Raw genomic sequence first — 56,268 nt, forward strand, 5'->3', positions numbered from 1 at the left:
GCTGCGCCATCGCGGCCAGGTCGGCGACTTTAAACAGGGCTTCGATCCGCGCTGATCGCGCGCTCAGCGACACAAATCGTCACCCTCGGATTTATTCCGAGGGTCCATCTGCACGTTCCGAAACACGGATGGTCGGGATGGACCCTTGGGACAAGCCCAAGGGTGACCGCTTATGTGTAACCCACACCCCCTGGCCAAAGACTTTGTTCCCGCCTGACTTCGCCCTAGTGTTGGGCCAGCCCAGGAGGAAACCATGGCCAATGCCAAAGCTGCCCCGAAGAAGACCGCCGCCAAAAAGACCACCAAGCCGCATGCCCTGAAAATTGCCGTGCCGCCGCGCGAAAAACTCGATCCGGCGACCCAGGCCTATTTCGCCAAATGCGACGCGAAGATCGGCTTCGTGCCGAATGTGCTGCTCAGCTACAGCTTCGATGCGAAAAAGCTGCGCGGCTTTTCCGAGATGTACAACGAGCTGATGCTGGGCGAGTCCGGCCTCAGCAAACTCGAGCGCGAGATGATCGCCGTGGTGGTCAGCAGCATCAACCACTGCTTCTACTGCCTGACCGCCCATGGTGCCGCCGTGCGGCAGATTTCGGGCGATCCGAAGCTGGGCGAACTGATGGTGATGAACTACCGCGCCGCCGAGCTGTCGCCGAAGCTGCGCGCCGCACTGGATTTCGCCGCCAAGCTGACCGAAACGCCGGCCAAGATCGTCGAGGCCGACCGCGAGGCGCTGCGGAAAGCGGGCTGGAGCGACAAGGACATCTGGGACATCGCCGCCACCGCCAGCTTCTTCAACATGAGCAACCGCATGGCGGCCGCCATCGAGATGCAGCCCAACGACGAGTATCACGGCGCGTTCCGGTGAGGCGGACCGCCGCCATCAATACAAGCCTGTCATCCTCGGGCTTGACCCGAGGATCTTTCTCCGCGCGGCGCGAGATGCCCGGGTCAAGCCCGGGCATGACGATTTGTATGATGATGACGTCTCTGTATCAGTAACCTCGTTATGCCCCATCCCCTCTCCGCTCTCCTCACCCGCCTCGGCCGCTTTGAACTGCCTTTGCTGGTGCTGCCGGGGGTGGCGGCACTGGCGCTGTGGGGCTTCGTCGCGCTGGCCGACGAAATCCTCGAAGGCGAGACCGGCGATGTCGACCGCCGGCTGCTGCTGAGCCTGCGCAATCCGCAGGACCTCTCCAACCCGCTCGGACCGCTCTGGCTGGAAGAGATGATGCGCGACGTCACCGCCTTCGGCGGCACCGGGCCGCTCGCCTTCATCACCGCCGCCTGCATTCTCTATCTGCTGCTGCGGCGACGCCGGCGCAGCGCGCTGTTCCTGTTCGCCGCCATTGCCGGCGGCCAGCTGATGTCGACCCTGCTGAAGGCCGGCTTCGAGCGGCCCAGGCCCGACCTGGTGCCGCATGGCATGACGGTCTACACGGCGAGCTTTCCGAGCGGCCATGCGATGATGACCGCCATCGTCTATCTCACGCTCGCCGCCCTGCTGGCGCGCAGCGAAAGCCGCAAACGCCTGAAGGCCTTCCTGCTGCTGCTGGCGGTCTGCGTCACCCTGCTGGTCGGCGTCAGCCGCGTCTATCTCGGCGTGCACTGGCCGAGCGACGTGCTGGGCGGCTGGATGATCGGCAGCGCCTGGGCGGCCGGCTGCTGGAGCCTGGTGGCGCTGCTGCAGCGGCGCGGCGATGTCGAAGGCGAGCCTGCCGCGGACAGCGACACCTGACCCTGCTGTTTTGCTTGACCCTGCCGTGACGGCACCCGAGAGTAACGCTGTGTCTGCCCCTGATCCCACAACCGGGCCCGCCGAACCGGCTGCCGTCGACCCCGCCCGCCTGCGCGTTCTGGTGGTCGATGACATGCAGCTGATGCGCGACATGGCCGCCGCCATGCTGCGCGCCCAGGGCATCGGCACTGTCGAGACCTGCGACGACGGCGCCGCCGCGCTCGCGGCGCTCGACCGCATCGCGGCGGCCGGCCTGACCTGCGACCTGATGCTGCTCGATCTCAACATGCCAGGCATGGACGGCATCGAGGTGCTGCGCCATCTCGCCGAGCGCGGCTATGAAGGCCAGATCGCCCTGTTCAGCGCCGAATCCGCCCGTGTGCTGCGCACCGCCGAAACGCTGGCGCGCGCACATAACCTCAATATCCTCGGCTTCGTTGAAAAGCCGCTCACCGATATCGCCATCGCCGGCCTGCTGCGCAAGCTCGCCACCGGCGGGGCGCGCGCTGTCATCGATGCGGACGAACCCCTGAGCGAAGCCGAATTGCTGGATGGCATCCGGCTCGGCCAGATCGAGATCATGGTGCAGCCGAAAGTGGCGATGGCCACCCGCCAGCCGGTCGGCGTCGAGGCACTGGCGCGCTGGCGTCATCCGCAGCGCGGCGTGATCGGCGCCGGACAGTTCATTCCGCTGGCCGAGAACGGCGCCGCCGCCGAGCCGTTGTTCGAAGCCATCCTCGGCCTGGCGCTGCGCGCCGCCGCGCATTGGCGCGCCGAAGGCCTCAGCCTGCAGATGGCGGTCAATCTTTCGACCGCCAACCTGACGCGCCTCGACCTGCCCCAGCGCATCGCCTCTGCGGTGAGCGAGCATGGCCTCAGGCCCGGCGATATCGTGCTGGAAGTGACCGAGAGCCGGCTGATCGAGGACCAGACCGCGGCGCTGGAAGTGCTGACGCGGCTCAAGCTGAAAGGCTTCAACCTCGCCATCGACGATTTCGGTACCGGCTATTCCTCGCTCGAACAGCTGCAGCGCTTCCCCTTCGAGGAAATGAAGATCGACCGCCAGTTCGTCGGCATGGCGGCGCAGGACCAGGCGGCGCGGGCCATCGTCAGCTCGTCGGTGCGGCTGGCGCGCAAGCTCGGCATGACCACGGTGGCCGAGGGGATCGAAACCCGGCTCGACTGGGATTGCGCCGCCGAGCAGGGCTGCGATGTCGCCCAGGGGTATTTCGTCGCCCCACCGCTCAAACCCGAGGCGCTGCCCGGCTGGATCGCTACCTGGCTCAGCCGCCGGGACTGAGGCGCAGGCATCCAATCCAGCCCAACCTTCCCGGACGGAAGGCCAGGCAAAAAATCTGGCGAGTCGCGACCAGCCGCCGCCGCCCTGTGGACAAAATGCCCATCCAGCATTCTGGCTAAAAATGCGGCTGCCTGTGTTCCGGGCGCAACACTTCGGGATTATTCGCGCCTGCACAATGAAATGTGAGCAAACAATCTGTCGCGCACCCTGATGAATGAATCAGAAAATTTCACAAGTCATTGATATTAAAGGTGCGACATCCTGACCCGATTTTCCTCTTGCGCTGCACACGGTCTTTCTATAGTTTTTGCGTTGCAACAAGCTTCGGTTTGTTGCATGCCCTTCTCGGGCGTTTCCTCCCTAGACTTGGGCCGCACTTTTGTGCGGCCCCTTTTTTTGCCCGGACCGCCCTGATCCCGGGGCGACGCGTTTTATGCGCCGGCTATGTAAGCCGCTGTCATACAAGTGCGTTTTTCGGGCAGCCCCATACGAGGCAGCCACGGCATCGCCGGCGGATTTCACTCCGCCTGCGGATCATAACGGCGAACCCGGCCGGCGGTTTCCGCCTGGTGCAGTTTATGCCGGCTTACGAATTATGCGCGCCATAGGGCGCCCGAAAACTATGACCCGAAAACTATGAATCATGCGCGCCATAGGGCGCGACGGGTGGCAGCGCCAGTACCTTGTCGATGCGGCGGCCATCCATGTCGACCACCTCGAAGCGCCAGCCATGCCATTCGACATAGTCGCCGGTTTCCGGCAGGCGGCCGAAGCGCGCCAGCACAAAGCCGGCGACGGTGTGATAGTCGTCTTCCTCGGCCGGCAGCGTGATGCCGAGCCGGGCCACCAGTTCATCGCGCGCCAGCAGGCCGTCGAGCAGCCAGGAGCCGTCCTCGCGCTGCATCGCGCCGGGCAGCTCCTCGCCGTCGGGCAGCGCGAAATTGCCGGCGATGCTTTCGAGAATATCGTTCGCCGTCACCACGCCTTCGAGGCTGCCGAATTCATCGACGACGAAGGCCATGCCGGCCGGCGACTTCTGCAGCAGCGACAATGCGGCGAGCAGGTCGGCGTTTTCATGCAGCGCCGGCACCGGCCGCACGAAGCTGGTGATGCCGGCCTGCGCCAGGCCGTCGCGGCCGCTGTCGAGCAGCTGGTTGAGCACGTCTTTCACGCTGACGCTGCCCACCGGCTCATCGATCGAGCCGCGCGCGGCCGGCAGCAGCAGATGCGTGGTCTCGCGCAGGCGCAGCATCTGCTCTTCATGCGGCAGCGACAGGTCGAGCCAGTCGAGATCGTGGCGCGGCGTCATCACGCTGCGCACCGGGCGATCGCCCAGCCGCATCACGGCGGCAATCATCTGGCGTTCGGCGGGTTCGACGGTGCCCGCACTTTCCGCCTCGGCCACCAGATGCTGGATCTCTTCTTCCGTCACCGCGCCGGCATTGCCCTTGCCCGCACCGATCAGGCGCAGCACCAGCTGCGAAGACCGGTCGAGCAGCCAGACCAGCGGCGCGGCGATGCGCGCCAGAATATGCAGCACCGGCGCCATGGCGGCCGCGATGCCTTCGGCATTCTTCAGGGCCAGTTGTTTGGGCACCAGTTCGCCGATGATCAGCGACAGATAGGTGACGATGCTGACCACGACGGCGAAGGCTGCCGGACTGGCGATGGTCGGATCGATGCCGAATTGCGCCACCAGCCAGGCGGTCAGCCGTTCGGCCAGCGTGGCGCCGGAAAAGGCGCCGGCGAAAATGCCGACCAGCGTGATGCCGATCTGCACGGCGGAGAGAAACCGGCCGGGTTCGGTGCCGAGCTGCAGCGCCAGCCGCGCGCCGCGCCAGCCGCGCGCTTTCTTGCGCACGATGGCTTCGAGCCGCGCCTTGCGCGCCGACACCACGGCCAGTTCCGACATCGCCAGCAGGCCGTTGACCAGGATCAGGACAACGATCAGCAGCAGTTCAAGCGCGAGCGACATGGCCTCCTCGCGCAGGGAAACGGACCCAGGGCTGAAGCAGCGCCGGTCGGTGCAGGAATGGTGTGGAAGCGGCGACGCGCGCTGTTCTGCGGCGGCCGGCTTGGGGCGAAACGCCCGCGCTAGGTCGGTCTGGCATAGCGGCGGCACTATAGGCGAAGCGCCGCCGGCCCGCTAGGGCCGGCGGCCGCATCATGCCGCCGGCATACGCGGTGAATACAATAGCTTAGATGAGTTCGGCGGCCTCGACAGCAGACGGCTTGGCCTTGCGCGGCCGCATGCTCGGCTTGCGCTTGACCGGTGCCGGCTTGCCGATGCCGAGCAGTTCGGCGCGGCGCTTTTCATTATCGGCGGCGGCTTCGGCCTGTGCCGGCGTGGCATCGCCGGCTTCGCGCGCCAGGCGCAGGGCACGCAGATGCTCCATCTTGTTGGCGGTGGCCTTGCGCCGGTCCTGCTCGGCCTTCTGCGCGGCCTCGGCTTCGCGTTCGCGCTGCGAGGCTTTCTGGAAACGCTGTTCGGCGCGGGCGCGGGCATCTTCGGATGTAATGGTACGCGATGTCATGATGAACGACCTCCAATCATGCTGCGCCGCCGCCGGCTGCAAGTCAGCAGGGCGGCTGGACGGCGATAGGGAAAAACGGCGCGAGAGTGAAGGCATCCGCATCGAAGAGCCGATGATGCGAAAACTGCGCCGGCGGTGTGAATGGCAGATACGGCATCCACGCGGATGTCGTGCAGCCGCAGCGCGGATCGGCAGGCTGCGGCACTCGGCTCTGGCAATGTATAATATATGGGGTGGCGGGGCGCCGAATACAAGGTCGCGCTAATAACCGTCAGCCGGCGCGCGTCACACTGTTTCTTCGGCCGGTTTTGCCGCGGCGGCGCGGCGGGCATCGCGGGCAAGACGCAGGTTACGCAGTTCCATCACCTTTGCCGTGACGGCATCGCGCTGGTCATCGGCATCGCGCGCGGCATCGGCCGCGGCCTGCTGGCGCTGCAGGGTCACTTCCTGGCGCAACTGGGCACGTTTCTGATCGATTTCGGCCTGGATTCTGCGGGCAGTCATACAAAGGGCTCCTGGTTACGCTGTGGCCTGAGCCTGGGCGAATATACAGCGCAGTATAGGCGATTTCGGCCCGATCCGGTGAGAATTCGCCCGCGGCGATGCGGCGGCATAGCGCCACATCACACGCGGTGCGGGATCAGGAGGCGGCCAGCAGCTGGCTGCAGGCGCTCACCACATCGGAATCCGCTGCGTCACGCCCCGGCATGACGGCGAATTTCTCGGCAATCGTCCGGCGTTCGGCCCAGCCCAGCTTGGCCGTATCAGGTGTCTCGGCCTGCGCCATGGCCGAGCAGACCATCGCCTGCTGCTCGACTGCGCTGCTGCGGCTCTGGCGGTCGGCATACCCGCGCGTCACCTGCCAGCCCATGTAGTTGGAAATCAGCGGCCCGGCGACGAGGCCGAGCGCCAGCATGAGGGCGAGCGGTTTTATCGTGGTCCATTGTTCGGCAAGACGGTCCTGCCAGGTGGTTTTGCGATCCGTGAGAGCGGTCATGGGGTGACTCCTTTGCCGCAAGGCTGCGGCCGGTTGAAACGGAAATGGCGGTGCCGTGCAGTCAGGGCTGCATCAGGCGGCGGCCGGCAGCACGACCGGCGAAGCATCGCGGGGCAGCGCTGCAAAACCGCGCCATTGCTGCATAAACGTCGTTGCGGTATGGCCGGCGCTGCGCAGCACAGCCTCCATGGCCTCATCGGCCAGCAGGATATGCAGCGGCAGTTCGCCGGCCATGCCGCCGTCGGTCCGGTGACGGAACGACACGGGCAGCCGCGGGATGCCGCGCGTTAGCGGAACGGCATCCCGCATCCTGCATCAGGACTTGGTGGCAGGCATATCGCCCTGCTGGGCCTGCGGCTTGGCTTCAGCCTGCTGCTGCTGCTGCGGTGCCGGAACCGGAGTCTGGGCAGGCGTCTGCATCGCCGGCTGCGGCTGGGTTGCGACCTTGTCGGCCGCGATGCCGTCGGCAACCTTCTTGTCGAGCGCCGCGAAAGTATTCTCTTTCTGCGGCGTCTGGGTCTGGGACTGCGTCATGGAAATCACGCTTTCTGATTGGCAGGAATATGCCAGACCGCGACCATAGGCTTTATTTGAGAATTAGATAGAAATTAAATAAAACCAATGGGTTATTACATGGGTAATCATGCGTTTTACTTTGTAACCGCCTGTAATCATGGAAAACTATATTTGCGGTTATTTGCGATGCCGTCGCCGTTTATTTGAAACGTCAGCCGCATCGCGCATCCGTGCCACGCGGATCAGCGCCCCAGCAGACCGTCATACAGCTCGCGCAGGCCGGCGCGGCTGAACGGCGGCCGTTCCGCCAATGGCGCCGGCGCCTCCAGCATGCGGCCCTGCGCATCGGTGCGGAAGCGCAGGCCCCAGAAACCGAGGATGCTGTCGCCCGGCAGACCGTAGCGATAGTCGCGCGCCTCGACGATGAAACCGCCGGCAGTCTGCGGCGCCGGATCGGGCAGCAGGCGCCAGTGCAGGCGGCCATCGGCGAACCAGCGCAGCACGCGTGCCTCATGCGTCGCCTGGACGGCCGCCAGCACGGGCGCCGTGTCCGGCCGCGGGATGCGCTGCCAGCGGATCGGCGCAGCGCGGAACGGCGAGGCGAAGCCGATCAGGATTTCATCGGGCAGATCGGCGACGATGCGGCGCCAGAAAATCTGGAAGATCACCGGATAGGCATCGACGCGTGCCGCGGCCGCGGCCACCGGATGGCTGTCGCGCAGCTCCTCGCGCGCGCGATCCTCCATATGCCGGCCGACGCCCCAGGCCATCGTCGTGTAAAGCCCGATATAGACCAGCGCGAGCTGCGCCGCGCGCTGTGCCGCCGCCGCATGGCGGCGTGTCAGCAGGGCGAACAGAAACACCGCCAGCAGCGGCAGCGAATAGACCGGATCGATGATCGGCATCGCGTTGACGGCAAAGCGCGCATTGCTGAACGGCGCCAGCAGCTGCGTGCCGTAGCTGGTGAACAGATCAAGCAGCGGATGCGTGACGGCACAGAGCGCGCCGAGCCAGAGCCAGGCCCAGAGCCTGGCTTTGGATCGTGCGGATTCGTCCTCGATCTCCTGCGGCTTTGGCCCCTGCGCCCAGTATCGTTCGGTGGCCCAGATCGCCACGCCGATGGCGGCGCCGGCCACCAGCGTGACCGGAAAGGAATGGGTGACGCCGCGATGATGCAGCCAGATATCGATCACCGAGGGCTGGCCGACCAGATCGGCCAGCACATCGAGATCGGGCAATGTGGCAATCGCACCGCCGGCGATCACCGCGCGGCGGCCGAGGCTGCGGCGGAAACCGGCCGCCGCCAGCACGCCGCCGAACAGAAGCTGGGTGATGCTGTCCATGTCAGCGCTTCCGGAAGATCACGGTGAGATTGTTGGCCGGCATCTCGACGATGCGGTCCCGCGCAAAGCCCTGCGCCTGCGCCAGCGGCGTCACCTCGGTATCGAGGCAGCGCACGCCCCAGCGCGGATCGCGCTGCTGCAGGCCGGTATCGAAATCGGCATTCGACGGCGCGGTATGCGCGCCGTCGCGGCGGAACGGACCGTAAAGAATCAGCGGTGCGCCAGCAGGCATGATCGCGGCGGCGCCGGCGAACAGCCCCTCGGCCGCCGTCCACGGCGCGATATGGATCATGTTGCAGCAGAGCAGCGCATCGCAGGCCGCCAGCGGCCAGGGCCGCGCCGTGACATCCAGCCGTAGCGCCGGGCGGATGTTGGCAGCGCCGCTGTCGCGCGCATGGGCATCGATGGAGGGCAGCGCATCCGCCTCGTAATCGCTCGGCTGCCAGAGCAGCGGCGCCAGCTGCGGCGCCATGAAGGCGGCATGCTCGCCGCTGCCGCTGGCGATCTCCAGCAGCAGGCCATGCCGGGGCAGCACGCCATCCTGCAGTACGGCCAGAATGGCCTCGCGGTTGCGCAGCGTTGCCGGCATGTGGCGGCGGGGATCGGGCTGGGATTCCGGGGTGACGGTCATCTGAAGACGATATGGCGCCGGCACCTATAAGGAAACCACTCCCGTGTCATGCCCGGCCTTGAGCCGGGCATCCACGTCTTTCTTTTTGGCAGCGTCATGCAAGCGCGGATGGCCGGCCAATCTTAGTCAAAGCCAATCTTAGTCAAAGACCGGGCCCGGCCATGGCATTGAGAGTGACGGGAGGCACGTTACCGCCGTCACAGAATTGCCCGCGGCAGAACAAGGCGATTGACGGCGGCGCCCGGCTTGGCTTTAATCACGGCCATGACCATCTGCGCCCACCAGTATTATTGGTTTACCCCCTCCCATACGGGCGGCGCGCTGGTTATTGTCTGAACCATTGCAGCCGCCAAGGTCGGCGGCTTGCAAGTTCACACCTGGTCTCCGGCCTTTCGGCTCAATAAGCCTGGCCATCTCAAGGAGACCGTCATGACGCCCGAAATCGCGAATACCGAAATCCCGAATACCGGAACCGCTGAACATCCGCTGCCGCAGATTTCGCTGCAGAAATCACACCTGTCCGAAGGCGTGTCGCTGGCCGAACTGCTGGTGCTGGCCGGCCTGGCGGTCAGCCGCGATGCCGCCCGCATCCTGATTGCGCGCGGCGAAACCAGCATCGACGACCGCCCGGTCGACAATGCGATGGAGCGCGTGCGGCTGAGCGACGGCGCGATCCGGCTCTCTGCCGGCGCCGGTCAGGTGCTGCTACGGGCGGTGTAGAACCAACGGCCAGTGTGCCTCAGATGCAAACAGCGTCGCCTACTATAGTATTCAATTATTCGTTTTTTATGGCCAAATGGGTCGATCTGTAATATCGAAATTCAATGGAAGAAATAAGAAAATTCTCGTGCTTTATAGTCGCGCCCGCGAGGGTCGCCTTCTGCGCGGTGGTTCAGTTAGGTTGAGATAAAGACTGCGGCGCGGCCACGCACATACACACCGTTGGCTTCGTGGTCGCCATGATTCTCGGTATGCGTCGGCACACGATAAGCTCGACCGGCGCCGGCGCAGTCATTTTTTCTCTTCGACAAAGGCGGCGAGCCGGTCGAGGCTGCCGGACCAGAAGGCGGCATAGCGTTCGAGCCATTCATTGGCCTGCTGCAGCGGCGCGGCCTCCAGCTTGCAGGGGCGCCACTGCGCTTCGCGCCCGCGGGTGATCAGCCCGGCGCGTTCCAGCACTTTCAGATGTTTCGAAATCGCCGGCTGGCTCATGGCGAAGGGCGCCGCCAGTTCGCCCACCGAGGCCTCGCCCGCGGTGAGCCGCGCCAGGATCGCCCGGCGCGTCGGATCGGCCAGCGCGGCAAAGATGGTGCTGAGCGGATCGGGGCGGCGAGCGGGCGGCGTGGCGGCCTGGGCGGCAGCGGCGGACATGGCGAAGCCTCCGAACATATAACCTGAAAGTTATGTATACGTCGCAGGTCATAGCGTCAAGGGCAGCCATGGAAAACTGGCGTTTTCCGTTCTATGTTGCTATAATGTTCCTGACGAAGGCCTGATTACTCTTGTATTCATCGCCGCCCGGAAACGCCACGAACGCAAACGGGCGCCAACGAAGCGAAACGAACCCGAACGGGCTCAAACGAACCCAAACGAACCGCAACGAACGCCAACGAAGCGAAACGAAGCCGAACGAACCCAAACGAAGCAAACCGCAGCCGCGCCCCGGACACCGATCCGCCTCCGGTGCTTTACCTTGCCCCGCCCGGCTTTGTAGGGTGCGGGCTTCGCCGCGCGCCAAGACGCGGCATTGTCTGGAGGAAATCGGCCTTGTCCCAAGGCTCAGTATCCGTATCGCCGCCGCCGCATCCGGCGGCCTTTGCCGTGCAGGCTGCCGCGCCGGCGGCCCCGGCCGCCGTCGCCCTGCGCGATCTGGCGATCACCTTTGCGCTCAAGACCGGCGAAACCCATCGCGCCGTCGAGGCGATCGACCTGGCGGTGGCGCCGGGCGAATTCGTCGCCATCGTCGGCCCCACCGGCTGCGGCAAATCCACCCTGCTGAATGTCACCGCCGGCCTGCTGACTCCCTCGGCCGGCACGGTGCGCATCCAGGGCGACAGCCTGAGCGGGCTGAATGCCAAAGCCGGCTACCTGTTCCAGGCCGATGCGCTGATGCCGTGGAAGACCGCGATCGACAATGTCGCCGTGGCGCTGGAGCCGCAGGGCGTGAAACGCGGCGAGGCGCTGCAGCTGGCGCAGGACTGGCTGTCCCGCGTCGGCCTGAAAAACTTCGCGCAGCGCTACCCGCATATGCTGTCGGGCGGCCAGCGCAAGCGCGTGGCGCTGGCGCAGATGCTGATCCGCGATCCGCAGATCCTGCTCATGGACGAACCCTTCGGCCCGCTGGATGCGCAGACGCGGCAGATCATGGGCAACCTTCTGCTCGATCTGTGGGCGGCGAATAAAAAAGCCGTGCTGTTCGTCACCCACGACCTGGAGGAAGCCATCGCGCTGTCGGATCGCGTGGTGGTGATGTCGGCCGGGCCGGCGGCGCGCATCGTCGGCGATTTCACCATCACGCTGCCGCGGCCGCGCGACATCGCCGAAATCCGCACCGACGCCGCCTTCCATGCCATCCACAAGGCGATCTGGGCCTGCCTGCGCGTCGAGGTGCAGAAGACTTACGCGCAAGGCGGCGAGGCCTCCGATCATGAGTAAGCTGCAATGAACCGCGCAACCCTGATCCTGCTGCAGGCGCTGGTCGGCTTCGCCTTCCTGCTGATCTGGCACCTGCTCACCACCGTGCCGGTCTTCGACGGCAAGCCGCTGTTTGCGCCGTTCTTCTTCTCCACGCCGCTGGATGTGCTGGCGCGCACCTGGAAGGATTTCGCCTCGGGCGAAATCTGGCGCCATCTCGGCATCACCCTGCTGGAAACCGTGCTGGCCTTCGTGATCGGTGCCGCCGGCGGCATCGTCGTCGGGTTTGCCTTCGCGCGCCGCGAGCTGCTGGCCGCCGTGTTCGACCCCTATGTGAAAGCCGCCAATGCCCTGCCGCGCGTCGTGCTGGCGCCGATCTTCGCACTGTGGTTCGGGCTGGGCATCTGGTCGAAAGTGGCGCTCGGCTTCACGCTGGTGTTCTTCATCGTCTTCTTCAACGTCTACCAGGGCGTCAAGGAAGTCAGCCCCACCGTGCTGGCCAATGCGCGCATGCTGGGCATGAACGAGCGGCAGCTGCTGCGCCATGTCTACTGGCCGGCGGCGCTCACCTGGATGTTCTCCTCGCTGCACACCTCCGTCGGCTTCGCGCTGGTCGGCTCGGTGGTGGGCGAGTATCTCGGCTCGGCGGCCGGCCTCGGCTACAAGATCCACGAGGCCGAAAGCGTGTTCGACGTGACCGGCGTGTTTTCCGGCATGCTGATCCTGGCGCTGTTCGTCATCGTCATCGACACCTGCGTCACCTTCATCGAAAACCGGCTGCTGGTCTGGCGGCCCGACACGGCGGCGAAGACCGCCTGAACATCACAAGGAGAGGAAACCACCATGAAGATCAGGATTGCACTCGCCGCGCTGACGGCGCTCGGACTGATGGCCGGTGCGGCGCAGGCTGCGCCGGAGAAGGCCAAGCTGGAACTCGGCGTCGGCGGCAAGCCTTTGCTGTATTACCTGCCGCTCACCATCGCCGAGCAGAAGGGCTATTTCAAAGCCGAGGGCCTCGATGTCACCATCAACGATTTCGGCGGCGGCGCCAAATCGCTGCAGGCGCTGGTCGGCGGCAGCGTCGATGCGGTGACCGGCGCCTATGAGCATACCATCCGCATGCAGGAGAAGGGCCAGGATATCCGCGCCGTGATCGAGCTCGGCCGCTTCCCCGGCATCGTGCTGGCGGTGAAGAAAGAGCATCAGGGCAAGGTGAAGACCGCGGCCGACCTCAAGGGCATGAAGATCGGCGTCACCGCGCCGGGCTCGTCGACCAACTTCTTCGTCAATTACCTGATCGCCAAGGCCGGCGGCAATTTCAAGGACTCCGCCTTCATCGGCGTCGGCGCCGGCGCCGGCGCGGTGGCCGCGATGCAGAAGGGCGAGATCGACGCGATCTCCAACCTCGATCCGGTGATCTCCAAGCTGGAGCTCGACAAGAATGTGTTCATCCTGGCCGACAGCCGCACCGAGGCCGGCACCAGGGCGATCTTCGGCGGCTCCAACCCGGCCGCCGTGCTCTACCTGAAGAACGAGTTCATCGAGAAGAACCCGCAGACCACGCAGGCCCTGGTCAATGCCTTCCACAAGGCGCTGGTCTGGCTCGCCACGGCCAAGCCGGAAGACGTCGCCGCCACCGTGCCCGAGGCCTATTATCTCGGCGACAAGCCGCTCTATATCACTGCGGTGAAGAACTCGCTGGAGACCTATTCGCGCACCGGCCTGATCAGCCAGGACGGCATGAAGAGCGCCTTCAACATGCTGGCGCAGTTCGACGAGGGCCTGGCCAAGGCCAATCTCGACCTGAACAAGACCTTCAACGACAAGTTCGTGAAGGCGGTGAAGAAGTAAACCGGACGTAGCGGCCCGGAAGACGCGGCCGGGCGGGCAACCGTCCGGCCGCTGCTTTTTCCGACCTCCGCATCTGTGCGCTGGCGCGGGCGGCGGATCGGAGTCTATACTTTCGCATGGGGTCGGAGGATTTTCTGCATACCCTGCCGTCGCCGCTGTCGCAGCAGGCCCGGCAGTTCTTCGCCATCTGGCAGAGCTGGCGCGGCGCGCGCCGGCTGCCGCAGCGCAGCGACCTGTCGCTTGGCGATCTCGGCGCGCTGGCCGACAGCTGCCTGCTGCTCAATATCCGCTCCGCCACCGACATCCGCATGGAAAGCGTCGGCCGCACCATCACCGAGAAGATGGGCTTCGACCTGACCGGGCTGAACTATCTCGATCTCACCTCGAAGGAAAACCGCGGCTGGCGCGCCACGCTGACCATCGCCCAGGCCGCCCAGCCCTGCGGCGTGCTGATCTATTACTGGCTGCGCTTCCCCGATGGCGCCGTGCTGCCGGTCGAGTTCACCGGCGCGCCGCTCTATGAGGATGGTGCCGCCGAACCCAACCTGATCCTGTGCTGCGCCACCGGTCTTGCCGATACAGCAGGCCGTAAACAACCGCTTGATCCGGATTCCTATGTCGAGGGCGACGGCATGCGCTTCATCGATATCGGCTACGGCGTGCCGCCGTTGGTCCCCGCCGAGCGCCAGGAGCCGCGGCCGGTGCAGTGATGGCCGATGACAGCGAACGGCAGCCGCCGCCCGGTGTCGGCCCGCATGAGCTGCGCGAACTCGAACTGATGCTGGCCGGCACGAAACCGGCGGCGATGTTCGGCGAAGCCATCCAGTTCCGCGACATTATTCCGGAAGACGACTTCGCGCCGCATGTGGCCGCCGGCCGCATCATCAAGCGCGAATATTACTGGGACGATCCGGAGTCAGGTCATTCTTTCATCGAAATCTACTACGCCCTGCCGGGCGAGGAATGGCGCATCGATGCACTACGTGAATTGAATCTCATCGCTTACAACAAGCTGCGCCCGTGGGCTGCTGACGATGATCGTGAGGCCGGCCACCTGCTCGGTTACACGGACGCGGAGGTCGACGCCTTCCTCACATGGACCGGTCGTCTGAGCGGTTAGCCGGCCTCGATTTCCTCGCGCAGCATTTCCAGTTCCAGCCACTGGTCCTCGGCAGCTGCCAGATCAGCGCCGGCTTTTTCCAGGCCCTTGCTGGCGGCCTCGTATTTCGCCGGGTCGCGGCTGAACAGCTGTGCGTCGTTCAGCATCGCCTGGTGTTTTGCGATCTCGGCCTGCAGGTCGGCGATGCGTTTCGGCAGCGTCTCCAGCGCGTGCTTATCCTTGAAGCTGAGCTTGCGCTTCGATGCGGCACGCGGCACCGCATCGCCCTTGCCGGTTTCCGCTTTCGCAGCCTTCGCAGCGGCGGCCCGTGCCTGCACGCCGGTGCCGCGCTGCGCCACCATGTCACTGTAGCCGCCGGCATAGACCTGCCAGCGGCCCTCGCCTTCGGCGGCCAGCACCGAGGTGCAGACGCGGTCGATGAAATCGCGATCATGGCTGACCAGCAGCACGGTGCCGGGATAATCGGCCAGCATTTCCTGCAGCAGGTCGAGGGTTTCCAGATCGAGGTCGTTGGTCGGCTCGTCGAGCACCAGCACGTTGGAGGGCCGGGCCAGCGCGCGCGCCAGCATCAGCCGGCCGCGCTCGCCGCCCGACAGCACCTTCAGCGGCGTGCGCGCCTGTTCCGGCGTGAACAGGAAATCCTTCATGTAGCTCATCACATGGCGCGGCTGGCCGTTGATGGTGACCTTGTCGCTGCCGCCGGCGAGCGCGGTCTGCAGCGTCATCTCCGGATCGAGCGTGTCGCGCTTCTGGTCCAGCGTCACCAGCGCGATATTCTCGCCCAGGCGAATGCTGCCGGAATCGGGGGCCAGCTTGCCGGTGAGGATATTCAGCAGCGTGGTCTTGCCGGCGCCGTTCGGACCGATGATGCCGAGCCGGTCGCCGCGCTGGATCTTGATGCTGACATCCTTCAGCACCGCCAGATCGCCCCAGGATTTCGAGATGCCCTTCGCCTCGGCGATCAGCTTCGACGAGGTTTCGGCCTCGGAAACATTGAGCGTGACATTGCCGGCCACCTTGCGCTGGTCGCGGCGCTCGGTTTTCAGGTCCTGCAGCGCGCGCATGCGGCCCATGTTGCGCTTGCGCCGGCCCGACACGCCGTGCCGCACCCAGTCGAGCTCGGCAACGATCTTGCGGTCCAGCTTGTGGCGCTCGGTCTCTTCCTGTTCGAGCAGCGCATCGCGCCAGTCCTCGAAGGCGGCGAAGCCCTGCTCCAGCCGCCGCGTGGCGCCGCGATCGAGCCAGATGGTGGCGCGGGTGAGATTGCTCAGGAACCGGCGATCATGGCTGATCAGCACCAGCGCCGAGCGCAGGCGCTGCAATTCGCTTTCCAGCCATTCGATGGCGGGCAGATCGAGATGGTTGGTCGGCTCGTCCAGCAGCAGGATATCGGGTTCGGGTGCGATCACGCGGGCCAGCGCCGCGCGCCGCGCCTCGCCGCCCGAGAGCTGTGCCGGGTTTTCCGTGCCGGTCAGGCCGAGCGCATGCAGCAAGGTGGTCGCACGATGGGGATCGTCGCTGGGGCCAAGGCCCGCCAGCACATAGGACAGCGTGTCATCGAAGCCGGAGAGGTCCGGTTCCTGCGGCAGGTAGCGCAGGGTGACGCCGCTCTGCACGATGCGCTCGCCCCGGTCGGCCTGCACCGAGCCGGCCGCCACCTTCAGCAGCGTCGACTTGCCCGACCCGTTGCGGCCGACCAGGCAGAGCCGGTCGCCTGCCGTCACGCTGAGCGCGGCGCCCTCCAGCAGCGGGGTGCCGCCGAAGGTGAGGTGGATATCGGTGAGGGTAAGAAGCGGCGGCGCCATGACAATCCTTCAATCAGGCGCCGGTGATAGCAATCCCGGCCGGCGCCGGAAAGCTGTCGCGGCCGGCTGATTTCCGATCCGCTGCGGCCAAGCTCCGTTACCGGAAAATAATGCCGCATTTCCAAATGGTAATCTTTCCACACCAAGTTTTCGGTGAATTAGATGGCGGTATCAAAATACCAGCGCCCGGGATCCGGGCATGCCTGTTGAGGATACCCGCCATGAAAAACCTCCGTCTCGGCACCCGCCTGTGGTCGATCCTTGCCATCGCCGTCATCGGGCTGGGCCTGATCGGCGTTCAGAGCCTGTACGGGCTGCATGGCACGCTGACCGAGGACCGCATGGCGAAAACCCGCAACCTCGCCGAAGTGGCGCAGGGCATCGTGGTCCGCTACCACGCGCGCGCGCAGGCCGGCGAACTGGGCGAGGCCGATGCCAAGCGGCTGGCACTCGCCGATCTGGAAACGCTGCGCTACGACAACATCGAATATTTCTGGGTCAATGACATGGCCCCGGTCGTGCTGATGCACCCCTTCTCCAAGGGTCTGGTCGGCAAGAATGTCGGCGAGATCAAGGACCCGACCGGCAAGCCGCTGTTCGCCGAGATGGTCGCTGTGGTGAAACAGAACGGCGCCGGCTTCGTCGGCTATTCCTGGCCCAAACCCGGCTCGGAAAAACCGGTGCCGAAGATTTCCTATGTGAAGGGTTTCGCGCCCTGGGGCTGGATTATCGGCACCGGCATCTATGTCGACGACATCGAAACCATCTTCCTGCGCGAGCTGACCATCAACGGCAGCATCATCGCGGTGGTCGCCCTGCTGCTCGGCGGTCTGGGCGGTATCGTGATCCGCGGCATCAGCAAGCCGCTGGCCGCGCTGACCATGACTCTCGGCCGGCTGGCCAAACGCGACTGGCAAGCGGACGTGGCCGGCCAGGATCGCGGCGACGAGATCGGCGACATCGCCCGCGCCGTCAGCGTGCTGAAGGAAAACGGTATCGAAGGCGATCGCCTGCAGGCGCAGATCGAAACCGAGCGCCGCCATAACGAAGAGGCCCGCATCGCGCAGGAGGCCGCGCTCGACCGTTCGATCGGCCAGGTGGTCAGCGCCGCATCGGGCGGCGACCTCAACCGCCGCATCGAGATCGCCGAGCTGTCCGGCGTCACCGCCAAGATCGGCGAGCAGATCAACAGCCTGCTCGACATGCTGAACAGCACCATCTCCAGCATCCAGACCGCGGTCTCCGGGCTGGCGCGCGGCGATCTGCGCAGCCGCATGCAGGGCCGCTACGACGGCGTCTTCGCCACCCTGCAGGGCGATCTGAATGCCATGGCCGATACCCTGACCGATGTGATGCGCAAGATCGTCGCCGCCGTGGAAATGCAGAGCAACGCATCCGCGGAAATCTCGACCGGCAGCCAGGATCTGGCCGGCCGTACCGAACAGCAGGCCGCGGCCCTGGAACAGACCGCCGCTTCGATGCACGAGGTAACGGCGACGGTGAAGCTGAATGCCGACAACGCCCAGGCCGCCAACCAGCTGGCCGGCGTGGCGCGCGACACTGCCACATCGGGTGGTGGCATCGTGCAGCAGGCGGTGACGGCGATGGCCGAGATCGAGCAGAGCGCGCGGCGGATTTCCGACATCATCGGCCTGATCGACGAGATCGCCTTCCAGACCAACCTGCTGGCACTGAACGCCTCGGTCGAGGCGGCAAGGGCCGGCGAAGCGGGCAAGGGCTTTGCGGTGGTGGCGCAGGAGGTGCGCGCGCTGGCACAGCGCTCGGCCAATGCCAGCAAGGACATCAAGTCGCTGATCACCGAGTCCAACGCGCAGGTGCGCAGCGGTTCGGCCCTGGTGAACCAGGCCGGCCAGTCGCTGACCGAAATCGTCGGTGCGGTGAAGAAGGTGTCTGACATCGTCGCCGAGATCGCGGCGGCCAGCCGCGAGCAGGCCACCGGGCTGGAAGAGGTCAATATCGCCGTCGGCAACATGGACGAGATGACCCAGCGCAACGGTGCCCTGGTCGAACAGACCTCCGCCTCGGCGCAGTCCCTGTCCGGCCAGGCGCAGGAACTGGCCCGCCTGGTGGCGTTCTTCCAGACCGCCTAGGCGGTCTGAAACCTGGCTGACACAGGGCGGAAAACCGGCGCTTTCTTATTATTGAACGATCATTCCGGAATTGCTATGCTGCCGGCATGGCGAGACCGAAAGCCTTCGATACCGATGCCGCGCTGCTGCGCGCCATGGAGCTGTTCTGGGAACAGGGCTATGCCGCCACCTCGATGGAGCAGCTGGTCACCGCCATGGGGATCAGCCGCCAGAGCCTCTACGACACCTTCGGCGACAAGCACCGGCTGTTCATGGCCGCGATGGACAGCTACTGCGCCATGCTGGAAGCGGCGATGCTGGCGCCGCTCAAGGCGCCCGAGGCGGGACTGCAGGCTTTGCATGAGACCGGCCTCGGCATCATCGACTTCCTGCTGCAGTTTCCCAAACGCCGCGCCTGCCTGATGGCCAACACCACGCTGGAACTGGCACCGCATGATGACGCGGTGGCCGCCAGGGTGCGCACCCATATGGCCAATATGGAAACCGCGTTCCGCCATGCCCTGAACAATGCCCGGGCACGCGGCGAGATCGCCGCCACGACCGGTGTGGATGCGCTGGCGCGCTATCTGGTCGGCATGGCGCATGGCCTTATGGTGATGGCAAAAAGCGGCGCCGACCGCGCGACATTGACCGGGATCATGGTCACCGCCGTGGCCGTGCTGCAGCCTGCCCCCGAATTCCGCCCCGCCGCCTGACATTCAACAGAGAAGGAAACTCCCATGACCACAGACCTGATGATGCTGATTGCCAGCGCGGTGCTCACCGTTCTGCTCGCCCTGCCCTATACGACCGGCTTCATGCTGTCGCGCGGCCTCTATGTGGTGGCCGGCAACCGCGAGGACTTCCCGGCCGGCACCGGCTGGATCGGCCGCGCCCATCGCGCGCATCTCAACATGGTGGAAAACATCGTGCCCTTCGCGGCCCTGGTGCTGGCCGCCGCCGCCGCCGGCAAGGCCGATGCCTGGACCGCGCTGGGCAGCCAGGTGTTCTTCTACAGCCGCGTGCTGCATGCCGTGGTCTATATCGCCGGCGTGCCGTGGGTGCGCACGCTCGCCTATCTCGGCGGCGTGGCTGGCATGGCGCTGGTGCTGTACGGCATCGTCGCCTGACGCTGCGGACCCAGGGTGGGGCTAATCCAGCTTCACCCTGCAGGTCTTGCCCACCGTGATGGTGGCGTCCCTGGCCGGCACCGAATGGCGGCAGCGCAGACGGCGGTTGGTGCTGTCGTAGATTTCCACGGTGATGCCTTCGGGCTTGCGCGGCACGTAGCAGTCGCGCTGGCCCGGCATCAGGTCGGGCTTCACATAGATCGGCATCGGCGGCCCGCCGGCCTGGATGGTGATCGGCGTCGAGCCTTCGTTGCTGACGCAGAAGGCCGCAGCCGAACCGGCATAGCAGACGGCAGCGCAGGCGAATACGAGTGCGGCGGTTTTCAGCATGGCGCCGAGCTTACGCCGGAGTCCTGAAAGCGGGGTTAAGAGATGAGCATCCTGGACCTGATCGGCAACACCCGGCTGATCCCGCTGCGACATATGACATCGCAGAAAAGCGCCAGAATCCTGGTGAAGCTCGAAGTCGAGAACCCGACCGGCAGCATGAAGGACCGCATGGCGCTGGCCATGGTGGAAGCGGCCGAGCGCGACGGCCGGCTGCAGCCGGGCGGCAGCGTGGTGGAATATACCGGCGGCAGCACCGGGGTGTCGCTCGCCTTCGTCTGTGCCGCGAAACGGATTCCGTTGCACATTGTCACTTCGGAAGCTTTCTCGAAAGAAAAACGCGACCACATGGCGGCGCTGGGCGCGCAGCTCACGCTGGTGCCGAGCCCGACCGGCGGCACGACCAGAGCCCTGACGCTGGAGATGATCGAAACCGCGCGACGCATCGCCGCAAGCAAGCCCGGCAGTTACTGGACCGACCAGCTCAACAATACCGATGTGCTGCCGGGCTATGCACGCATGGCCGATGAAATCTGGCAGCAGAGCGCGGGCAGCCTAGACGCCTTCGTGCACAGTGTCGGTACCGCCGGCTCCTTCCGCGGCATCACCAGCCGGCTGCGCGCGCTGAATCCGGACCTGCAGGCCGTGGCCATCGAGCCGGCGGAATCCGCCGTGCTGTCCGGCGGCCCGAGCGGCAGCCACAAGATCGAAGGCACCGGGCCGGGCTTCGTGCCGCCGCTGTGGAAGCCGGAACTCGCCAGCAAGATCGCGCCAGTGTCGAGCGCCGATGCGATGGCGATGGCACGCGAACTGGCGAAGGAAGAGGGTATTTTCGCCGGCACCTCCACGGGCGCGAATCTGCTGGTGGCGCGGCGGGTCGCCGAACAGCTCGGGCCGGGCAAAACAGTGGTGACCATCGCCTGCGACAGCGGCATGAAATACCTCAGCACGGCGCTGTATGGGCAGATTTGAATTTGATCGTCACCCTCGGGCTTGACCCGAGGGTCTCTCTCAGTCGGCATGAGATGCCCGGGTCAAGCCCGGGCATGACGAAGCTGAATGCAAAAACGCCGCCGGCATTGCTGCCGACGGCGTTTCCGCTTCCCTGGACCCGGCCAATTGGGGCAGGCCGAAACCAGAAGACGGTTCCTTACGCGCTCTTGGCCGCTTCCGCCGCAGCCTTGTCGCTGAGCGGATGATCCAGCCGGGCGATCATCTCCTTCGGGCAGACCTGCCAGAACTTGCTCTTCACCTGGTCCCAGTCTGCGAACAGGTTGTTGGCGTAGATCGACTGCGTCTCGCGGATATGCTCCTCGATCAGGCCGCGCAGCACGCCGTCCCAGTAGCTCGACGCCAGCCGCTGGTAAACCACGCTTTCGTCGTTGATGGCGATCGGCAGCTGGTCTTCGGCATCGTAGACGAAGGCCATGCCGCCGGTCATGCCGGCGGCGAAGTTATCGCCCACCTTGCCGAGGATGGCGATGCGTCCGCCGGTCATGTATTCGCAGCCGTTCGAGCCGCAGCCCTCAATCACCGCCGTGGCGCCCGAGTTGCGCACGGCAAAGCGCTCGCCGGCCTGGCCGGCGGCGAACAGCTTGCCGCCGGTGGCGCCATACAGCACCGTGTTGCCGATGATGGTGTTCTCGTTCGTCACCGGCATCAGCGGCGAGGCCGGCGAGGGCCGCACCACGATCATGCCACCCGACAGGCCCTTGCCGACATAGTCGTTGGCATCGCCGAAGACTTCGAGCTTCAGCCCCTGCACGGCGAAGGCGCCGAGCGACTGGCCGGCCGACCCGGTAAGCCGCACGGTGATATGGCCGGGCTTGAGCCCCTTCATGCCGAACTTGCGCACCAGATGCGAACTGAGCCGCGTGCCGATGGCGCGATGGGTGTTCCGGATATTGTAGGCGAGCTGCATCTTCTCGCCATGGCTGAAGACAGGTGCGGCATCGCCGAGCATCTGCGCATCCAGCGTATCGGGCACCTCGTTACGGCCTTCCAGCGTGCAGTAGCGCGCATGGTCGCCGGTATCGGCCTGGGCGAGGATCGGGTTGAGATCGAGGTCGTCGAGATGCGCGCCGCCGCGGCTGACCTGGGTCAGCAGGTCGGTGCGGCCGATGATCTCGTCGATCGATTTCACGCCCAGCGAGGCGAGAATCTCACGCACCTCTTCGGCGATGAAGCTGAACAGGTTGATCACCTTCTCCGGCGTGCCGGTGAATTTCTGCCGCAGCGCCTCGTTCTGCGTGCAGACGCCGACCGGGCAGGTATTCGAATGGCACTGCCGCACCATGATGCAGCCCATCGCCACCAGGGCCGCCGTGCCGACGCCGTATTCCTCGGCACCCAGCATGGCGGCGATGACGATGTCGCGGCCCGACTTCAGGCCGCCATCGGTGCGCAGCTTGACGCGATGCCGCAGCTTGTTCAGCGTCAGCACCTGGTTGACTTCCGACAGGCCCATTTCCCAGGGCGTGCCGGCATACTTCACCGACGTCTGCGGCGAGGCACCGGTGCCGCCGACATGGCCGGACACCAGGATGACATCGGCCTTCGCTTTTGCCACACCGGCGGCAATCGTGCCGATGCCGGCTTCGGAGACCAGCTTGACGCAGACCTGGGCATCGGGATTGATCTGCTTCAGGTCGTAGATCAGCTGCGCCAGATCCTCGATCGAATAGATGTCGTGATGCGGCGGCGGCGAGATCAGCATCACGCCGGGCGTCGCCAGGCGGCGCTTGGCGATCAGCTCGGTGACCTTGAAGCCGGGCAGCTGGCCGCCTTCGCCAGGCTTGGCGCCCTGGGCGACCTTGATTTCCAGCTCGCGGCAGTTGTTGAGATATTCCGCCGTCACGCCGAATCGGCCGCTGGCCACCTGCTTGATCGCCGAATTGGCATTGTCGCCATTGGGACGCGGCTTGAAGTTTTCCGGTGCCTCGCCGCCTTCGCCGGAATCCGACTTGGCGCCGATGCGGTTCATCGCAATGGTCAGGGTCTCATGCGCCTCGGGGCCGAGCGCGCCGAGCGACATGCCGGGCGTGATGAAACGCTTGCGGATTTCGGTGACGGATTCGACCTGTTCGATCGGCAGCGCGGCGGCGGCCGGCTTGATCTCCAGCAGGTCGCGCACCGAAATCGGCGGCAGGTCGCGCAGGCCGGCGGTGTATTTCTTGAACAGGGCGTAGTTTTCCGTGCCCACCGCCGTCTGCATCATGTGGATCAGGTTGGCTTCCCAGGCATGCGCCTCGCCGCCGCGCCGGTAGCGGTAGATGCCGCCGACCGGCAGGGCCGTCACATCGGCGCGGAAGGCCTTTTCATGGAGAGCAAGAACCTTCTTCTGAATACCGATCAGGCCGATGCCGGAGATGCGCGACGGCATGCCGGGGAACAGGTCGGCCACCAGCGAACGGCTGAGGCCGAGCGCCTCGAAATTGTAGCCGCCGCGATAGGAGCTGATCACCGAGATGCCCATCTTGGACATGATCTTGAGCAGGCCGCCATCGACGGCATCCTTGAAGCGGTTGATCGCCTCCTCGGCGCTCAGCTTGCCGAGCAGGCCGCGATTGACGCGGTCAACCAGGCAGGCTTCGGCCAGATAGGCATTCACCGTGGTGGCGCCGACGCCGATCAGCACGGCGAAGTAATGCACGTCCAGGCATTCGCCCGAGCGCACGGTGAGCGAGGTGAAGGTGCGCAGGCCCTGGCGCACCAGATGGCTGTGCACCGCGCCGGTGGCCAGGATCATCGGAATGGCGGCGCGGGCGGCATTCATGCCCTCATCCGTCAGCACGATATGGGCGGCGCCGCCGCGCACTGCATTCTCGGCCTCGCCGCGGATGCGCTTCAGCGCGTCGCGCAACCCGCCCTCGCCGGCATCGATGGCAAAGCTGCAGTCGATCTTCGCCGTGCTCTTCTCGGCGTATTTCAGCACCTTGGCATAATCGGCATTGGACAGGCAGGGACTTTCCAGCAGCAGGATGGCGACCTGCTTGGCGTCCTCGTCCAGCACGTTGGTCAGGTTGCCCATGCGGGTGCGCAAGGACATCACCCGCTTTTCGCGCAAGCTGTCGATCGGCGGGTTGGTGACCTGGCTGAACTGCTGGCGGAAGAAATGATGCAGGCCGCGATACTGTTCCGACAGCACGGCGATCGGCGTGTCGTCGCCCATCGAACCGATGGCCTCCTTGGCGTCTTCCGCCATCGGATGCAGGATCAGCTCCATGTCTTCCAGCGTCAGGCCGAAAGCCAGCTGGCTGCGGCGCAGTTCGTCCTTGGAGAAGGTCTTGGACGTGGCGGCCGCATCCCTGATCTTGTCGATCGTCAGGATGTTCTTGACCCACTCACCGTAGGGATGCTCGGAGGCGAGCTTGTCCTTGATCTCGCGGTCGAGATAGAAGCGACCCTTCTTGAGGTCGATGGCGATCATCTCGCCGGGGCCGACGCGGCCCTTCTTGATCACCTTCTGCTCCGGCACCGGCACCATGCCGGTTTCCGAGCCGACAATGAGAAGATTGTCGGTGGTCACCGTGTAGCGGATCGGGCGCAGGCCGTTGCGGTCGAGGCCAGCCACCGCCCAGCGGCCGTCGGTGGCGCAGATCGCCGCCGGACCGTCCCACGGCTCCATGATCGAGTTGCAATAAGCATAGAGGTCGCGATGCGACTGCGGCATCAGCGGCTTGTTCGAGGTCGGTTCCGGAATCAGGATGGTCTTCACCATCGGCGCGTTGCGGCCGGCGCGCACCAGCACCTCGAAGACGCTGTCGAGCGCCGCCGAATCCGACGAACCGGACTGCACGATCGGCTTGATGTCGTCGGAAAAATCGCCGAAGGCCTCCGAGGCCATCTTGATCTCGTGGCTCTTCATCCAGTTGACGTTGCCGCGCAACGTGTTGATCTCGCCGTTATGGGCGAGCATGCGGAAGGGCTGCGCCAGGCGCCAGGTCGGAAACGTATTGGTGGAATAGCGCTGGTGATAGATGGCGAAGGTCGAGACGAAACGCTCGTCCTGCAGATCGGGATAGAAATAGTCGATCTGTTCGGCCAGGAACATGCCCTTGTAGATCAGCGAGCGGCAGCTCAGCGAGCAGATATAGAAGTCGCTGATATGGGCGGCCAGCACCTGGGTCTCGATGCGGCGGCGGATCAGGAACAGGTCGCGCTCGAACGCGCTGTCGTCCTTGCCATGCCGGTTCTCGATCAGAACCTGCTCGATCTCGGGACGGGTGGCATTGGCCTTCTCGCCGATGATGGTGGCGTCGACCGGCACCTGGCGCCAGCCATAGATGCCGTAGCCGAAATCGAGGATCGCGGTCTCGACGATGGTACGGCAGGTTTCCTGCGCCGACAGGTCGGTCTTGGGCAGGAAAACCATGCCCAGACCCAGCTTGCCCTCGCCCGGCTCGAAGCCCGAGCGGCGCACATGCTCGCGGAAGAAATCCTGCGGAATCTGGACGTGAATGCCGGCGCCGTCGCCGGTCTTGCCATCGGCATCCACCGCGCCGCGATGCCACAAGGCCTTCAGTGCCGTGATGCCGGCAGCCACCACGCTGCGATGCGGCTGGCCATCGAGCGATGCGATGAGCCCGACGCCGCAGGCGTCATGCTCGTCCTCAGCCCGATACATGCCGGTCTCCGACAGGCGCCGGGTCTCGTCCTGCCACTGCTCGACGTAGGTCGCTTCGATGTCGTTCATGGTGGACTCCTCCTTACTCGGCCGCGGCCGCGGCGGGCTGCGCCTTGGCCTGGATATACTGATGCATCGCATCGGCGCAGTCGCGACCATCGCGGATCGCCCAGACGACGAGACTGGCGCCGCGCACGATATCGCCGGCGGCGAACACGCCCGGGATGTTGGTCATCTTGCTGCGGGCGGAAATCTTCACCGTGCCCCAGCGCGTGACTTCCAGATGCGGCGCCTTGAAGTCCTGCGGCAGGTCTTCCGGATCGAAGCCGAGCGCCTTGATCACGATATCGGCCGGCTGGTCGAAATCAGCATTTTCGATTTCCACCGGCATCTGGCGGCCCGAGCCATCGGCCGCGCCGAGCTTCATGCGGCTGGCATGCACGGCGGTGACCTTGCCCTCGCCGCGGAAACTCTTGGGCAGCGACAGCCAGACGAATTCGACGCCCTCTTCCTCGGCATTCTTCACTTCGCGCATCGAGCCCGGCATGTTGGCCTTGTCGCGGCGATACAGGCAGTGTACGGCGGTGGCGCCCTGGCGGATCGCGGTGCGCACGCAGTCCATCGCGGTGTCGCCGCCGCCGATGACGACGATCTTCTTGCCGGCGGCATTCAGCATGCCGTTCTCATACTCCGGCACCGTGTCGCCGAGGCCATGCTTGTTGCTGGCGGTGAGATAGGTCATCGCCGGCACGATATTGTCGAGCCCCGAGCCCGGCGCCTGGAGTTCGCGCGCCTTGTAGACGCCGGTGGCGATCAGCACGGCATCGTGTTTCTTGCGCAGATCGTCCAGCGAGGCATCGCGGCCGACCTCGAAATTCATGTGGAACTGCACGCCGGCCGCTTCGAGCAGCGCCGAGCGGCGCTCGACCACGCTCTTCTCGAGTTTAAAATTCGGGATGCCGTAGATCAGCAGGCCGCCGGGGCGGTCGTAGCGGTCGTAGACATGCACGGCATAGCCGAGCCGGCGCAGCTTGTCGGCAGCGGCCAGACCGGCCGGGCCGGCGCCGACGATGCCGATGCTCTGCGGCCGTTCGCCATGCACGGGCTTCGGCGCCTGCACCCAGCCCGACTCCCAGGCCTTCTCGGTGATGTATTTCTCGATCGAGCCGATGGTGACGGTGCCGTGGCCCGACTGCTCGATCACGCAGTTGCCTTCGCACAGCCGGTCCTGCGGGCAGATGCGGCCGCAGATCTCGGGGAAGGTGTTGGTCGCCTGGCTCAGCTCATAGGCTTCTTCCAGCCGGCCCTCGGCAGTCATGCGCAGCCAGTCGGGGATATTGTTGTGCAGCGGGCAATGCACCTGACAAAACGGCACGCCGCATTGCGAGCAGCGCGAAGCCTGCTCGTCGGCCTTGGTGGCGGCGAATTCGCGGTAGATCTCGTCGAAGTCCTTCGCCCGCTCGGCGGCGCCGCGCTTTTCCGGCATCGCCTGGGCAGTCTGCACGAACTTCAGCATCTTCTCGGCCATGGCACGCTCCGCATGACCTGCCGGCTGGTCGAAGAAGAAAGCTGGGGCGGCAGGTCGGTCTTGGGGACACAGACACCCCCGGGCGACAGGGTCCCGGCACCTTCAGGATGCAAAGAACCGTCGAACTGGGGCGGAGCGCAACTTTTATTGCCCAATGGCGCCACAATCAAGCATAAAATCTCCGATAGGTCACATTTGTTGACCTTTTCGATTCTTGCGCAGGGGGTTTGTGGGTCTGCGAACGGGTTTCAGCTGCCACACACCCAAATATTGGGTCCGAATTGAGACTAATACAAAGATAAGCTTTTGATTCGAAAGGTGACGACCCCAGCTTAGCCGTAAGTCTTTTTTTTAGATCGTATACTGCTTAGATTCACCTTGCTGAATTGCAGCGCTAGTACATGTGGGTAACGAGGCGACCGGGGGCGGCCGCTCGTTTGGCTGATCAGGTGGGGCGTCGAATGCAGGCATATCGGGTTTTTGTCGCGGGTCTCGTGGGCAGCCTTGCGTGGCTTGGCGGCGGTGCCGCTCTGGCACAGCAAGCCGACTGGTCCGGCTTCGAGCTGGGCGGCAGCATCGGCGCGACCGGGGGCTATTCCCATGTCCAGAGCGTGGCCACGAACAAGGCGAGCGGCAACTATTTCTCCGGCACCGACTTTGCCCAGTTTCAGCGGGCGACCGACGACGACATCCTGCAGTGGCGGCCTTCGGGCGGTCTGGAGTTCGGCTATACCCAACAGTATGGCCATATCCTGCTCGGCGTCGCGGCCAGTGCCAACACGCTTTTCCTTGATCAGAGCAGCCAGACCAGCGAAGTCTTTCAGTCGGCCCCGACGGTACGTTTCTCCGTCGACCAGCGCGTCAAGGCCGACTGGCAGGCGACCCTGGGTCCGAAGCTGGGCTGGGCGCAGGACAAGTGGCAGGTCTTCGCCACCGGCGGCCTGGCGGTGACGCGCGCCACCCTGGACGCGACGTACCGCGACAACGCCAACTTCAGCGGCTTTAACGGAACAGGCCACAGCTCGAACACCGAAACCATGCTCGGATGGGCCCTGGGTGTTGGTGGCGGTTATGCGCTCGACTCCAACTGGGCGCTCACCCTCAAATACCTGTATGCGGATTACGGCAGCCTGAGCACGTCGTATACGATCACGAATCCCGGTCAAGCCGGCAACACCACCCCGGTGACCAGCACAGGCGATCTGAAGACCAACACCGTTCTGCTCGGTGTCACCTACCGGTTCAAGGGACTCTGAGCCGGGCCGGATACTCAGCGCGCCCGGCCGGAGTCCGCGTCGCGGATCTGATTTGACCTTAGCCCGAAGAGCGGCCGCAGCCAGCCGACCCGACGCACCGCCTCGTAACCCGCCCAGCAGCCGGCCACGGTGGCGCCCGCCAGCAGCGCCGCTTCGCTGCCGGCCGAGAGGCCGAGGCCGCTGATCCGGTGGCCCAGCACCACGATGATGGTCTGGTGCAGGATATAGAAGGGAAAGATCGCCTCGGTGAGATAGCGGCGCCAGCGACCGCTCACGGGGCTGTCGAAATTCATCCAGCGCCGCGCGAAACCCAGCAGCATGAGGATCCAGGCCCACTGGTCGAGCGACCAGATGAAAGCGCGCATCCATCCACCGGTATTGGTGACCACCGCCCAGATCATTACGGCATAAACCGCCAACGCCAGAGTGAGCGCGATCCAGCGCAGGCGCTCGATGCTCTGCCAGATGCCGTCATGCTTGGCGATGCCATAGCCGAACAGGAACAGCGACAGATACAGCGCATGCAGATACCAGTCGTCGATCAGCGCATGGGTCTCGCCGAAGACCGGCCGCAGCACCAGGCGCAGCACGCCGATCAGCAGCGGCGGCACCAGCAGCAGCGCTATCGGCTGGCGCAAGGCGGCGGCAACACCGCGCAGGGGCAGCGCATGCAGCCCAGGAAAATCAAAGACCGGCCGCAGAGCGATCACGATCATGGTGTAGACCCAGAGATAGGCGACGAACCACAGGTGATTCCAGGTCGGCACGATCAGCGGTTTGCCATCCACGCGCCAGCCGCCATGGAAGCCGATGTATTTCGCATAGAAGGCGAACACGCCTTCGCTGTAGCCGAGCTTCTCGACGATCTCGGCATAGGTCTGCGGCGGCACGATCACCAGCATGCCGAACAGCAACGGCAACAGCAGGCGCAAGCTGCGCATCCGGGCCATGCGGCCACGCGCCATCCGGTCGGCCATGAAGCGGGTGGCGCAGCCGGCGATCAGGAACAGCAGCGCCAGCCGCCAGGGGCTGGTCAGCAGCATCAGTGGCTGGAGATCCGGGCCGGCATGGCTGCTTTTGACATGCCAGGGCCAGGCGACGAAAAACATGCCGATGTGATAGAAAATCAGCAGCCCGAAGGCGATGATGCGCAACCAGTCGAGATCGTAACGCCGCTCACTCATGTCCGACATGAAACCCTCTCTCCAGCCAGGCGATGCGCCGTCTTTGCCAGCCCCTGATGCCGGCTCAAAGCCGGAAGGGACGGGCGGCGGGTTGTCTGTGACGGATGGCGGGATGAGCGGCCATGCCGCGGAATACATCGGTTTTTCCCGTCGGCTCTGGCTCGGCTATGCGGGCTCGCTGATTCTGGCGGCGGCGATGGGCGCCTCCTCCTTCTGGATCGAGGACACCCGCAACGGCATCGCCGCCCCGGCCTGGTGTTATGCCGTGACGGAAGGCACCAGCGTCTTCATGCTGTTCGTCCTCACGCCGCTGCTGCTGGCCCTGACCGCCCGGCTCGACCCCAAGCGTCTCGGCTGGCCGCGTGCCGTACTGGGCCATCTCGGCGGCTTCGCGCTGGGCAGCGCCGCGCATATCGGCGGCATGGTGGCGCTGCGCTTCGCACTCTTCCCGCTGTTCGGCCAGTCCTACGGTTTCGGCAAGCCCGGCACACTGGGCCTGCAGCTGGTCTACGAACTGCGCAAGGATGCCGTCATCTATACCGGCATGGTGGCGCTGATCTGGCTGGTGGCGATGGCGCGCCGCCGCGCCCAGGTCATCGTGCAGCAGGTGGTGGTGCAGCGCGCGGCGCAGTCCGGCCCGCGCCGGCTGGAAATCCGCGACGGCGCGCGCCGCATCTTCGTCGATCCGGCCGAGATTGTGTGGGCCGAAGCAGCCGGCAACTATGTCGAACTGCACCTGGCCAACGGCAGCCATCTGCAGCGCCAGACCCTGTCGACGCTGGAACGCGAACTGGCCGATCAGGATTTCGTGCGCATCCACCGCTCGCGCATCGTCAACCGCCGCCATGTACGCAGCGTGGCCGGCAACGACAGCGGCGATTTCACAGTCACATTGGACGATGGCCGCCAGATAGGCGGCGGGCGCCGCTGGCGCGAAGCGCTGAAGCTGGGTTGAATGGCCTCAGCTGAAACGCGGCTCGAATTTGCCGCCGCCGCGGCGATAGCGATAGAGATAGGTCTCGATCAGGCCTTCCACCGGGGTCGGCTGCTCGATGCCGAGATCCTTCAGACCTTTCGCGCCTTCCGACACCACATTGTCGGCCTTCAGCAGTTCGATCTGGTCGCGGGTGATCGGCGGCGCGAATAACGGCTGCAGTTCGAGCGCAAAGGCCAGCGGCTTGAGCAGCGCGCCCGGCACCGGCAGCAGCAGGCGCTTCTTGTGGATCGCGGCCAGCGTCAGCTGCATGATCTCTTTCATGCTGTAGACCTTCGGCCCGCCGAGCTCGTAGATCTGGCCCGCGGCGGCATCGTCCATCAGCGCGGCCACGATCGCGGTGGCGACATCGCCGACATAGACCGGCTGCAGTTTCGTCTCGCCGCCATCGACCAGCGGCAGGGCCGGCGTCATCGCCGCCATCGCGGCGAAGCGGTTGAAGAAATCGTCTTCCGGACCGAACACCACGCTGGGGCGGATGATGGCGGCCTGCGGCATCTGGCGCCGCACGCCGGCCTCACCGGCCGCCTTGCTCTTCGCATAATCCGAGCCGCTGTCGGCATCGGCGCCGATGGCGGAAACATGCACCATCTTCTTCACGCCGGCTTCCCTGGCGCAGAGCGCGATCACCTCGGCGCCGCGCGCCTGCACAGCGGGAAATTTCTGCGCGCCGCGCTCATACAGGATGCCGACGCAGTTGATCACCGCATCCGCGCCCTGCACCGCCTGCTGCACCGACATCGGCATGCGGATATTGGCCTGCACGATATCGATCTGGCCGACCGCGCCCATCGGCTTGAGGAACAGGCCCTCGTCGGGGCGGCGGATGGCGACGCGCACCCGGGCGCCCTGCTGGGCCAGCTTCTGCACGACATAGCGGCCGATGAAGCCGGAGCCGCCGAAAACGGTGACGAGCTGGTTGCGCAGCGACATGACCCGAATCCCCTGCCGAAAATGCCAATGGCGAATGCCCGGACTATAGCCAATTCGCCTCACCATCCAATAGCTTGGCCGGCATGGGCGCCGGATTCCCCACCATCGTCATGGGGCTGCTGATCGCAGCCGTCTATTTCCTGCCCAGCCTGCTGGCCTGGCGGCGCCAGCATCGCTGGCGGCAGAAGATCATGCTGGCCAACCTGCTGGTCGGTTGGACCGTGATCGGCTGGGCCGTCTGCCTCGGCCTGGCACTCAGCCGGCGGACGCGCGATCCCGAATAGCTGACAAACTGTTGTTATCAAACAGTGATTTCATAATAGAGCGGGTCCTCGACCACGATGCCGGGCAGCGCCGCCCCATCCTTGTCGGTACGGATCACGGCGATGCCGGCCTGTTCCTCCAGGCGCTCCAGCAGCGGCTGCCAGGGCAGGGTGCCCCACCCCACCTTGGTGGCCGTTTCGGCATCGGTGGGGATCAGGGCGAGATCGAGCGCCGTCATCAGTTCCAGTCCCTGCTTTTGCAGCGTGGCATTGTGGCTGGCATGATGGCCGACCTTGTAGACCTTGGTACGCCGCAGCAGATCCGGGCCGGTGACGCGGCGGCCAGCGATATCCTCCCAGACGACATTCTGCCATGACAGCCAGTTGCCGACCTGGGCATCAGCGGCGAACAGCAGGACCGGACCGCCCTTGTTCCGCGGCCCCAGTTCGATCGCCAGCACCAGGCTGGTGTTGTTGGTATCGGAATCGAGCTTGAGCGCCAGTGAGGTGGCAGCGCCCTGCCATTCTTCGTTCAGGCGGCGCCAGTCCTGCGTCCGGTCATCGCGCTCGCTGCGGTTATCCTCGGTACGGTCCGCCCAGTAATGGCGTTCGAAGAATTTCACGCCCTTGGTGACCGACAGCGGGATGACATAGTTGTGCCCGAAGATCGGAACGCTGTCCGGTTTGAGGGCCACGGTCAGGGCACCGGCATCCTGGCCATAGGCGGCAAAGCCATAGACCTCCGGCGCCGATTTGCTGGGATCGTTTTTCTTCAGCAGCTTCTCGTCGCGGGGCGGCCCGAGGACGAAGACCCGCGCCTCCATGCCTTCGAGCTCAATCGGCGGATCGCCGGGTTTATGATAGCGCACCACATCGGACAGACTCAGCAGCACTTCCGTCGACTGGCGCAGCAGCTTGCCCGAACCGCCGCCATAGAACCCCAGCAGGTTTTCCAGCAGGCCGTTATCGTTGAGGCCCATCGCCTTCATGCGCATATGCGCCATGTCCAGCGCGGCGAGAGCATAGCCCTTCGCCGTGGCGATCTTGTTCGCCAGCGGATCGCTCGTGTCCTCGGTCCAGGCCTGCCAGATTTCCCCGACATGAGTGAACTGTTCGAACAGCTCCCTGGCCTGGCGGAATCCGGATATGTGATCGTCATGCTCGTGGGTCGCGACGATAACGTCGATATGGCCGCCGGTTTCATCCAGGATATCCTGGACAATTTCTCTTATCTTCGCACTGCCGCCCGATTGCGACGTATGGACGCCGCAATCGATCATGATGGAGAAATCCGTCTGGTCCTTGCGCGGAAAGCGGAGCAGGAAGCAGTCGCCCACGCCCTGTCGATACATACGGATGCGGATGCCTTGACTGTTCCGGCGCTGGCGCACGGGCTTCGCGGCCTTTTTCGTGGCCTTCGGTTTCGCAGCTTTTGCCGCAGGGCTGGCCTTTTTGGTTTTCACGGTTTTTGCGCGTGCCATGCGATCCCCCTCATCCATGCCTGTGCATCATGGCGAACGGTTCGTTGCCGTCCGACTGCGCCGCAACATAGGTGCCCTGCAATCCAAGGAAACCCGCCGACATGGCAAAGGCCTGCTGCTCGCGGATGCGCTCGACCTGATCGACGCGCTTGCGGATCACGTAGCAGATTTTTCCGGTATCGATCTCGCAGATGATCGTGCAACCGCCGCGATACTTGATCCCGCCGGCAGTGAATTTCTGCGTGATCTCGATCACCACATTATCGAGAACGGTCTTGCCATCAGGGCTGACGCGGCGCAGGGGCCGCACGGAATGCACCTCGATCCGCGACAGCCGCCCCGTGATGCCGTCGATGATTCTCACTTGCGGTGACGCAATCCTGATCAGCCCGAGGCCGCTCAGAACGGTATCGCTGGTGGCGGGGTCATGCAGGAAGACATGGAGCTGCCGCGCATGATCGTTGGAGGTGATATATCTCTCGTACCGGTCGCCATCGGCCTTCCAGGCCTTCGACATCGACTGCAGCAGCGGTTGCAGACCGGGAACGGCGAATTCCGGCGCTTCCCAGCACAACGCATCCGCCGAGAGGTTGTTGACTCCCTGCGGATAGATGCCACGGTCGCGGAAAGCCTCGATGAAGGCCACGCGGTAAAGCCGGCCCTCTTCGCCGGTCACCAGGTCGCGGTCGGCCGTGATCAGGGCGCGCAGGTATTCGCCGAAGGTGAGATCGACCGGCGGACAGTAATCCAGCGCGCGGATGCAGATGATCAGCACACGGCTGGCGATCTTGGCCGCCATGGCCGCCAGCTGCTCGGTCAGCTCGTAGGGAATATGGCCGTCTGGCAGGATTCCGCTGCCGCCAGTGGCAAGACGGAACAGGCTTTCCGTGCTGTTGTCGTAGATTTTCACGAAAGCCGCAAAGATGGCGGCAACCAGGACGGCACCGCGCGCATGCGGCTGCTCGGCGCCGTCAAGGGCGTCGCGCCGGGGCGGTGTACCGACAGCATCGCGCAGGGCCTTGCGCTCACCGATGGCCTGGCCGAATTCGCGCGCAAGTTCGCCCAGAGCGCCCGGCAGGTCGAGGCGCCCGCGCGACCGGGCGATCTTGTCGCGCAGCACATCTGGCATAGTGAAGTGCTGGAACAGAGCCACCACATCGGCGAAAGCCTCGTGGAAGGCGATCATGTCCAGACCAGATGGCTCCTTGTAACGCGGGTGCAGACCATCGAGCAGTGCATGGGTGGTTTCATGCACAATGATATCATGCGACAGGCAGGTGAAGACCACGCCGCCGGGCAGGTTGTCGCCGACATCGGCAGCGGTGGCCATGAAATATCCGAACAGCAGAGCGCGTTTCTCGGGGCTATAGAAGGCATTGGCCTCGTGCAGGGCATGCGGATAGATCCGCAGGCGGCGCACGAAATGATAGCGTCTTTGCGCGCCGGTGCCGTCGAGCCGTTCGGCCCAGAATGCGGGACGCCCGAGTGCGTGCTCGAAATGGCCGATGGTTTTCATGGCCACCGCATAGACCATCTGCTGGTGAAACTGCGGATTGCCGATGCTGGGCGGCAGGCCGTTCTGCACCAGCAGTTCCGGCCGGTTGAGATCGACCGGCGCATAGGCCGCATTCTTCGAAGGATCTATATCGACCACATCCAGATATTCGCCACGGGGGCCCTCTCCCAGATCCGGCTCCCAGGGCACGTCGATCTCGGTGTGGTTGAGCCTGTAGCTGTCTAGCCGCGTGCCGGCCGAGGGATCTGAGGCATAGACCTGCAGCTTACGCTTCTGCGGCTTCGGCACGCGCGGCGACAGGTTGTGCAATGCGCGCCGGCTCGCGTTCGGCAACTCCGCGGACGGCGGCGGCGCTTTCGCTTCGTCGACGGGGACGGTAATGCCGCTCCGGCGCAGCTCGGAAGCCAGGTGCTCCTTCAGCGTCTGTGAAGCGGAGGGTTCGTCGAGCAGGGCCTCGAACAGCCTCTGCCGCGTGATATTCCTGCCATTCTCGATTTCGATCAGCAGCTGTTCCACCGCATGAGACCGCTGGCTGATCTGCAGGGCTTCCAGCTCCAGCATCCGTTGCGCCTGCGTGGGCGCCGACACGCCCAGGCCGGTAAGACCCCGGATCAAGGCGAAGGCGGCAGAATCCTCTTCCTGCCGATGCAACTGCTGTTGCGGCTGAGGCTGCTGCTGCAAAGCGCCTTCGGCGCGCAACAGGCCATGGCCGAAATATTTCAGGAGTGCACGGTCATTCGGCTGCCCGGCCGCATCGAACAGGGCCTGACGGGTCGCCTCGACACGCATCCAGCCTTCCGGATAGGCCTCCAGAGCGGCGTGGTGGTGCTGCATCCACAGCGCCGCCGCCGCCGCCACCTGCGGAGTGGCCGAGGAGGTGCCGTTGCCATCCCAATCGACCAGGTCAGGGCAACCGATTTTCGCCCAGGGTACATTCGGCGTGTAGGCGGCCATCGCCGTATCCATCTTATCCCGCGGGCCATAGCAGCCTGCCATTTTGCGGATCGGCAGATCGGCCCAGGGCCGGCCATCGGCCATGACGCCGCAGGCAGCCACCACGCGCTTGAATCGCGCGGGATATACGATGTAACGCGTCGGCAGGTTGCCGTAATTGTTACCTGCCGCCGAGACCATGAAGATGCCGCGTTCATACAGCGCATTGACCGCATCGGCCCAGGCGCCCGATGCCAGCCCACCCATGCTCATCGTCACCACGCTGACGCGCTTGTCCGGATCGTCCCAGAGGCCGTGGACGTAGTCGAGCGCCTTGGCGATCGCGCTGTTGCGGAACAGCAGCACCGAACTGGCGACCCGGATCGGCACGACCTCGAGCTGATGTGCACCGCCCAAGGGCTTGTTTGTCGTATCGAAACTGCTGCCCGCCAGCAGCGCCAGGGTTGCCGTGCCATGGCCGCGATTGGTCAGCGGGCCATTGCCGGTCTGGTCGCTGGCATCGCCTGCACTCTCGCCGGAGACGAAATTGCGCTGCAGGTCCCGGCGCAGGTTTTTCGGCAGCGTGCGATGCTGCGGGTCGAAGCCGGTGTCGAGATGCGCGATGCGCACCTGCTGCCCCGGCAGCGACGGCTGGCTGACGCCGGCCCGTGCCAGCTGGAGCTGCGAATGGCCGTCGTTGAGGAACCAGTCATGCGACGGCTCCGTGGCGTAGACATCGGAATCCTGTTCGACGGGCTTGCCGCAGACATTGGCCAGGCCCAGAAGATCGCGGCCAGGCGGAATCGACAGCCATTCCTGCTCAAGATCGGGTTCGGCCAAGGTCACGACCGACTGGCCGGCAAAGCCCAGCCCTTCGTTCATCAGCTGATGACAGATGTCCCAGGCATTGTCAGTCCCACTGGCGGCTGCAGCCTCGAACCAGACCGGCCGGGCCGCCGCGCCGAGCGCTGCGCCTGCCTTCGGCTTTTCGATATTCGGCAACAGGCGTTCAAGCTTGATTTCCGCCCTTTTCCCTCCGGCCAGTGCCAGCTGTCCTGCAGTGGCCTGTGGATGCGCCTTTACAAGCAAACGCAGCTGATGATCGCTCATCGGCTCTCCCCCTTTGCTGTGCACGACTCTTTATAGTCGTGCAATCTAGCACTACGCCTCCATAGGTAGAAAGATCGGAAAAATTAAACCTCAGCTACGGGTTGCTTGCTGAGAGGGATATTCAGTCCATTTGACGTCACACAATGTTCATGTGATGGTCATTTCAACGAAATAAGCGGCTGTCAGTGTTTATTTGAACATGAAGAGCCGCACGGGACAGGAAACGACCATGGCTGCCGGATCACCGGCCGATGACCGCGCGCGCCTCATCATGGAGGCGGTGCGCCGGGACGGCTACCAGACCATCGATGCGCTGGCCGCGCTCTGCGGCGTGAAGCCCTATACCACCCGCCGCGACGTGATCGGTCTGTGCGACCGCGGGCTGCTGCGCCGGAAACATGGCGGCGTCGAACTGCCGCCCGAGGGCGAAAATCTCGCCTATCCCGCGCGCCAGGTGCTGAACATCGAAGCCAAGCGCCGTATTGCCGAACTGGTGGCGCGTGCCGTACCCGATGCCGCCACGCTGTTCTTCGGCATCGGCACCACGCCGGAGCAATGCGCGCTGGCGCTGACCGAGCATCCCGGCCTGCGGGTGATGACCAACAACCTCAACGTGGCGATGGCGCTCGCCCGTAATCCCTCCTGCGAGATCACCATTGCCGGCGGGCGGGTGCGCAATCTCGACCGGGACGTGGTGGCCGCCGAGGCGCATGGCTTTTTCAGCAACTTCGCCGTCGATATCGGCATCTACGGCGTCGGCGCCGTGGCCGAGGATGGCACGCTGCTGGATTTCGGACCCGACGAAGTGGCGATGCGCCGCAACCTCGCGCAGCACTGCCGCCAGCGCTTCCTGGTGCTCGACCATTCCAAATTCGGCCGCGACGCCACCGTGCGCGGTGGCCATATCACCGAGGCCACCGCGGTCTTCACCGACCGGCCGGTGCCGCCCGCCATCGCCGGCCAGCTCAAGGAAGCCGGCGTCCGTCTCGTCGTCTGGTCCGACGACGCCAGTGAATCTGCATCCAACAACGGGAGAGGCTGATTATGTTGAAACGCGTCCTTCTTGCCAGCGCATTGGGCATCGCCGCACTGATCGGCGTTGCCGATGCAAACGCGCAGCAGCGCGCCATCTGCTACAACTGCCCGCCGGAATGGGCCGACTGGGGCTCGCAGCTCAAGGCGATCCAGGCCAGGCTCGGCATCCAGGTGCCGCCGGACAACAAGAATTCCGGCCAGGCCATCGCCGCCCTGATCGCCGAGAAGGCCAACCCGGTCGCCGACGTCACCTATCTCGGCGGCATCGCCGCCGATCCGGCCAAGGATGCCGGCGTGCTGACGCCCTACAAGCCGAAGAACTGGGAGAAGATTCCCGCCGACCTGAAGGATCCGGACGGCTACTGGTTCACCATCCATTCGGGCACGCTCGGCCTGTTCGTCAACAAGCAGGCGCTGGGCAACAAGCCGGTGCCGCAGAGCTGGGCCGACCTGCTCAAGCCCGAATACAAGGGCCTGGTCGGCTATCTCGATCCCACCTCGGCGGCCGTCGGCCAGCTCGGCGTGATGGCGGTGAACCTGGCGCTCGGCGGCAGCTACGACAACCTCGATCCGGCGATCAAGTATTACAAGCAGCTCGCCAAGAACGAACCGATCGTGCCGAAGCAGACGTCTTATGCCCGCGTGATCTCGGGCGAAATCCCGATCCTGCTCGATTACGACTTCAACGCCTATCGCGGCAAATACACCGACAAGGCGCCGGTCGAGTTCGTGATCCCGAAGGAAGGCAGCGTGGTGTTCCCCTATGTGATGGGTCTGGCCAACAAGGGTCCGAATGCGGAAAACGGCAAGAAGGTGCTGGACTTCGTGCTGTCGGATGAAAGCCAGGCCATGTGGGGCAACGCCTATCTGCGTCCGGTCTTCGCCCAGCATCTGTCGAAGGAATCCAAGGCGAAGTTCCTGCCCGATGCCGATTACGCCCGCGCCAAGCCGATCGACCTGAAGAAGCTGGCTGCCGCGCAGGCCAAGATCGTCGAGCGTTACCGGAACGATGTGAACTGATGTGAAGACGGCAGGGCGGTGGCGACACCGTCCTGCCGATTATCCGGAGGAAACGGCACGCAATGCGCCGGGAAACCCAAAGACTGATTCTGCTGCTGCTGCCGGCGGGGATTTTCTTCACCGGCTTTTTCCTCATTCCGATGGCCGATCTGTTCATGATCGGCGGCAGCGGCAAGACCGGCTGGGCCGCCTATGCCGCGATCCTGACCGACCGGAATTACTTCAACAGCCTGATTTCCACCCTGGCGGTGGCGGCCGCCACCACAGTGGCGACGCTGATCATCAGCGGTATTTCCGGCGTGTTCCTGCAGCGCCACAAATTCCCCGGCAATGCCGCGCTGGTGGCGATGCTGACCTTTCCGCTGGCGTTTCCCGGGGTTGTCATCGGCTTCATGGTGATCATGCTGGCCGGCCGCCAGGGCCTGATCGGCCAGATCACCCAGGCCGTGACCGGCGAGAAAGTGGTGTTCGCCTATTCGATGGCCGGCCTGTTCATGGGCTATGTCTATTTCTCGGTGCCGCGCACCATCCTGACCGTGATGGCCGCCGCCGAAAAGCTCGACCCGAAACTGGAAGAAGCCGCCCGCTCGCTCGGCGCCTCGCCGCTGCGTGTCGTGCGCGATGTCATCATCCCGGGCCTGAAACCGGCCTTCATCTCGGCCGGCGCGATCTGCTTCGCCACCGCGGTCGGCGCCTTCGGCACGGCATTCACGCTGGCCACCCGCATCAACGTGCTGCCGATGGTGATCTATACCGAGTTCACCCTGTCGGCCAATATCGCCATGGCGGCCGCGCTCAGCTTCGTGCTCGGCGCCGTCACCTGGATCGTGCTGGCGCTGGCGCGCACCGCCGCCGGTTCCACCGTCGCGGCCGCAGGGTAAGCGCCATGAAAAACAGATGGCTCTTCACCCTGCAGCTCGGCTTCACGCTGATCGTCTGCGCTTTCCTGATCGTGCCGGTGATCCTCTCCATCCTCGCCGGCCTGACGGTGAATTACCTGGTCGGTCTGGAAAGCGGCCTGACGCTGCGCTGGGTCTTCGAGGTCTGGGACGGCTATCGCGACACCATCTTCCTGTCCATCGGCCTGTCGCTGGCCTGCCTGGCCGTCACGCTGGTGATCGGGATTCCCACCGCCTATGTGCTGGCCAAACGCCAGACCGCGCTCGGCCGCGTGATCGAGGAAATGCTGGTGATGCCGGTGGCCGTGCCGGGTCTGGCCACCGCGCTGGCGCTGATCGTCACCTATGGCAGCCTGTCGGGTTTCCGCACCTCCTGGGCCTTCATCCTGGTCGGCCATGTGCTGTTCACCCTGCCCTTCATGGTGCGCAGCGTGCTGGCGGTGCTGAGCGCCATCGACCTGAAGACGCTGGAGGAAGGTGCGGCATCGCTGGGCGCCGGTTTCATCGACCGCTTCCGCCATATCGTGCTGCCGAACTGTCGCGCCGGCATTCTCGCCGGCTCGCTGATGGTGGTGACGCTGTCGATGGGCGAATTCAACATGACGTGGCTGCTGCACACACCGTTCACCAAGACGCTGCCGGTCGGCCTGGCCGATGCCTATGCCTCCCTGCGCCTTGAAATCGGCAGCGCCTATACGCTGGTGTTTTTCCTGATGATCGTGCCGCTGCTGCTGGCCCTGCAGGCCTTCGCGCAGCCGCGCCTGAAAAAATTCGTTGCCGAGGATGATGCAACATGAACAAGCCGCTTTCGATTACCCTGGAAAACTGCGCCAAGACCTTTACCGACGGCACCCGCGCGCTGGAGCCGCTGAACCTGTCGATCAGGGAAGGTGAGACCATCGTCTTCCTGGGGCCGTCGGGCTGCGGCAAGACCACCACGTTGCGCATCATCGCCGGACTGGAAGAACCCGACGCGGGCGGCAAGGTTCTGTTCGACGGCGAGGACGTTACGACCCTGCCGATCGAGAAGCGCAATGTCGGCATGGTGTTCCAGTCCTATGCGCTGTTTCCCAACATGAGCGTGGCGGAGAATATCGGCTACGGCCTGAAGATCCGCAGAGAGTCGCAGGCGGCGCTCCGCACCCGCGTCAGCGAGATGCTGGGCATGATGCGGATCGAGGCGCTGGCGGACCGCCGCATCGACCAGCTGTCGGGCGGCCAGCGCCAGCGCGTGGCACTGGCCCGTGCGCTGGCCGTGCGGCCGCGTGCCCTGCTGCTCGACGAACCGCTCACCGCCCTGGACGCCAAGCTGCGCGACACCCTGCGGCTGGAAATCGACACCCTGCTGCGCCGGCTCAACATCACCGCGATCTACGTGACGCATGACCAGTCCGAAGCGATGGCGCTGGGCGACCGCATCGTGGTGATGGAACATGGCCGCGTGGCGCAGATCGGCAGCCCGCGCGACATCTACCAGAAGCCGGCGACCCGGTTCGTGGCCGATTTCATCGGCACCATGAACCGCCTGAACGGCGCCGTGCGCAACGGCGTGTTCACCTGCCGCGCCGGCGACATGCCCTGGGCCACGGCGCCGGCCGATGCCAGCGAAATCCTGTTCCGGCCCGAGGATATCCAAGTGACCGAAAGCGCCGAAGGCAGCACCCTGCGCGGCACCGTGGCGGCCGCCTTCTACCTCGGCGACCGCACCCGGCTGTTCGTCGAGGTCGGCGAGAAACAGCCGCTGGTGGTGGAAAGCGCGGCGCGGCGCGATTTCAGCCATGGCGAGACCGTCGGCCTGGCGATCGACCCGCGCGGCGTGCTGATTTTGTGAGTTTGTAACCTCGTCACCCCGGGCCCAAGAAGGCTCTCTTTGGCCGGGGTCTCGTTTTTCCTGTATCACAAAAAAATGGGATTCCCGCTTTCGCGGGAATGACGGAAGGAAGAAGGAGTGCCCCATGCTGATCGCCCAGATCACCGACACCCATATCAAGCTGCCCGGCAAGCTGGCCTACCGGAAGGTCGACACGGCGGCGATGCTGGAACGCTGCGTCGCCGAACTGCAGGCGCTGAAGCAGCAGCCTGACCTGATCCTGCTGACCGGCGATCTGGTCGATCTCGGCCGGCCCGAGGAATACGACCATCTGAAGGCAATCCTGAGCCCGCTGCAGCAGCGCATCATCGCCATACCCGGCAATCACGACGAACGCGATGCGATGCGCGAGGCCTTTGCCCATGGCGGCTATCTGCCGCGGGAACGCGGCAGTTTTCTGCAATTCGCCATCGACGATGACTATCCGCTGCGCATCATCGGACTGGATACGCTGATCCCGGGCCAGGGCGGCGGCGAGCTTTGCGCGGAGCGCCTGCGCTGGCTGGATGCCACGCTGACACAGCAACCGGACCTGCCCACCCTGGTGATGATGCATCATCCGCCCTTCATCACCGGCATCGGTCATATGGACAGGATCGGCCTGAAGGGCGCCGCCGAGTTCGAAGCCATCGTGGCACGGCATCCGCAGATCAGACTGATCCTGTGCGGCCATCTGCATCGCACCATCCGCGCCGATATCGGCGGCCGCACCGCGCTGACCTGCCCGAGTCCGGCACATCAGGTGGCGCTGGATATCGATGCCGATGCGCCCAGCCGCTTCACCATGGAGCCGCCCGGTTTCATGCTGCACTGGTGGAACGGCGGCCGGCTGATCAGCCATACGGCCGCCATCGGCGATTACGACGGCCCGCATCCCTTCCACGGGCCGGACGGCAGGCTCATAGACTGAGCAGGCTGGGACTGATCAGCCTTCGCCGGCGCCTTTCCAGAAGGGCTTGATCGCGGCGAAGCTGTCCCAGGCCTCGCCGAGCTGGGCCGGCTGCAGCTGCTGGCGACCGGCAAACCAGGCGGCAATCGCTGCCGCCGCCGGATCCTCTCCGGCAGCGGGCAGCAGGTCGCGCACCAGGCGCGCGCCCACATCGGCATCGTTGAGCATGCCGAGACAATCCTGCAGATGCGCCAGAGCCGCGATGAAACGGCGCGATGTCTTGCGGCGGGCAAAGAGCAGCCGGAAGAATTCTGCGGTGTAACGCAGCTTCTTGGCCTGGATGCGCAACTCGTGCAGGGCGGGGATATCGAGTTCGGCATGCCGCCGGCCGAGCGCCTTCACCTTCTTGTGCCGCTTGCGCAACAGCGCGGCGGCAAACCGCATGGCAGGCCCGGTCGCCGCATCGGTATCCGCAAGCACGGCCGGATCGCCACTCTCGATGGCGGCGACGAAACGCGCCAGTGCCAGGCGCAAAGCGGCCAGCCGCGGCGCGTTCAGGGCGGACTCGAGCGCCACCTGGGCGGCAGCGCGGTGATCTTCCAGGATGGTGGCAAGATGCTGCAGCCGTTTCGGCGGATCGGCCTGGCTGCGCAGCGGATTGAGCGTTTCGGTGATAAAGACATCGAGATCGCGTTTGCGCCCGAGCGGCGCGCCTAGCCAGCGCAGGTCGTCGAGCAGCGGCTGCAGCGCATTATTGTCCAGGATTGGCGCAAACAGCCCGATGGCGGAGCGCAGGCGGCGGAGCGCCACGCGCATCTGGTGCACGCCTTCCTGATCGCGGTCGCGCAGCACCGGCAGCAGATTGGCATCGAACTGCGCCAGGCAATGCCGCAGGACGATGGCGAAGGCCGCCGCAACGCTGACGTCATCGGGCAGCGCAAAGTCGAGGATGGCGGACCGCACCGGCGGCGGCTCGATCATGCCGAGATGGCAGGCCGCCTGCACCAGCGGCGCGGTACCGGTCCAGCGCAGCGGCAGATCGCGCACCAGCGCCGCGGCCAGCGCATCCATCGCCATGGCGGCGTCGGGCGCGGCCTGCAGGGTGAGGGCTTCATAGGTCGCGCGCTGATCGGCAGCCCTGAGCTGTACCTTGTAGCTCTGCAGCATGACCGCATGGCCATCCTGCGTGAGGTTATGAACCTGTCCGCTCAGCGTGCCCTCGGCCAGCGTGTCGAGATCGTCGATCGCATCGAGCGACGGCACTGTATCCAGCGCCACGCCGGCGATCGGCAGCGTGACAATGCGGCGGCCCTGCGGATCCGCGATGGCAAGGCACAGCCAGCCGGCGGCGGCAAAACTGCGGTCCGGCGTATCGAGCAGGGAGAGACTGGATTTCAGCACCCGGCTGCGTTTGCCGGCGGATTTGCGCTCGGCAAATACAGCATGCCGGCGCACCAGCGCCAGCCCGCCCGGGGCAAGGCCGAAACGCAGCAGCGCGGGCGGTTCGCTCATGGCGGCGGACTCTATCGGAGCGCAAGGAAATAAGTCAAACAGGACAGGCGTTTACGATTGTTACAGTTCTGCGAAACCGCATGAATCAAAATGGGCGCCAAAGCCGGTGGCCGCCCTAATTCTGCCGCTTTCACCCGTTTGAATGGCAACACTTGCAGGCGGCCATAGTTGCAGCCTGTAGGGCCGCCCGGCACCCCGCCATCCCCCCGGCATCGCCGGGCGGCCCTCCCCCCTTTCACCGACATTTCCCCTTTTTCGTCAGGATTCCCCATGACTGTCCGCGCCATGCGCGGCCTGGGGCAGAGTTTTTGCGGCACCCGACCCCGTGCTGCGCCGTTGATAAGGGCCATCTTTTACAAGCCTGAACAGCGAGTTTTCCGCATGAGCAGCATCAGAAAATCCAAACCGAAACCGGCCAGCCGTGCCCTGCAGCAGTCCGCCCCGCGCCGCCGCGCCGCCGGCGGCCAGGCCAAAAACCAGACCGGGTCTAAAAACCAGACCGGACCGAAACTGCAGCTGCGCAATGCCACACCGCAGGACATTCCCGGCATCCATGCGCTGACCGCCAAGGTCTATGCCGCGCTGGGATCGGATGGCGCCTACACGGCGGCGCAGCTGCGCGGCCATCAGCACCACTTCCCGCAGGGCCAGTTCGTCGCGGTCTACGAGGACACCATCGTCGGCTACTGCGCCACCTTCCGCATCGCCGAGAAGCTGGCCCTGAAGCCGCATGACTGGGAAGGCATCACCGGGCGCGGCTATGCGGCGCGGCACGATGCGCAGGGCGACTGGCTGTACGGCCTGGAGGTCTGCGTCGATCCCGATTACCGCGGCCTGAGACTGGGCCAGCGGCTGTATAACGCGCGCAAGCAGCTCTGCGAGCATCTGCATCTGAAAGGCATCGTCTTCGGCGGCCGCATGCCCGGCCTGAGCCGGCGCTGGATGCAGCTGCGCTCGGCGGAAAAGTATCTTGAACTGGTGCGTGCCGGCACGCTGCGCGATCCGGTGGTGAATTTCCAGCTGCGCAATGCCTTCGAGCCGCTTGGTGTGCTGCGCGGCTATCTCGGCACCGACCATGAATCGCGCGGCTATGCCACGCATATGGTCTGGCGCAATCCGGCCTATGGCGATGCGGCCGACCTGCAGCTTGCCGCGCCGCTGCCGCGCGCCCGCACCGCGCGCGTCGCCGCCGTGCAGTATCAGCAGCGCGCGGTGAACTCATTCGAGGATTTTGCCAGGCAGGTGGAGTATTTCGTCGATGTGGTGGCCGACTATAAGGCCGACTTCGTGCTGTTCCCCGAACTGTTCACCCTGCAGCTGCTCTCGATCGAGAACCGCAATGCACCGGCCGCCGAGGCGGTGGCGGCGCTGACCCGTTACACCGACCGCATCAAGACCCTGCTGGGAGAACTGGCGGTCAGCTACAACATCAACATCGTCGGCGGTTCGCATCCGACGCGCGATCCGGTCGACGGCCATGTCTACAACATCAGTTACATCTGCCTGCGCGACGGCGCGGTGCACGAGCAGCGCAAAATCCACCCGACGCCGAACGAGCGCTACTGGTGGAACATCACCGGCGGCAGCAGCTCGAATGTGATCGAGACCGATTTCGGCCCGATCGGCGTGATGATCTGCTACGACGCGGAATTCCCCGAACTGGCGCGCCATCTGGTCGACCAGGGCGCGCAGATCCTGTTCGTACCCTTCTGCACCGACGAGCGGCAGAGCTATCAGCGCGTGCGCTACTGCGCCCAGGCGCGCGCCATCGAGAACCAGTGCTACGTGGTGATGGCCGGCAATGTCGGCAACCTGCCGAGCGTGGAGAATATGGATATCCAGTATGCTCAGAGCTGCGTGCTGACGCCCTGCGACTTCGCCTTCGCCCGCGACGGCATCGCCGCCGATACCACGCCGAATGTGGAGATGGTGGCAATTGCCGATGTGCAGCTCGACAGCCTGGCGGCCGCCCGCCAGCACGGCACGGTACAAAACCTGAAGGACCGCCGCTTCGATCTCTACAGCGTGACCTGGAAGGACATCACGCCGGCGCCGCTGGCCGATGCGGCCGACTAAGGCATGCCGAGCATCTTTTTCAGCGCCTCGGCCAGTGCGGCCTTGCGCACCGGCTTGGGCAGGATTTCGGAAATGCCGAAATAGCGGGTGTGGTGCAGCTGCTCTTCGCCGGCCGAGCCGGACATGAACAGGATCGGCATACCGGGTTTCTTGGCCAGCACGCGGTCGGCCAGCTCGATGCCGTTCATGCCACCCGGCATCTGGATATCGGTGAGCAGCAGGTCGATCGGCAGGCCGCGGCGCAGTTCCTCGAGCGCATCGGCGGCCGTGGCCGCCGGCAGCACGGCGAAGCCCAGGCTGCCGAGCAGGGCCGTCATGGTGGCCCGCACATCGGCATTGTCGTCGACGCAGAGGACCAGGCGGCGGCCGGGTTCGTTTTCCGGCCGACGCGCTGACAGCAGGTCGCCTTCGAGCGCCGGCAGGTAGAGGCGGAATTCGGTGCCGGCACCCGGCATGCTGTCGAGCTCGACATAACCACCCGACTGCAGGATGAAGCCGTAGACCATGCTGAGGCCCAGACCGCTGCCCTTGCCCACGTCCTTGGTGGTGTAGAAGGGCTCGAAGACGCGGGCCGCCACATCGGGCGACATGCCGCAGCCGGTATCGCGCACGCCGACCATCACATAGGTGCCGACCGGCGCTACCCGGGTCGGCATCACGCGCGGCTCGGTCAGATGCGTGATGGCGGTGCGGATCACCAGCGTGCCGTTGCCCTGCATGGCATCGCGCGCGTTCAGCGCGATGTTGAGAATGGCGTTTTCCAGCTGGTAGGGATCGACCTCGACCATATAGACATCGAGCTCCAGCGCCGGCTGGATCGAGATGCTGTCGCCGAGCGTCCGCCGCAGCATGTCGAGGATGCCCTGGACCAGCTCGTTGACGTCGATCCTGGCCGGCTTCAGCGTCTGCTGGCGGCCGAAGGCGAGCAGGCGGCGGGTCAGTTCGGCGCCGCGTTCGGCATTGCGCAGTGCCTGCTCGATCAGGCGGTGGCTTTCCTGGTCGCTCACCCGGTCGGTCAGCAGTTCCAGGTTGCCGACGATCACCGCCAGCAGGTTGTTGAAGTCATGCGCAACGCCGCCGGTGAGCTGGCCCAGCGCCTCCATCTTCTGCGCCTGGCGCAGCTGGTCGCGCAGGTCCTCGGCCTGGCGCCGCTCGCTCATGTCGCGCGTGATGTTGACAAACCCGCGTAATTCCCCGTCGGTATCGCGCAGGGCGCTGATCACGACGCTGGCCCAGAATTTCGAGCCGTCCTTGCGCACCCGCCATTCTTCGCTGACGTAGCGGCCCTTGTCGGCGGCGATCAGCAGGGCATTGGCCGGACTGTCGTTGAGGCGCGCTTCCTCAGCATAATAAACATCGCGGGTCTTGCCGATGGCTTCCTCGGGCATGACGCCGGTGAGGTTCTGCGCCCCGGTATTCCAGGTCAGCACCATGCCCTCGGCATCCATCAGGAAGATGGCATAGTCGGTGATGGAATCGACCAGCAGGCGGAAGCGCGCCTCGCTTTCGCGCTGCTGCTGCAGGCTGAGGCGATATTTTGTCAGGTCGTGGATGACGCCGACGAACATCGGCTTGCCGTCCTCGCTGAAACTGCCGACCGCCAGCGCAAACGGGAAGACGATGCCGTCCTTGCGGCGCCCCATCACCTCGCGGCCGATGCCGATAATGCGTTTCTCGCCGGTGGTCAGGTGATGCCGCAGATAGCCGTCATGCGCCGACCGATCCGGCTCGGGCATCAGCATCGAGACATTGCGGCCCAGTACCTCTTCCGGCGCATAGCCGAACAGCGCTTCGCAGGCCGGGTTGAACAGCTTCACGATGCCCTGCGCATCGATCAGGATCATGCCGTCGATGGCGGTCTCCACCACCTTGCGGAAGCGTTCCTCGCTGCGGCGGTATTTGGTCAGGTCGTGGATGACACCGACGAACATCTGGCGCCCGTCGCGGCTGTAGGCGCCGACCGCCAGTTCGAAGGGAAACACCGTGCCGTCCTTGCGCCGGCCCGTCACCTCGCGGCCGATGCCGATGATGCGTTTCTCGCCGGTGCTGCGGTAGCGGTGGATATAGCCGTCATGCGCGGAGCGGTCGGGCTCGGGCATCAGCATCGAGACATTGCGCCCCAGCACCTCCGCCGGGGTGTAGCCGAACAGTCTTTCGCAGGCGGCGTTGAACAGGGCGATGCGGCCATCCGCCTCGATCAGGATCAGCCCGTCAATCGCGGTATCGACGACGGCCTGTAACAGATCATCGTTCATGTTTTGTTACCTGAACCTGCAGAAAACGCCGCCAAACTGCAATTTCAAATATATGCTGCATTCCCGGTATACGCGGATAGAATGATACCAAGCTGACGACTTTTCAATAATGAAATTTCGCGTCGCTACCAGTCCGTCGCCGAAAGTGTGCCCATGGCCCATATTCTCGTCATCGACGACAATCCGGAATTCCGCGACATCCTGCGCGCCCATCTGGACGCGATCGGCCACCGGGTCACCCTGGCCGGCAATGGCGATCAGGGCCTGGCGGCGCTGGAGAGCAACGCCGATCTCGACATGGTGCTGACCGATATCCTGATGCCGCAGCGCGACGGGGTGGAGGTGCTGCGCGAATGCAAGAAACGCTGGCCCGACCTGCCGGTGATCGCGATTTCGGGCGGCGGCTGGATCGGCGCCGGCGAACTGCTCGGCATGGCCGAACGGCTCGGCGCCGACCGCGTGCTGCAGAAGCCGGTGCGACGCGACGACCTGATCCGCGCCGTGGACGAAGCGCTGCGCGCCAATCTGAAGCGGCGCGCCTGACCCCCAAGCGCGGTGCCGGTCGTGTCAGGCCGGCAGCAGCAGGTAGCGCTGCGCCACCACGACCAGCAGCCAGAGCGCCGTCACGCCCAGCACGCTCAGGGTCAGCACGATGCCGACCATGCGGCCGAAGCTGAGTCCCGGGCTGCCGAGATAGCCCCAGGCATGCAGCACGCGGCCGACGAACAGCCCGGCGCCGAGCAGATGCAGCGCCCAGACCGGCTGGCGCGACATTTCGAGCATGAACAGCAGCAGCAGGGTGAGCGGCACATATTCGACGAAGTTGGCCTGCACCCGCATGGCCCGGGCGAGATCGGCATGACCGCCATCGCCGGTATTGACCCGGTGCCGCTGGCGCAGGCGCACCACCGCCAGGGCCAGCACCAGCAGGAGCAGACCGCAGAGCGCCGCATAGAGCGGCGTGACGGCAAAGGGCGGCAACATGGCGGGGCCTGTCTTCCTGTTGTTACTTTGCAGCGCGATCCAGCATCACTCGGCAGCGCCCTTGGCGGCGGAGGCCGTGTGCTGCTGGCGGATCAGCTTGACGATCTCGCTGGCGGCCTGCGGGATATTGGTGCCGGGACCGTAGATGCCGGCGACGCCGGCCTGGCGCAGGAAATCGTAATCCTGCGGCGGGATGACGCCGCCGGTGATGACCAGGATATCGCCGGCGCCCTGTTTCCGAAGGGCATCAATCAGCTGGGGAACAAGAGTCTTGTGCCCGGCGGCCTGGCTTGAGATGCCGACCACATGCACGTCGTTCTCGATGGCGTCTTTCGCGGCTTCCTCGGGCGTCTGGAACAGCGGACCGACATCGACATCGAAGCCGAGATCGGCAAAGGCTGTGGCGATCACCTTGGCGCCGCGGTCATGGCCATCCTGGCCGAGCTTGACCACCAGCATGCGCGGGCGGCGGCCCTCTTCGGCGGCAAATGCCTCGATATCCTTCTGGATCTTCATGAAGCCCTCGTCATTCGCGTAGGCGGCGCCATAGACGCCGGCAATCGAGCGCACGGTGGCCTGGTGGCGGGTGAAGACGCGCTCCATCGCATCCGACATCTCGCCGACGGTGACACGCGCCCGCGCCGCCTGCACGCAGAGTTCGAGCAGATTCTCTTTCCCCGCCGCGCCGGCCTCCAGCGCCTTGATGGCCGCAGCCGCTTTTTCTTTATCGCGGGTGTTGCGGATGGTCTTGAGCCGCGCCACCTGGTTGTCGCGCACGCGGGTGTTGTCGACTTCCAGCGTGTCCGGCACATCGTTCTGCGACGTGCGATATTTGTTGACGCCGACGATGACATCCTCGCCACGGTCGACGCGGGCCTGGCGGCGGGCGGCGGCTTCCTCGATCTTCAGCTTGGGCATGCCGGACTCGACCGCCTTGGTCATGCCGCCCATCGATTCCACTTCCTCGATCAGCGCCCAGGCATGCGACGCCAGCGCATGGGTCAGCGCCTCGACGTAATAGGAGCCGGCGAGCGGATCGACCACCTTGGTGACATACGTCTCGTCCTGGATGATCAGCTGGGTGTTGCGCGCGATGCGGGCGGAGAATTCGGTCGGCAACGCGATGGCCTCGTCGAGCGCGTTGGTGTGCAGCGACTGGGTGCCGCCGAGCACGGCGGCCATCGCCTCGATGGCGGTGCGCACCACGTTGTTATAGGGGTCCTGTTCGGTGAGCGAGACCCCAGACGTTTGACAATGCGTGCGCAGCATCAGCGACCCGGTCTTCTTCGGGTTGAAGTCCTTCATGATGCGCGTCCACAGCAGGCGGGCGGCGCGCAGCTTGGCGATCTCCATGAAGAAATTCATGCCGATGGCGAAGAAGAACGACAGCCGCCCGGCGAAGGCATCGACATCGAGGCCGCTGGCAATCGCGGTGCGGACATATTCCTTGCCGTCGGCCAGCGTAAACGCCAGCTCCTGCACGGCGGTGGCGCCGGCTTCCTGCATATGGTAGCCGGAAATCGAGATCGAATTGAACTTCGGCATCTTCGCCGCCGTGTAGCCGATGATATCGGCGATGATGCGCATGCTGGGCGCCGGCGGATAGATATAGGTGTTGCGCACCATGAACTCTTTCAGGATGTCGTTCTGGATGGTGCCTGAAAGCTGTTCGGTGCTGACGCCCTGTTCCTCGCCGGCGACGATATAGCAGGCCAGCACCGGCAGCACGGCGCCGTTCATGGTCATCGACACGCTCATCTTGTCCAACGGAATCCCGTCGAACAGGATTTTCATATCCTCGACGGAATCGATGGCGACGCCGGCCTTGCCGACATCGCCGACGACGCGCGGATGATCAGAGTCATAGCCGCGATGGGTGGCGAGATCGAAAGCCACCGACACGCCCTGCTGGCCGGCGGCGAGATTCTTGCGATAGAAGGCGTTGGATTCTTCGGCGGTGGAGAAGCCGGCATATTGCCGGATGGTCCAGGGCCGGTTGGCATACATGGTGCCGCGCACGCCGCGCGTGAAGGGGGCGACGCCGGGCAGCGTATCCAGCCCTTCCAGGCCTTCGAGATCGGCGGCGGTGTAGAGCGGCTTGACCGGGATGCCTTCGGGCGTGAGCCAGACCAGATCGGCCAGCGGCTTGTCGCCCAGTTCCTTCTGCGCGAGTTTCGCCCAGGCCTCGGGCCAGGAAATACTATTGGGACTCTCTTTGTCGCTGCCGGTCATTCTCTTACGTCCACCCATACGCGTTTCGCCGCAAACTCATGCTGCGGTGCAAAAGCCAGTATGCCGGGCTTTGGCCGACTGTCAAATTCAGCCCGGTGAAAGCGCCCCCGGGAGGGGGAAGCCGCCGCCCGGGCGGGGTCGATCCGGTGTCGAGTCAGTCCCATTCGGTGCCGAAAGCGTCCCATTCGATGCCAAGAGCGTCCCATTCGGTGCCGAGAGCGTCCCATTGCGTGTCGAATGAAGCCCATTGAGTGCTGAATGAGGTCCGTTTGATGCTCATTCGGGTTCGTTGAGGTTCGTTGGCGCCCGTTCGAGGTTCGTTTGGGTTCGTTTCGCTTCGTTTGGGTCCGTTTGCGCTCGTTGCGGTTCGCAGAACGGTTAAATCATTGAAATATATGATAAAATGAAAAACAATCCATCAGATTTGGAACATTATAGCAACAACATCCTGAATTGTCGACGAATGTGAGACCAGGCTACCGCATCATCGGATGCGTCCGCCTCGCTGCGGTGCCGCGTTTTAGCGAATACAGCCGGATGCTGTTTCCGACATTCCCCGGCGCAAGACCACCGGCTTGATTACCCCTTGCTGGTCGCGGTCACCATGGAGACTTCGGCGTGATCTCGATTGGAGTCTTGTCGGTGCCGCCGAAAGCAGCGAAGCAATCCCGCAGCAATCGGAAACCAGCGATCATCTTTGTGCTACGACATACCTAAGTATGTTTTTGCAGACGAGCCGCATTTTGACTCGACGGATAAAATAAAGTCTGCCCTGATTTCGTGGGGACTTCGGGGGGAAGGCAGATGGATATTCCACAGCCAGTCGTGAATGCGGCCGCGGTTGCGGGCCGTTTTTCTCGCACGACACTGAAATATTCAATCATTGCAAGCCTGTCGGTTCTCGCGATCCTGCTCGTGCTGGTGACGCTGGCTGAACTCAGCAGCCGCGACTGGCTGGTCGATGAGATCAAGCTGCGCATCGAGAGACTCAATATCGACTATACCGAGCGCAAGAAACCTCTGCAGGCGCAACAAACCGCAGAATCAAAAACCGAACTGCTGGTTCTGGATAAAGAACATCAAGTCCTGATGTCAGGCCTTGGTATCATTCAACGACGCACGCAAATCCTGATCAATGTCGGTGCCAATCGAATTTCGCGGACTGTGCCGGGCATGTCCGACATTCTGGAAATCTATACCAACGCGCATAACGTTGCGGAAAAACGCTACCGCAGCCTGATCAACGATAATGACTGGAGAAAGCCGACGATCTGGACACTGCCCGCCGCAGTCGATCACATGGTCACTGCGACCTCGTACAGGCTAGACGACGTGCCACAGAATAACGAAACCAACTTCATCTTCTATCTGAAGCGGGAGATCACCGACTTCTGGAGCAATTTTCCAGAACGACTGTCATCCAACAGCCTGCTGCTGCTGCTGGCGCTCAGCATGGGGTTTGTTGGCAGCGGCCTTGCCGTTCTTCTGAAAACCGAGGGCAGCATTCTGCAGCATCTGATGGAGGGTACTATTTTCGGTCTGCTGTCCTTCTTTTTGATCAAGGGCGGCAAGATGATCATCGTTCTCGACACCCAGACGAGCGGAAACCCGTACAATCATTATACGGTGGCCGCCCTGGCGTTTCTCAGCGGCATGTTCCACGACCGTGTGCGGTCCATACTGTCCGACCTCGTGAAGCTCAAACCGGCGGCATCGCCGGCACCACCGGCAGCCGTGGCCCCGGCAGCGCCGCCCGCTGTTCCGCCGGCCAATCCGAATCCCGTCCCCGGATAAGCTGTTCCGGTCTTGTAACGCCCCGCAATCACCCCAACAGCAACTCCATCCCCGGATCGCCCTTCTGCATGGCGCGCTGATACGCCGGCCGCGCGGCGACGCGCTGCAGCCAGGCGAGAATGTTCGGATACGGCGTGAGATCGTAGGGCGCGTAATGGCGCATGGTGGTGAGGGTGAAGACCGGCATGATATCGGCGGCGGTGAACGCCGCGCCGGCCAGCCAGGGCACATCCCGCAGCCGCGTATCCAGCATGGCCAGCATCATCCCGAGCCGCGTGACGCCGATCTGCACCGCCGGATGCTCGGCCGGCGCCTCCAGCCGGCGCGCGATCAGCACGCGCATCACGGCGGGCTGGAAACTGCCATTGGCGAAATGGAACCAGTAGAGATAGTCGGCGAAGGCGGCATCCTCCGGCCCGGGCCGCAGCGCCCCCTTGCCGTAGCGGCCGAGGATGTAGTCCACCACCGCGCCGGATTCGGCCAGCACCAGATCGCCGCCGGTGACGCTGTTATCCGTGATCACCGGCGCCAGGCCCATCGGATGCAGCGCCTTGTATTCCGCCGGCGCCTGGAAGTTGGGCTGGCGCTGATAGAGTTTCAGGTCGTAAGGAATGCCAAGCTCCTCGCAGAGCCAGACGATGCGTTCGGACTGCGACTTGCCGAGATGGTGGACGGTGAGCATGCGGGCTCCGGGACTGAAAACAGGACGCGCCATTCTATTCCATGGCCCCTCGGTATCGGCAATGGGCCATAGGCCGCCGCGCCAAAGCATGGCAGCATAACGGCAGCAACACATCGCAAGGCCAGATAGCGGACCGGAACGCCATGGGCAGGACGCCAGTGAAGAAACCAGTGAAGAAAGCTGTGAAGAAGACCGCGCCGCAGCAGCCGGCATCCGGAACGCGCCTGCGCGTGATGCTGGCGCCGGGCGTGTTCCTCGGCCCGGGCAAGGGCGACCTGCTGGAGCATATCGCCGAGACCGGCTCGATCTCGGCGGCCGGCCGCCGCATGGGCATGAGCTACAAACGCGCCTGGATGCTGGTGGAAACGCTGAACGGCTATTTCAGGGCGCCGCTGGTGTTTGCTGCGACCGGCGGCAAGGCCGGCGGCGGCGCGACGCTGACGCCGCTGGGCCGCCAGGTGCTGGCGCATTATCGGGCGATGACCGCCGCCGCCGAGAAAGCCTGCGCCAAAGATATCGCGGCGCTGCGCAGGCTGCGCGGGCGGTAGCACCTGGATTCCGGGATAATCTCACTGTCTGTCAAAAAAACTCGTGGATGGCCGGGTCAAGCCCGGCCATGACGGTTTTTGTTTATTGACCCGCTTTTACACAAATCGTCATCCCCGGGCCTGACCCGGGGATCCACGTCTTCCTTGTGCCGCGTCCGGACTTTCCGTTATAGTCACGCGGACATAACGGAGACCGTCATGCGCCGCCCTGCTATCCTGCTGGCCATTCTGCTCGCCGCCATGCCGCTGACGGCGAAGGCGCAGGATCTGCTGGTCTTCGCTGCCGCCTCGATGAAAACCGCGCTGGACGAGATCAATGCGGCGCAGACCGTGCTGCCGCCGGCGCAGGTGAAGATTTCCTATGCCGCGTCTTCGGCGCTGGCCCGGCAGATCGAGGCCGGCGCCCCGGCCGACCTGTTCGTCTCGGCCGATCTCGACTGGATGGATTATCTCGACCAGCGCAAACTGCTGAAGCCGGGCACGCGCAGCATCCTGCTGGGCAACCGCATCGTTCTGATCGCGCCGGCGGACAGCAAAGCCAGTGTGAAGATCGCGCCGGCTTTCGATCTGGCCGGTCTGCTGGGCCGGGACGGCAAGCTGGCGATGGCCGATGTGGCTGCGGTGCCGGCCGGCAAATACGGCAGGGCGGCGCTGGAGGCGCTGCAGGTCTGGCCGTCTGTCCAGGCCCGCGTGGCGCAGGCGGAAAACGTGCGCGCCGCACTGGCGCTGGTGGCGCGCGGCGAGGCGCCGCTCGGCATCGTCTATGCCACCGACGCGGCGGCCGATGCGAAAGCCGTGCGCGTGCTGGATGCCTTCCCGGCCAACACGCATCCGCCGATCCTCTATCCGGCGGCGCAGCTCAATGACTCGAAGCATCCGCAGGCGGCGGCCTGGCTGGCAGCCCTGCGCAGCCCGGCGGCAAAGGCGGTGTTCGAGAAGAACGGCTTCACGATGATCGCACCGCATGCGGCGACGAATTGATTAAAACACATCCCGCCACCCCTGGACCCGGGAATGCTTCCTGGCCAGGGGTCCATCCCGTCTGTCCGTACACCGGCGCATGCAGATGGACCCTCGGAATAAATCCGAGGGTGACGGTCTATAGTATTGCCACATAGTATTGCCACGCGATGACCCTCACCCCCGAAGAACTCACCGCGGTTCTGCTCAGCCTGAAGGTGGCCTTCGTCGCCACGCTGGGCAGCCTGCCGTTCGGCGTGGCCATCGCCTGGCTGCTGGCGCGCAAGGACTTTCCCGGCAAGGCGCTGCTCGATGCGCTGGTGCATCTGCCGCTGATCATTCCGCCGGTGGTGACCGGCTATCTGCTGCTGCTGCTGTTCGGCCGGCGCGGCCTGTTCGGCGGTTTCCTGGCCGAGACCTTCGGCATCGTCTTCGCCTTCCGCTGGACCGGCGCGGCGCTGGCCTGCGCGGTGATGGGCTTTCCGCTGCTGGTGCGCGCCATCCGGCTCTCCATGGAAGCCGTCGATCCGAAACTCGAAGCCGCGGCGAAAACGCTGGGCGCGCCTCCGGCACTGGTTTTCCTCACCGTCACACTGCCCTTGAGCCTGCCCGGCCTGCTGGCCGGCCTGGTGCTGAGTTTCGCCCGCGCCTTCGGCGAATTCGGCGCGACGA

General features: G+C 64.7%; 51 protein-coding genes (2 of these 51 running past the window's edge). 29 read left to right on the plus strand and 22 right to left on the minus strand.

Going from position 1 to position 56,268, the window contains the following annotated elements:
* The 4 genes from aroC to OJJ21_RS12070 all read left to right on the plus strand — a co-directional run.
* Positions 1 to 55 carry the 3' end of a chorismate synthase gene (gene aroC, locus OJJ21_RS12055; protein WP_297686528.1) on the plus strand. 1,055 nt of this gene lie to the left of the window's left edge, so 55 of the gene's 1,110 nt are visible here — the last part of the coding sequence; the start codon falls outside the window, past its left edge; it ends in the stop codon at positions 53 to 55.
* A gap of 198 nt (positions 56 to 253) precedes the next feature.
* Positions 254 to 868, plus strand: a complete 615-nt coding sequence (locus tag OJJ21_RS12060) for a peroxidase-related enzyme (protein WP_297686530.1) — start codon at positions 254 to 256, stop codon at positions 866 to 868.
* Positions 869 to 1,009: 141 nt separating this feature from the next.
* The gene (locus OJJ21_RS12065) at positions 1,010 to 1,738 is read left to right on the plus strand and encodes a phosphatase PAP2 family protein (RefSeq protein ID WP_297686532.1); all 729 of its coding nucleotides are present in this window, start codon (positions 1,010 to 1,012) and stop codon (positions 1,736 to 1,738) included.
* Positions 1,739 to 1,787: 49 nt separating this feature from the next.
* Complete coding sequence (locus tag OJJ21_RS12070; RefSeq protein WP_297686534.1) at positions 1,788 to 3,038, plus strand: EAL domain-containing response regulator; 1,251 nt, start codon at positions 1,788 to 1,790, stop codon at positions 3,036 to 3,038.
* A 634-nt stretch (positions 3,039 to 3,672) separates the two neighbouring features.
* On the opposite strand, the gene OJJ21_RS12075 is transcribed toward OJJ21_RS12070, so the two are convergent.
* The 8 genes from OJJ21_RS12075 to OJJ21_RS12110 form a co-directional block, all read right to left on the minus strand.
* Positions 3,673 to 5,013 carry a hemolysin family protein gene (locus OJJ21_RS12075; RefSeq protein WP_297686536.1) on the minus strand — a complete coding sequence of 447 codons (1,341 nt, stop codon included), beginning with the start codon at positions 5,011 to 5,013 and terminating at the stop codon, positions 3,673 to 3,675.
* 223 nt (positions 5,014 to 5,236) lie between these two features.
* Positions 5,237 to 5,572 carry a hypothetical protein gene (locus tag OJJ21_RS12080; protein ID WP_297686538.1) on the minus strand — a complete coding sequence of 112 codons (336 nt, stop codon included), beginning with the start codon at positions 5,570 to 5,572 and terminating at the stop codon, positions 5,237 to 5,239.
* Between the two features lie 285 nt (positions 5,573 to 5,857).
* Positions 5,858 to 6,076 (minus strand): hypothetical protein, encoded by a 219-nt coding sequence (locus tag OJJ21_RS12085; protein ID WP_297686540.1) that lies wholly within the window; start codon positions 6,074 to 6,076, stop codon positions 5,858 to 5,860.
* A 136-nt stretch (positions 6,077 to 6,212) separates the two neighbouring features.
* Positions 6,213 to 6,569, minus strand: a complete 357-nt coding sequence (locus OJJ21_RS12090; protein ID WP_297686542.1) for a hypothetical protein — start codon at positions 6,567 to 6,569, stop codon at positions 6,213 to 6,215.
* A gap of 72 nt (positions 6,570 to 6,641) precedes the next feature.
* Entirely contained in the window at positions 6,642 to 6,878 is a 237-nt protein-coding gene (locus OJJ21_RS12095) for a hypothetical protein (RefSeq protein ID WP_297686544.1), read from the minus strand.
* A 6-nt stretch (positions 6,879 to 6,884) separates the two neighbouring features.
* Positions 6,885 to 7,103, minus strand: a complete 219-nt coding sequence (locus OJJ21_RS12100) for a hypothetical protein (RefSeq protein ID WP_297686546.1) — start codon at positions 7,101 to 7,103, stop codon at positions 6,885 to 6,887.
* A gap of 224 nt (positions 7,104 to 7,327) precedes the next feature.
* On the minus strand, positions 7,328 to 8,428 hold the full coding sequence (locus tag OJJ21_RS12105) for a metal-dependent hydrolase (protein ID WP_297686548.1): 1,101 nt from the start codon (positions 8,426 to 8,428) through the stop codon (positions 7,328 to 7,330).
* Between the two features lies 1 nt (position 8,429).
* Positions 8,430 to 9,059, minus strand: coding sequence for a DUF938 domain-containing protein (locus tag OJJ21_RS12110; protein ID WP_297686550.1), 630 nt, complete (start codon positions 9,057 to 9,059; stop codon positions 8,430 to 8,432).
* Positions 9,060 to 9,488: 429 nt separating this feature from the next.
* On the opposite strand from OJJ21_RS12110, the gene OJJ21_RS12115 reads away from it, so the two are divergent.
* The gene (locus tag OJJ21_RS12115; RefSeq protein ID WP_297686552.1) at positions 9,489 to 9,779 is read left to right on the plus strand and encodes a hypothetical protein; all 291 of its coding nucleotides are present in this window, start codon (positions 9,489 to 9,491) and stop codon (positions 9,777 to 9,779) included.
* Positions 9,780 to 10,070: 291 nt separating this feature from the next.
* On the opposite strand, the gene OJJ21_RS12120 is transcribed toward OJJ21_RS12115, so the two are convergent.
* The gene (locus OJJ21_RS12120) at positions 10,071 to 10,430 is read right to left on the minus strand and encodes a metalloregulator ArsR/SmtB family transcription factor (RefSeq protein ID WP_297686554.1); all 360 of its coding nucleotides are present in this window, start codon (positions 10,428 to 10,430) and stop codon (positions 10,071 to 10,073) included.
* Positions 10,431 to 10,826: 396 nt separating this feature from the next.
* Here OJJ21_RS12120 and OJJ21_RS12125 point away from each other — a divergent pair, with 396 nt between their 5' ends.
* From OJJ21_RS12125 to OJJ21_RS12145, 5 genes are all read left to right on the plus strand, one after another.
* Entirely contained in the window at positions 10,827 to 11,714 is an 888-nt protein-coding gene (locus tag OJJ21_RS12125) for an ABC transporter ATP-binding protein (protein WP_297686555.1), read from the plus strand.
* A 6-nt stretch (positions 11,715 to 11,720) separates the two neighbouring features.
* On the plus strand, positions 11,721 to 12,512 hold the full coding sequence (locus OJJ21_RS12130) for an ABC transporter permease (RefSeq protein WP_297686557.1): 792 nt from the start codon (positions 11,721 to 11,723) through the stop codon (positions 12,510 to 12,512).
* Positions 12,513 to 12,536: 24 nt separating this feature from the next.
* On the plus strand, positions 12,537 to 13,544 hold the full coding sequence (locus tag OJJ21_RS12135; protein ID WP_297686559.1) for an ABC transporter substrate-binding protein: 1,008 nt from the start codon (positions 12,537 to 12,539) through the stop codon (positions 13,542 to 13,544).
* Between the two features lie 116 nt (positions 13,545 to 13,660).
* A complete protein-coding gene (locus OJJ21_RS12140) occupies positions 13,661 to 14,254 on the plus strand; it encodes a PAS domain-containing protein (protein ID WP_297686562.1) in 594 nt (197 codons plus the stop codon).
* A complete protein-coding gene (locus OJJ21_RS12145; protein WP_297686564.1) occupies positions 14,254 to 14,664 on the plus strand; it encodes a hypothetical protein in 411 nt (136 codons plus the stop codon). Before OJJ21_RS12140 ends, OJJ21_RS12145 begins: the two co-directional genes overlap by 1 nt.
* Here the strand turns inward: OJJ21_RS12145 and OJJ21_RS12150 are convergent.
* Positions 14,661 to 16,469 carry an ATP-binding cassette domain-containing protein gene (locus OJJ21_RS12150; RefSeq protein ID WP_297686566.1) on the minus strand — a complete coding sequence of 603 codons (1,809 nt, stop codon included), beginning with the start codon at positions 16,467 to 16,469 and terminating at the stop codon, positions 14,661 to 14,663. The two genes, OJJ21_RS12145 and OJJ21_RS12150, sit on opposite strands and share 4 nt — an antisense overlap.
* A gap of 221 nt (positions 16,470 to 16,690) precedes the next feature.
* Between OJJ21_RS12150 and OJJ21_RS12155 the strand changes: the two genes are divergently transcribed.
* From OJJ21_RS12155 to OJJ21_RS12165, 3 genes are all read left to right on the plus strand, one after another.
* The gene (locus OJJ21_RS12155; protein WP_297686568.1) at positions 16,691 to 18,580 is read left to right on the plus strand and encodes a methyl-accepting chemotaxis protein; all 1,890 of its coding nucleotides are present in this window, start codon (positions 16,691 to 16,693) and stop codon (positions 18,578 to 18,580) included.
* Between the two features lie 86 nt (positions 18,581 to 18,666).
* On the plus strand, positions 18,667 to 19,275 hold the full coding sequence (locus OJJ21_RS12160; RefSeq protein WP_297686570.1) for a TetR/AcrR family transcriptional regulator: 609 nt from the start codon (positions 18,667 to 18,669) through the stop codon (positions 19,273 to 19,275).
* Positions 19,276 to 19,299: 24 nt separating this feature from the next.
* Complete coding sequence (locus OJJ21_RS12165; RefSeq protein ID WP_297686572.1) at positions 19,300 to 19,689, plus strand: MAPEG family protein; 390 nt, start codon at positions 19,300 to 19,302, stop codon at positions 19,687 to 19,689.
* Between the two features lie 21 nt (positions 19,690 to 19,710).
* On the opposite strand, the gene OJJ21_RS12170 is transcribed toward OJJ21_RS12165, so the two are convergent.
* On the minus strand, positions 19,711 to 20,019 hold the full coding sequence (locus OJJ21_RS12170) for a hypothetical protein (protein WP_297686574.1): 309 nt from the start codon (positions 20,017 to 20,019) through the stop codon (positions 19,711 to 19,713).
* A 42-nt stretch (positions 20,020 to 20,061) separates the two neighbouring features.
* Between OJJ21_RS12170 and OJJ21_RS12175 the strand changes: the two genes are divergently transcribed.
* Complete coding sequence (locus OJJ21_RS12175; protein ID WP_297686576.1) at positions 20,062 to 20,988, plus strand: cysteine synthase family protein; 927 nt, start codon at positions 20,062 to 20,064, stop codon at positions 20,986 to 20,988.
* Between the two features lie 178 nt (positions 20,989 to 21,166).
* On the opposite strand, the gene gltB is transcribed toward OJJ21_RS12175, so the two are convergent.
* Entirely contained in the window at positions 21,167 to 25,642 is a 4,476-nt protein-coding gene (gene gltB / locus OJJ21_RS12180) for a glutamate synthase large subunit (protein WP_297686724.1), read from the minus strand.
* Between the two features lie 82 nt (positions 25,643 to 25,724).
* Positions 25,725 to 27,170 carry an NAD(P)-dependent oxidoreductase gene (locus OJJ21_RS12185; protein ID WP_297686578.1) on the minus strand — a complete coding sequence of 482 codons (1,446 nt, stop codon included), beginning with the start codon at positions 27,168 to 27,170 and terminating at the stop codon, positions 25,725 to 25,727.
* A gap of 461 nt (positions 27,171 to 27,631) precedes the next feature.
* Here OJJ21_RS12185 and OJJ21_RS12190 point away from each other — a divergent pair, with 461 nt between their 5' ends.
* Positions 27,632 to 28,426: an outer membrane beta-barrel protein gene (locus tag OJJ21_RS12190; protein ID WP_297686580.1), complete on the plus strand. Its 795-nt coding sequence runs from the start codon at positions 27,632 to 27,634 to the stop codon at positions 28,424 to 28,426.
* Between the two features lie 14 nt (positions 28,427 to 28,440).
* On the opposite strand, the gene OJJ21_RS12195 is transcribed toward OJJ21_RS12190, so the two are convergent.
* The gene (locus OJJ21_RS12195; RefSeq protein ID WP_297686582.1) at positions 28,441 to 29,619 is read right to left on the minus strand and encodes an acyltransferase family protein; all 1,179 of its coding nucleotides are present in this window, start codon (positions 29,617 to 29,619) and stop codon (positions 28,441 to 28,443) included.
* Positions 29,620 to 29,722: 103 nt separating this feature from the next.
* Here OJJ21_RS12195 and OJJ21_RS12200 point away from each other — a divergent pair, with 103 nt between their 5' ends.
* Positions 29,723 to 30,565, plus strand: coding sequence for a LytTR family DNA-binding domain-containing protein (locus OJJ21_RS12200; protein WP_297686584.1), 843 nt, complete (start codon positions 29,723 to 29,725; stop codon positions 30,563 to 30,565).
* 6 nt (positions 30,566 to 30,571) lie between these two features.
* On the opposite strand, the gene OJJ21_RS12205 is transcribed toward OJJ21_RS12200, so the two are convergent.
* Entirely contained in the window at positions 30,572 to 31,537 is a 966-nt protein-coding gene (locus OJJ21_RS12205) for a complex I NDUFA9 subunit family protein (protein WP_297686586.1), read from the minus strand.
* An 83-nt stretch (positions 31,538 to 31,620) separates the two neighbouring features.
* On the opposite strand from OJJ21_RS12205, the gene OJJ21_RS12210 reads away from it, so the two are divergent.
* On the plus strand, positions 31,621 to 31,821 hold the full coding sequence (locus OJJ21_RS12210; protein WP_297686588.1) for a superinfection immunity protein: 201 nt from the start codon (positions 31,621 to 31,623) through the stop codon (positions 31,819 to 31,821).
* Between the two features lie 17 nt (positions 31,822 to 31,838).
* Here the strand turns inward: OJJ21_RS12210 and OJJ21_RS12215 are convergent, their stop codons facing one another.
* Both OJJ21_RS12215 and OJJ21_RS12220 read right to left on the minus strand, forming a co-directional pair.
* Positions 31,839 to 33,281, minus strand: a complete 1,443-nt coding sequence (locus OJJ21_RS12215; protein ID WP_297686590.1) for an MBL fold metallo-hydrolase — start codon at positions 33,279 to 33,281, stop codon at positions 31,839 to 31,841.
* A gap of 10 nt (positions 33,282 to 33,291) precedes the next feature.
* The gene (locus OJJ21_RS12220) at positions 33,292 to 36,840 is read right to left on the minus strand and encodes a S8 family serine peptidase (protein WP_297686592.1); all 3,549 of its coding nucleotides are present in this window, start codon (positions 36,838 to 36,840) and stop codon (positions 33,292 to 33,294) included.
* A gap of 229 nt (positions 36,841 to 37,069) precedes the next feature.
* Between OJJ21_RS12220 and OJJ21_RS12225 the strand changes: the two genes are divergently transcribed.
* The 6 genes from OJJ21_RS12225 to OJJ21_RS12250 all read left to right on the plus strand — a co-directional run bounded on the left by OJJ21_RS12225 (position 37,070) and on the right by OJJ21_RS12250 (position 42,574).
* Entirely contained in the window at positions 37,070 to 37,882 is an 813-nt protein-coding gene (locus OJJ21_RS12225) for a DeoR/GlpR family DNA-binding transcription regulator (RefSeq protein WP_297686594.1), read from the plus strand.
* A gap of 2 nt (positions 37,883 to 37,884) precedes the next feature.
* Complete coding sequence (locus tag OJJ21_RS12230) at positions 37,885 to 38,895, plus strand: extracellular solute-binding protein (RefSeq protein WP_297686596.1); 1,011 nt, start codon at positions 37,885 to 37,887, stop codon at positions 38,893 to 38,895.
* A 62-nt stretch (positions 38,896 to 38,957) separates the two neighbouring features.
* The gene (locus OJJ21_RS12235; RefSeq protein ID WP_297686598.1) at positions 38,958 to 39,776 is read left to right on the plus strand and encodes an ABC transporter permease; all 819 of its coding nucleotides are present in this window, start codon (positions 38,958 to 38,960) and stop codon (positions 39,774 to 39,776) included.
* A 5-nt stretch (positions 39,777 to 39,781) separates the two neighbouring features.
* Positions 39,782 to 40,591, plus strand: a complete 810-nt coding sequence (locus tag OJJ21_RS12240) for an ABC transporter permease subunit (protein WP_297686600.1) — start codon at positions 39,782 to 39,784, stop codon at positions 40,589 to 40,591.
* Positions 40,588 to 41,625 carry an ABC transporter ATP-binding protein gene (locus OJJ21_RS12245; RefSeq protein ID WP_297686602.1) on the plus strand — a complete coding sequence of 346 codons (1,038 nt, stop codon included), beginning with the start codon at positions 40,588 to 40,590 and terminating at the stop codon, positions 41,623 to 41,625. Before OJJ21_RS12240 ends, OJJ21_RS12245 begins: the two co-directional genes overlap by 4 nt.
* 124 nt (positions 41,626 to 41,749) lie before the next feature.
* Positions 41,750 to 42,574, plus strand: a complete 825-nt coding sequence (locus OJJ21_RS12250) for a phosphodiesterase (protein ID WP_297686604.1) — start codon at positions 41,750 to 41,752, stop codon at positions 42,572 to 42,574.
* A gap of 15 nt (positions 42,575 to 42,589) precedes the next feature.
* Here OJJ21_RS12250 and OJJ21_RS12255 read toward each other — a convergent pair whose 3' ends face one another.
* On the minus strand, positions 42,590 to 44,065 hold the full coding sequence (locus OJJ21_RS12255) for a CHAD domain-containing protein (RefSeq protein WP_297686606.1): 1,476 nt from the start codon (positions 44,063 to 44,065) through the stop codon (positions 42,590 to 42,592).
* Positions 44,066 to 44,446: 381 nt separating this feature from the next.
* Between OJJ21_RS12255 and OJJ21_RS12260 the strand changes: the two genes are divergently transcribed.
* Positions 44,447 to 46,141: a carbon-nitrogen hydrolase family protein gene (locus OJJ21_RS12260; RefSeq protein WP_297686608.1), complete on the plus strand. Its 1,695-nt coding sequence runs from the start codon at positions 44,447 to 44,449 to the stop codon at positions 46,139 to 46,141.
* Here OJJ21_RS12260 and OJJ21_RS12265 read toward each other — a convergent pair.
* Positions 46,138 to 48,396, minus strand: a complete 2,259-nt coding sequence (locus tag OJJ21_RS12265) for a PAS domain S-box protein (protein ID WP_297686610.1) — start codon at positions 48,394 to 48,396, stop codon at positions 46,138 to 46,140. The genes OJJ21_RS12260 and OJJ21_RS12265 overlap by 4 nt on opposite strands.
* A 153-nt stretch (positions 48,397 to 48,549) precedes the next feature.
* On the opposite strand from OJJ21_RS12265, the gene OJJ21_RS12270 reads away from it, so the two are divergent.
* Positions 48,550 to 48,939, plus strand: coding sequence for a response regulator (locus tag OJJ21_RS12270; protein WP_297686612.1), 390 nt, complete (start codon positions 48,550 to 48,552; stop codon positions 48,937 to 48,939).
* Between the two features lie 24 nt (positions 48,940 to 48,963).
* Here OJJ21_RS12270 and OJJ21_RS12275 read toward each other — a convergent pair whose 3' ends face one another.
* Positions 48,964 to 49,380 (minus strand): MAPEG family protein, encoded by a 417-nt coding sequence (locus OJJ21_RS12275; protein ID WP_297686614.1) that lies wholly within the window; start codon positions 49,378 to 49,380, stop codon positions 48,964 to 48,966.
* Positions 49,381 to 49,425: 45 nt separating this feature from the next.
* Positions 49,426 to 51,612: a methylmalonyl-CoA mutase gene (gene scpA, locus OJJ21_RS12280; protein ID WP_297686616.1), complete on the minus strand. Its 2,187-nt coding sequence runs from the start codon at positions 51,610 to 51,612 to the stop codon at positions 49,426 to 49,428.
* 804 nt (positions 51,613 to 52,416) lie between these two features.
* Between scpA and OJJ21_RS12285 the strand changes: the two genes are divergently transcribed.
* The gene (locus tag OJJ21_RS12285; RefSeq protein WP_297686619.1) at positions 52,417 to 53,406 is read left to right on the plus strand and encodes a hypothetical protein; all 990 of its coding nucleotides are present in this window, start codon (positions 52,417 to 52,419) and stop codon (positions 53,404 to 53,406) included.
* Positions 53,407 to 53,434: 28 nt separating this feature from the next.
* Here the strand turns inward: OJJ21_RS12285 and OJJ21_RS12290 are convergent, their stop codons facing one another.
* Entirely contained in the window at positions 53,435 to 54,088 is a 654-nt protein-coding gene (locus tag OJJ21_RS12290) for a glutathione S-transferase family protein (protein ID WP_297686621.1), read from the minus strand.
* Positions 54,089 to 54,321: 233 nt separating this feature from the next.
* Here OJJ21_RS12290 and OJJ21_RS12295 point away from each other — a divergent pair, with 233 nt between their 5' ends.
* The 3 genes from OJJ21_RS12295 to modB all read left to right on the plus strand — a co-directional run.
* Positions 54,322 to 54,636 (plus strand): LysR family transcriptional regulator, encoded by a 315-nt coding sequence (locus tag OJJ21_RS12295; protein ID WP_297686726.1) that lies wholly within the window; start codon positions 54,322 to 54,324, stop codon positions 54,634 to 54,636.
* A gap of 198 nt (positions 54,637 to 54,834) precedes the next feature.
* A complete protein-coding gene (gene modA / locus OJJ21_RS12300) occupies positions 54,835 to 55,617 on the plus strand; it encodes a molybdate ABC transporter substrate-binding protein (RefSeq protein WP_297686623.1) in 783 nt (260 codons plus the stop codon).
* A gap of 149 nt (positions 55,618 to 55,766) precedes the next feature.
* A protein-coding gene (modB, locus tag OJJ21_RS12305; protein WP_297686625.1) for a molybdate ABC transporter permease subunit crosses the window boundary here: on the plus strand, positions 55,767 to 56,268 show its 5' portion. 188 nt of this gene lie beyond the right edge of the window; only the first 502 of its 690 coding nucleotides appear in the window; it begins with the start codon at positions 55,767 to 55,769; its stop codon lies beyond the right edge, outside the window.

The organism is Ferrovibrio sp., from assembly GCF_025869515.1.
GTDB lineage: Bacteria > Pseudomonadota > Alphaproteobacteria > Ferrovibrionales > Ferrovibrionaceae > Ferrovibrio.

Bases quoted from the DNA above. Each gene is read 5' to 3' on its own strand.
- OJJ21_RS12285 (WP_297686619.1), top strand. From the start codon at position 52,417: ATGGATATTCCACAGCCAGTCGTGAATGCGGCCGCGGTTGCGGGCCGT.
- OJJ21_RS12275 (WP_297686614.1), bottom strand. From the start codon at position 49,380: ATGTTGCCGCCCTTTGCCGTCACGCCGCTCTATGCGGCGCTCTGCGGT.
- OJJ21_RS12135 (WP_297686559.1), top strand. From the start codon at position 12,537: ATGAAGATCAGGATTGCACTCGCCGCGCTGACGGCGCTCGGACTGATG.
- OJJ21_RS12065 (WP_297686532.1), top strand. From the start codon at position 1,010: ATGCCCCATCCCCTCTCCGCTCTCCTCACCCGCCTCGGCCGCTTTGAA.
- OJJ21_RS12200 (WP_297686584.1), top strand. From the start codon at position 29,723: ATGAGCGGCCATGCCGCGGAATACATCGGTTTTTCCCGTCGGCTCTGG.
- OJJ21_RS12140 (WP_297686562.1), top strand. From the start codon at position 13,661: ATGGGGTCGGAGGATTTTCTGCATACCCTGCCGTCGCCGCTGTCGCAG.
- OJJ21_RS12260 (WP_297686608.1), top strand. From the start codon at position 44,447: ATGAGCAGCATCAGAAAATCCAAACCGAAACCGGCCAGCCGTGCCCTG.
- OJJ21_RS12195 (WP_297686582.1), bottom strand. From the start codon at position 29,619: ATGTCGGACATGAGTGAGCGGCGTTACGATCTCGACTGGTTGCGCATC.
- OJJ21_RS12085 (WP_297686540.1), bottom strand. From the start codon at position 6,076: ATGACTGCCCGCAGAATCCAGGCCGAAATCGATCAGAAACGTGCCCAG.
- OJJ21_RS12270 (WP_297686612.1), top strand. From the start codon at position 48,550: ATGGCCCATATTCTCGTCATCGACGACAATCCGGAATTCCGCGACATC.
- OJJ21_RS12150 (WP_297686566.1), bottom strand. From the start codon at position 16,469: ATGGCGCCGCCGCTTCTTACCCTCACCGATATCCACCTCACCTTCGGC.
- OJJ21_RS12145 (WP_297686564.1), top strand. From the start codon at position 14,254: ATGGCCGATGACAGCGAACGGCAGCCGCCGCCCGGTGTCGGCCCGCAT.
- OJJ21_RS12115 (WP_297686552.1), top strand. From the start codon at position 9,489: ATGACGCCCGAAATCGCGAATACCGAAATCCCGAATACCGGAACCGCT.
- OJJ21_RS12190 (WP_297686580.1), top strand. From the start codon at position 27,632: ATGCAGGCATATCGGGTTTTTGTCGCGGGTCTCGTGGGCAGCCTTGCG.
- OJJ21_RS12290 (WP_297686621.1), bottom strand. From the start codon at position 54,088: ATGCTCACCGTCCACCATCTCGGCAAGTCGCAGTCCGAACGCATCGTC.
- OJJ21_RS12210 (WP_297686588.1), top strand. From the start codon at position 31,621: ATGGGCGCCGGATTCCCCACCATCGTCATGGGGCTGCTGATCGCAGCC.
- OJJ21_RS12295 (WP_297686726.1), top strand. From the start codon at position 54,322: ATGCTGGCGCCGGGCGTGTTCCTCGGCCCGGGCAAGGGCGACCTGCTG.
- OJJ21_RS12160 (WP_297686570.1), top strand. From the start codon at position 18,667: ATGGCGAGACCGAAAGCCTTCGATACCGATGCCGCGCTGCTGCGCGCC.
- OJJ21_RS12230 (WP_297686596.1), top strand. From the start codon at position 37,885: ATGTTGAAACGCGTCCTTCTTGCCAGCGCATTGGGCATCGCCGCACTG.
- OJJ21_RS12100 (WP_297686546.1), bottom strand. From the start codon at position 7,103: ATGACGCAGTCCCAGACCCAGACGCCGCAGAAAGAGAATACTTTCGCG.
- OJJ21_RS12130 (WP_297686557.1), top strand. From the start codon at position 11,721: ATGAACCGCGCAACCCTGATCCTGCTGCAGGCGCTGGTCGGCTTCGCC.
- OJJ21_RS12245 (WP_297686602.1), top strand. From the start codon at position 40,588: ATGAACAAGCCGCTTTCGATTACCCTGGAAAACTGCGCCAAGACCTTT.
- OJJ21_RS12205 (WP_297686586.1), bottom strand. From the start codon at position 31,537: ATGTCGCTGCGCAACCAGCTCGTCACCGTTTTCGGCGGCTCCGGCTTC.
- OJJ21_RS12060 (WP_297686530.1), top strand. From the start codon at position 254: ATGGCCAATGCCAAAGCTGCCCCGAAGAAGACCGCCGCCAAAAAGACC.
- OJJ21_RS12220 (WP_297686592.1), bottom strand. From the start codon at position 36,840: ATGAGCGATCATCAGCTGCGTTTGCTTGTAAAGGCGCATCCACAGGCC.
- modA (WP_297686623.1), top strand. From the start codon at position 54,835: ATGCGCCGCCCTGCTATCCTGCTGGCCATTCTGCTCGCCGCCATGCCG.
- OJJ21_RS12225 (WP_297686594.1), top strand. From the start codon at position 37,070: ATGGCTGCCGGATCACCGGCCGATGACCGCGCGCGCCTCATCATGGAG.
- OJJ21_RS12240 (WP_297686600.1), top strand. From the start codon at position 39,782: ATGAAAAACAGATGGCTCTTCACCCTGCAGCTCGGCTTCACGCTGATC.
- OJJ21_RS12075 (WP_297686536.1), bottom strand. From the start codon at position 5,013: ATGTCGCTCGCGCTTGAACTGCTGCTGATCGTTGTCCTGATCCTGGTC.
- OJJ21_RS12265 (WP_297686610.1), bottom strand. From the start codon at position 48,396: ATGAACGATGATCTGTTACAGGCCGTCGTCGATACCGCGATTGACGGG.
- OJJ21_RS12185 (WP_297686578.1), bottom strand. From the start codon at position 27,170: ATGGCCGAGAAGATGCTGAAGTTCGTGCAGACTGCCCAGGCGATGCCG.
- OJJ21_RS12215 (WP_297686590.1), bottom strand. From the start codon at position 33,281: ATGGCACGCGCAAAAACCGTGAAAACCAAAAAGGCCAGCCCTGCGGCA.
- OJJ21_RS12165 (WP_297686572.1), top strand. From the start codon at position 19,300: ATGACCACAGACCTGATGATGCTGATTGCCAGCGCGGTGCTCACCGTT.
- OJJ21_RS12250 (WP_297686604.1), top strand. From the start codon at position 41,750: ATGCTGATCGCCCAGATCACCGACACCCATATCAAGCTGCCCGGCAAG.
- OJJ21_RS12170 (WP_297686574.1), bottom strand. From the start codon at position 20,019: ATGCTGAAAACCGCCGCACTCGTATTCGCCTGCGCTGCCGTCTGCTAT.
- OJJ21_RS12080 (WP_297686538.1), bottom strand. From the start codon at position 5,572: ATGACATCGCGTACCATTACATCCGAAGATGCCCGCGCCCGCGCCGAA.
- OJJ21_RS12235 (WP_297686598.1), top strand. From the start codon at position 38,958: ATGCGCCGGGAAACCCAAAGACTGATTCTGCTGCTGCTGCCGGCGGGG.
- scpA (WP_297686616.1), bottom strand. From the start codon at position 51,612: ATGACCGGCAGCGACAAAGAGAGTCCCAATAGTATTTCCTGGCCCGAG.
- gltB (WP_297686724.1), bottom strand. From the start codon at position 25,642: ATGTATCGGGCTGAGGACGAGCATGACGCCTGCGGCGTCGGGCTCATC.
- OJJ21_RS12090 (WP_297686542.1), bottom strand. From the start codon at position 6,569: ATGACCGCTCTCACGGATCGCAAAACCACCTGGCAGGACCGTCTTGCC.
- OJJ21_RS12120 (WP_297686554.1), bottom strand. From the start codon at position 10,430: ATGTCCGCCGCTGCCGCCCAGGCCGCCACGCCGCCCGCTCGCCGCCCC.
- OJJ21_RS12175 (WP_297686576.1), top strand. From the start codon at position 20,062: ATGAGCATCCTGGACCTGATCGGCAACACCCGGCTGATCCCGCTGCGA.
- OJJ21_RS12095 (WP_297686544.1), bottom strand. From the start codon at position 6,878: ATGCGGGATGCCGTTCCGCTAACGCGCGGCATCCCGCGGCTGCCCGTG.
- OJJ21_RS12105 (WP_297686548.1), bottom strand. From the start codon at position 8,428: ATGGACAGCATCACCCAGCTTCTGTTCGGCGGCGTGCTGGCGGCGGCC.
- OJJ21_RS12110 (WP_297686550.1), bottom strand. From the start codon at position 9,059: ATGACCGTCACCCCGGAATCCCAGCCCGATCCCCGCCGCCACATGCCG.
- OJJ21_RS12155 (WP_297686568.1), top strand. From the start codon at position 16,691: ATGAAAAACCTCCGTCTCGGCACCCGCCTGTGGTCGATCCTTGCCATC.
- OJJ21_RS12255 (WP_297686606.1), bottom strand. From the start codon at position 44,065: ATGAGCGAACCGCCCGCGCTGCTGCGTTTCGGCCTTGCCCCGGGCGGG.